This is a genomic window from Kribbella sp. NPDC050459, assembly GCF_040655315.1.
GTDB lineage: Bacteria > Actinomycetota > Actinomycetes > Propionibacteriales > Kribbellaceae > Kribbella.
Map to the genome: position 1 here is coordinate 167,146 of NZ_JBFAJQ010000016.1, position 57,671 is coordinate 224,816.

A 57,671-nucleotide genomic window follows, 5' to 3' on the forward strand; every position below is an offset into this window, starting at 1 on the left:
CTACCGCTCGTTCGTCGCCACAGAACACGCAGCCGAGGCGGTGGCGATCACCGCCCGAGCGGCCAATCCCGACCTACGGCTGCGAAGCCTGCTGAAGCTGTGCCTCGCAAGTCAGCCCAAACCTTCGTGCTCGGCATCCGCCCAGAAATCGTGGTCGTAGTCGTCGTCCGGGATCGCCACGAGCTCGTGCCGGCGGGGCGCGCGGACCTGCTGCTCGAGGCGGCGGAGATCTGCCGTGCAGCGCTCCAGGTCGTCGAGCAACCGCAGGACGTCGAGGTGCGGACCGAGGCGATTCCTCAACGCCACAAGGGATTTCTCCAGCGCGAGCAGCGCGGCGCGGGTCCGGTCGAGTTCGTCGGAAATCGTCATCACAGCCTCCTGGGTGCGAACTCTGGACAACTACCGCGGCGTGGGATAAGACTACGACTACACCATACGGTATGCAATCTACATCCAAGCCGCTAACCGGCCTTTCCGAGGAGTGACTGCAGATGGCGCAGACAGTGTCGGAGACCCACCCCGTCGCGGAAGTCAAGGAGCCGGAGACCATCTCCGGGGGTCACCTCGTCGCGAAGGCCTTGAAGGCCGAGGGCATCGACGTGATCTTCACGCTCTGTGGCGGTCACATCATCGACATCTACGACGGCTGCGTCGACGAGGGCATCGCGGTGGTCGACGTACGGCACGAGCAGGTCGCGGCGCACGCGGCCGACGGGTACGCGCGGGTCACCGGCAAGCCCGGCTGCGCGGTCGTCACCGCCGGCCCCGGGACGACCGACGCGGTGACCGGTGTCGCGAACGCGTTCCGTGCCGAGAGCCCGATGTTGCTGATCGGCGGCCAGGGCGCCCTGAACCAGCACAAGATGGGGTCCCTGCAGGACCTGCCGCACGTCGACATGATGACGCCGATCACCAAGTTCGCCGCGACCGTGCCGCACACCGCGCGGGCCGCCGACATGGTCTCGATGGCGTTCCGCGAGTGCTACAACGGCGCGCCCGGTCCGTCGTTCCTGGAGATCCCGCGCGACATCCTGGACAACTCGGTGCCGGTCGAGTCCGCGACCGTCCCCGAGGCCGGCCACTACCGCGCGTCGACGAAGAGCATCGGCGACCCGGCGAGCATCGAGGCGCTGGCCGACCTGCTGGTGAGGGCCGAGAAGCCGGTCGTCCTGCTCGGCAGCCAGGTGTGGACGTCGCGCGGCAGCGAGGCGGCGGTCGACTTCGTCCGTGCGCTCGACATCCCGGCGTTCATGAACGGCTCGGCCCGCGGCACCCTGCCGCCCGGCGACCCGCACCACTTCCACCTGTCCCGTCGCTACGGCTTCAACAACGCCGACCTGATCTTGATCGTCGGTACGCCGTTCGACTTCCGGATGGGGTACGGGCGCCGGCTCCCGAAGAGCGCCACCGTCGTACAGATCGATCTCGACTACCGCACCGTCGGCAAGAACCGCGACATCGACCTCGGGCTGGTCGGCGACCCGGGCGCGATCCTGGCGGCCGTCACGCAGGCGGCGTCGGGCCGGATCCAGAAGACGGACCGGAAGGCCTGGTTCGCGGAGCTGCGCGCCGAGGAGGACTCGGCGTACCAGAAGCGGCTGCCGCGGCAGCTGTCCGACGCGAACCCGATCCACCCGCTGCGGCTCGCGCACGAGATCAACGAGTTCCTCACCGAGGACTCGATCTACATCGGCGACGGCGGCGACATCGTCACGTTCTCCGGCGGCGTCGTGCAGCCGAAGTCGCCCGGCCACTGGATGGACCCGGGCCCGCTCGGCACGCTCGGCGTCGGCATTCCGTTCGTGCTCGCGGCCAAATACGCGCGGCCGGACAAGGAAGTGGTCGCGCTGTTCGGCGACGGCGCGTTCTCGCTGACCGGCTGGGACTTCGAGACGCTGGTCCGCTACCAGCTCCCGTTCGTCGGTGTCGTCGGCAACAACTCCTCGATGAACCAGATCCGGTACGGCCAGGAGGCCAAGTACGGCAAGGACCGCGGCCGGGTCGGCAACACCCTCGGCGACGTGAGGTACGACGAGTTCGCGCGGATGCTCGGCGGATACGGCGAGGAGGTTCGCGACCCCGCGGACATCGGGCCGGCGCTGCTGCGGGCCCGCGAGTCGGGGCTGCCGTCGCTGATCAACGTCTGGGTCGACCCGGACGCGTACGCCCCCGGAACCATGAACCAGACCATGTACAAGTAAAGGGGACCCGTCATGACAGCGTCCACTCAGAGGGCCCTCGAAGGTGTCCGCGTACTCGACATGACCCACGTGCAGTCCGGACCGTCCTGCACCCAGATCCTCGCCTGGCTCGGCGCCGACGTGATCAAGCTCGAGGCACCGACCGGCGACATCACCCGCCAGCAGCTGCGCGACCTGCCGGACGTCGACAGCCTCTACTTCACGATGCTGAACTGCAACAAGCGCAGCATCACGCTGAACATGAAGTCCGACCGGGGCAAGGAGATCTTCACCGACCTGGTGCAGAACTCCGACGTCCTCGTCGAGAACTTCGCGCCCGGCGCCATCGACCGGATGGGGTTCACCTGGGAACGCCTCCAGGAGATCAACCCCGGCCTGGTGTTCGCGTCGATCAAGGGCTTCGGCCCCGGCCGGTACGAGAACTTCAAGGCGTACGAAGTGGTCGCCCAGGCGATGGGCGGCGCGATGAGTACGACGGGATTCGAGGACGGACCGCCGACCGCGACCGGTGCGCAGATCGGCGACTCCGGCACCGGGATCCACCTGGTGGCCGGCATCCTCGCCGCGTTGTTCCAGCGGACCAGCACCGGCAAGGGCCAGCGGGTCACCGTGGCCATGCAGGAAGCCGTCCTGAACCTGACCCGCGTGAAGCTGCGTGACCAGCAACGGCTGACGCACGGCCCGCTGCGCGAGTACCCGAACGACAACTTCGGTACCGAGGTCCCGCGGTCCGGCAACGCGTCGGGCGGCGGCCAGCCCGGCTGGGCGCTGAGGTGCGCGCCGGGCGGCCCGAACGACTACATCTACGTGATCGTCCAGCCGCCGGGATGGGCCCCGATCGCCGAGCTGATCGGCAAACCGGAGCTGGCCGAGGACCCGGACTGGGCGACGCCGGTCGCGCGGCTGGACAAGCTCGACAAGATGTTCGCGCTGATCGAGCAGTGGACCGAGCAGCACACCAAGTTCGAGGTGATGGACAAGCTCAACGCGCTGAACGTGCCGTGCGGGCCGATCATGTCCACGGCCGAGCTGATCGCGGACGAGACGCTGGCCGACCTCGGCGCGGTGGTCGAGGTCGAGCACCCGCAGCGCGGCACCTTCAAGACCGTCGGCTGCCCGATCAAGCTGTCCGACTCGCCGGTCGAGGTGCAGACCTCGCCTGGCCTCGGCGAACACAACTCCGTCATCTACGGCTCGCTCGGGATCTCCCCGGCCGAGCTCGACGACCTCAAGACCGCCGGCGTGATCTGACTCTCGCGAAATGGAGTGCATTCGCATGACTTATGACAAGGCAGCAGTCCGGACCATCCTCGACCAGGCTCTGGCGGACGGCCGCACCTCGCTGAGCGCGCCGGAAGCCAAGCTGGTGGCCGACGCGTACGGCATCCCGACACCGGGCGAGGGGCTGGCCACGACTGCCGAGGGGGCCGCCGGCCTCGCGGCCGAGATCGGGTTCCCGGTCGTGCTGAAGATCGTCTCGCCGGACATCCTGCACAAGACCGACGCCGGCGGCGTGGTGGTCGGCGTCGACAGCGAGGACGCGGCGCGGGACGCCTTCGACAAGATCCTCGCCAACGCGCGTTCGTACCGGGCCGACGCCGAGATCACCGGCGTACAGGTCCAGAAGATGCTGGTCACCGGCGGTGACGTGCAGGAGGTCATCGTCGGCGCGGTCACCGACCCGACGTTCGGCAAGGTGGTCGCGTTCGGGCTCGGCGGCGTCCTCGTCGAGGTGCTGAAGGACGTCACCTTCCGGCTGGCTCCGCTCGGTGCCGACGAGGCGCGGGCGATGATCGACGGGATCGGCGCCCACGAGATGCTCGACGGCGTCCGCGGCGCCCGGCCCGTCGACAAGGACGCCCTCGCCGACCTGGTCCGGAGACTGTCGGACCTGGTCACCGACTTCCCGCAGTTCGCCGAGGTCGACCTGAACCCGGTGCTCGCCGCGCCGGACGGCGCCACCGCGGTCGACTTCCGGATCATCGTGGACGCCGAGGCCGGGAAACCGGTCGAGCGGTACTCCCAGGAGGAGATCCTGACCGCGATGACCCGGATCATGAAGCCGCGCGCGGTGGCCGTGATCGGCGCGTCCAACGAGGACGGCAAGATCGGCAACTCGGTGATGAAGAACCTCGTCAACGGCGGGTACGCCGGGGACATCTACCCGATCAACCCCAAGGGCGGCGAGGTCCTCGGGCTGAAGGCGTTCGCCAGCATTGTGGACGTACCGGGTGACGTCGACGTCGCGGTGTTCGCCGTACCGGCCAAGTTCGTCGGCGGCGCGCTCGAGCAGTGCGGCCAGAAGGGCGTCGCGGGCGCGATCCTGATCCCGTCCGGGTTCGCCGAGACCGGCGAGCAGGAGCTCCAGGACGAGGTGGTCGCGATCGCCCGCAAGCACAATGTCCGCATCCTGGGACCGAACATCTACGGCTACTACTACCTGCCGGAGAGCCTCTGCGCGACGTTCTGCACGCCGTACGACGTGCGCGGTTCCGTGGCCCTGTCGTCGCAGTCAGGTGGTATCGGGATGGCGATCCTGGGCTTCAGCCGCTCGAGCCGGATGGGAGTTTCCGCGATCGTTGGGGTAGGCAACAAGGCCGACATCGACGAGGATGACCTCCTGACGTTCTTCGAGAGCGACGACAACACCAACCTGATCGCCATGCACCTTGAGGACCTGAAGGACGGCCGGGCCTTCGCCGAGACGGCGGCCCGGGTGTCGAAGAAGAAGCCGGTCGTCGTACTGAAGGCCGGCCGGACTTCCCTGGGCGCGCGGGCGGCCAGCTCGCACACCGGCGCCCTGGCCGGCGACGACAAGGTGTACGACGACATCCTGCGGCAGAGCGGCGTGGTCCGCGCGCCGGGGCTGAACGAGATGCTGCAATACGCCCGCGGCATCCCGCTGCTGCCGACGCCGAAGGGTGAGAACGTCGTCATCATCACCGGCGCGGGCGGCTCCGGCGTACTGCTGTCGGACGCCTGCGTGGACGCCGGGCTGACGCTGATGGACATCCCGCCGGACCTCGACGAGGCGTTCCGGGCGTACATCCCGCCGTTCGGCGCGGCCGGGAACCCGGTCGACATCACCGGCGGCGAACCGCCGTCGACGTACCGGAACACGATCGCGCTGGGGCTGTCCGACGAGCGGATCCACGCGCTGATCCTGGGGTACTGGCACACGATCGTGACACCGCCGATGGTGTTCGCGGAGCTGGTCGCCGACGTGGTCGGGGAGTTCCGGGCCAAGGGCATCGACAAGCCCGTGGTCGCCTCGCTGTCCGGCGACGTCCAGGTCGAGGAAGCCAGCCAGTACCTGTTCGACCACGGTGTGGTCGCGTACCCGTACACCACCGAGACCCCGGTCCAGGTCCTCGGTGCCAAGTACCGCTGGGCCCGCAACGCCGGGCCGCTCGGCATCAGTTGATTGGAGGAAGCAGTCCGCGGGGGTGTGGTAGTCCGCTAGTTGGCGTCGATCTAAGGAGTCCGCCTTGGACGTCACGAGCAAGACCTCAGAAGTACCCGAAGAGCCGGCGGCCGCGGTCACCGAGAAGGTGTGGAAAGCCGGCCGGCTCGAACCGATGCCGATCCGGAAACTTCCGGACGCACCGCCGTCGTTGCACATCCTCGGCCCGACCGTCTTCCTGGTCGCGCTGGGGGTGGGCATGGGGGAGTCGTACATGTGGCCCCGGCTCGTCCTGGTGTTCGGGCCGGACATCCGCTGGTTGTTCATGGTCGGTGTCACGCTGCAGGCGTTCGTGCTGCTGGAGATGGCGCGGTACGCGATGGCCACCGGGGAGAGCATCTTCTTCGGCGCGGCCCGGATCTTCAAACCGCTGATGTGGTTCTTCTACGCGGCGGCGATCCTGATCTACATGTGGCCGGGCCATCTGTCCGCCGGCGCGGCCGCCTTCGAGGAGATCAGCGGCATACCCTGGCAGGTCACCGCGTGCGTGGCTCTGGTGTTCGTCGGTGTGCTGTTCAGCCTGTTGTCGGTGATCTACAACTTCCTCGAGAAGCTGCTCGGCCTGCTGATCGGGCTGCTGGTCGTCGGCACGTCGGTGATCGCGGCGATGGTCGGCAGCTGGGACGACCTCGGCCGGACGCTGTCCGGGATGTTCGCGTTCGGGTACTTCCCGGACGAGGCGATGACGTCGGCCTGGTTCCCGGTCGTGGTCGGTTCGATCGCGTTCGCGGGACCGTCCGGGATGCAGCAGATGTGGTACACGCTGCAGTTGCGGGACAGCGGCGCCGGTATGGGCGCGCACATCCCGAAGATCCGCGGCCTGCGGGCGGCGAGCGAGGCCGAGTCGATGCCGTCCCGCGGGTTCATGTTCGACACCGAGGACCCGGCCGAGATGGCGAAGTGGAAGGGCTGGCGCAAGTGGGTCACGTTCGACGCGCTGCTCCTCTTCTGGGGCATCACGATGCTGGTCACGATCTCGTTCACCGTGCTGGCCATGTCGGCATCCCGGGAGAACCCGGACGTCGCCACGCTGATCGAGGGCGGTGACCGGGAGGCGGCGCTGAAGGCGATGTCGGACGCGTTCGCGTCGGCCGGCTCGCCGATCCTCGGCACGTTGTTCTTCGCCTTCATCGCACTGATAGGGCTGAACGCGACCCTCGGTCTGTTCGACTCGTTCTCCCGCGGCCAGGCGGACATGACGTACTACTTCGTGCCCGGCGCGAAGCGGTTCTCGATGTCGCGGCTGTACGCCGGGTTCCTGTGGGGCGTGATCCTGTTCGGGATCCTGATCCTGCTGTTCGGGCCGGCCGACGGTCCGGCGGGGATCCTGGACACGCTCGCGTTCCTGTCCACCTTCGCGATGGGCGCCTACTGCATCGTGCTGCTGCTCACCAACAACATGCTGTTGCCGAAGAAGATCCGTCCCGGCCCGGTGCGGAACGTGATCATCGGCTTCGGCGCGGTGTTCTACCTCGGGATGCTGTTCTACTGCCTGTTCCGCTTCGGCGTGGCTGTGGGCTGACATGGCGGATCTGAAGCAGTTGGCGGAGTACTCGGTCCCGGCCGTCTCGGTCGGTGCCGCGGCAGGGTTGATCGCCGGTGGACTGGCCGCATTCGTCGGCCAGCCCGCCGGCTGGGCGGTGCTCACCGGGCTCGGTCTCGCCGTACCGCTGATGGTGTTCGGGACGGGGTACGCCGTCCTGGTCGCGCTGGGGAAAGTCCCCGCCGGGGTGTTCGCGCCGGCGGCGGTCTACTGGGTGATCGCGTTTCCGCTGGCGTTGCTGGTGCACGCGGTCGTCACCGAATGGGTGGTCGCCGGTTCGCCCGGTCTGCCGCCGGAACCGTGGAAGTTCCTCGCCTTCCGTGCGCTGGTGAGCATGGGATTCGCGATCGGCTTCCTCTGGATGCACGAACAGATCGGCCGCCTCTGGTGGCCGCACATCCTCGACCGCAACATGTACGCCCGGCGGGTAGTCGAGCAGTACACCCACCTGGCCACCGCCCTGGAGGCCCGCAAAGCCGCCACCGGCCGAGGCCGCAAGAACCGCACCGCCTGACAGTCGCCCGCAACCCTTGAGGTTGCGGGCGACCAAAGGTCGCCGCTTCGCGGCGGCTGTCTTGTTGCCGCCTTCGGCGGAGCGTGGACTGTGCTGAGCGGCGACTGTGAACGGCGCACGGCACCCCGGGCGAGGGATGCCGTTTCGCCTTGGCGTGCCAGGCCGGAGCGGGGTTTCCGGAAGATATTTGGCACCCTGTGACGATTTTGTTCCGCAAAGTGGGCTGTCTCAGATGCGAGTTTGTCTGCAGCGGATCTGCAGCACTCATCAAGCTCGGCTATCAGTCGGCAGACGCCTGCAGCTGAGCGTGCCGACGTCCCGGCGGACCGGGTTGGTGAGTGATGGAGATCCGCATTTCAGCGGCGTTGCGCGCGCCACGGCGTACGCGAGCGAGGGGTTCAGCGGCAGATGTTCCTCGCCTCGGATGACGCCGATGGTGTGGAAGTTCCCGTAGTGGCCAACGGCGGCACTCGCACGGAGGTGGCAAGACAGGAGTCACCGACCGAAGCTCATCCACCTCTTCACCTTCGCACGTGCCGGCAGACGTCACGCGTGCGATCTGTGGACAATGTTCGTTCGGGCAGGGGATGGTTGGGGATGGGTTGGCGTTCTGCAGTTGCGGGTGATGCGGGGTTTCTGGCTGAGTTGGCGAGTCAGGCGTCGGGTAGCAGGGTCAGCCCCGGTGATGCGGCGACTTTCCTCGAGACCTGGCGCGTCGAGATCGACGACGAGGGCACCGCGGCGGTGGCGGTTCTCCCGCCGGCCGACGGTCATGCAAGGGGTTACGGCGCCTGGTGGGTACGTCGGGACTCGGCGCAGCACCGCGACGTCGTAGACCGCTTGATCCACCTGGCGAGCTCCGTGCCTGGCCTGAGTGTCCTGCAGATCTCCCTGCCCGACGGGCAAACTGTCGATGAACCCCAGTTCGAACGCGCTCATCCGCTCTGGACAATGGTCCACGACGGGTCTACCTGGCCGCAGCGGGCGCCGGTTCTGCCTGTACCTCTTCGCGTCGGCCGATGGTCAGACGGAGTGCCAGGCGAGTTCGAGAAGGCCTACGCACAGTCGTACCGCGACCAGCGCGTGGTCGAACCGCATGGTGCTGAAACCTGGGCCTTGCTCGCCCGCGGCGACGCGTTTGCCGCGGAACTCGGCGTACTGGCGATGACCCCTGAGGAGCAGGTAGCGGGATTCGTCCTCGGGTTCAGGCACGGGCGCCGCGGTGTCGAACTCGGTCCGATCGGAACCGTCCCGGCCTGGCGAGGGCGCGGCGTCTGCTCAGCGCTGCTCGCGTCCGTGCTGATGTATTGCCGAGAGAACGGATTCGCTCCAGTAACCCTCACGGTCGACGGCGAGAGCCCCACGCATGCTCAGAACCTGTATCTGAAGCACGGGTTTCGCGTGACCGAGCGTCTCACCGCCTACCAGGTACGGCTTCAGCCCCGGCGTCGGCGGCGGGTGGGTCCGGGTTCGGTCGGTTCGGCGGGGTCGGACGCGGCCTGGAGGTCGTGGTAGGCCTTGCGGGTGTGTTCGGTGTGTTCGCGCATGATTTGGGCGGCCTTGTCCTCGTCGCCGTCGCTGATGGCCTTGACGAGGCGGTTGTGCTCGCGCCAGGACGCGGCGCCGCGGACGGGGGCGACGGGGGTGTAGTACCAGCGGACGCGGCGGTCGACCTGGGCGGCGAAGTCGACGAGGAAGCGGTTGCCGGACATCTGGGTGATCAGGCTGTGGAGCTCCGCGTTGGTGCGGACCGTGCCGTCGATGTCGCCGGCTTCCTGGTACGCGGTGCCGACCTTGCACAGCTCGCGCAACCGCGCGACGTCGTCCTTGGACGCGTGCCGGGCGGCCAGGCGTGCGGACTCCGATTCCAGGGCGGCGCGGGCCGCGAGCAGCTGGTCGACCTCGTCCTCGGCCGGCACGTGCACCATCGCGCCGAACCCGGGCCGCAGATCGACCCAGCCTTCGTTGTTCAACCGTTGCAGGGCCTCGCGCACCGGCTGGCGGGAGACGCCGAGCATCCCGGCGAGCTCGACCTCGACCAGGTGCCGGCCGCGCTCGAGGGTGCCGTCGATGATCATCTCGGTGAGGGCCTCGTACACCGATTCCCGCAACGGCTGCGGGCGCTTGACGTGCCGCACACCGGCCGGTTCCGCACCCGCCCCTGGGCCTGCGCTGATGGTCGTCATGAGGTCCCTTCCGGTCCTACAGTCATGGCACTTGGTAGACAGTCTACCAAGTGCCATGACCTGACATATAGCTCCGGCGACAGAGTGTTCTGTGCCGGACTCAGGCGGCCGACTCGCGGTCGTCGTCGTGGGTGCCGCGGCCCTCCTCGGCCGTCAGCTTCGCGAGCTCCGCATCGAGATCGAGCGGGGTGCTCAGCTCCTGCAGTTCCGGGGCGTCCGGGAACTGCGGCCGCGCCGCCAGAGCACCGAACCTCCGCGTGAAGATCATTGCTGTCCTTTCCTGAATTCTGCCTTCTGTATACATTCAACCAGCCGTACTCACCGGTTATGCCCACGTCTCACGTGATCCCCGTTACGTACGCCGTGATCCCGCTTACACGATCAGGTAGGCACTTCCACCATCGCCGGGTCAGTGGCCGGCGGTCAAAGACTTGGTTGCTATGTCGAGATAGCCCGAATCCATCAGATGTACGTCGAGCAGGTCGTCGAGGGCCTTCTGTACGCCGGCCTGGCGCGCGACGTCGAGCAGCGCGCGGGCGAGGACGGGCTCGGGGCTGCGGGCGGCGATCACCAGGCCGACGCGCGGGCCGTGCGCCGGGCGTTTCAGCGGTATCACGCGCATCCCGTCCGGTACGCCGAACATGTGCAGCCACGCGTGCGAGATGACCGTCGACCAGTGGTTGCCGTGCAGGTGGCTGTAGAGGCCGGAGACCGTGTCGCTCTCGATCGAGGGTGTCGCGGTCACGCCGTCGTCGGTGAAGTACCCGTTCATGATCCGGCGGTTGCGCATGTCGGGGGAGAGCAGGCACAGCGGCAGGCCGGCGACCTGCGCCCAGGTCGCGAACGGCTGCTCGGCGAGTTCGGTGCCCTTCGGTGTGAGCAGCAGGTACCGCTCCTCGTACAGCGGCGTCTTGCGCACCTGGCCGAGCGTGTCGTCGTCGAGGTACGTCATCGCGACGTCCAGCTCGAACTCGGCCAGCTTCTGGGTGATGTCGCGCGACGACAGCGACTCGAGCGTGACGCGGGTGTTCGGGTGCCGCTCACAGAACGGGGTGGTGAGCAGCGAGACGACCGGCATCGCGGTCGGGATCGCGCCGAGCCGGAGGGTGCCGTTCAGGCCGCCGCGCATCATCGACAGCTCGTGCCGGAGCGCGTCCTGCTCGGCGAGGATCCGCTGCGCCCAGAGCAGCACCCGCTCGCCCTCGGGAGTCAGGCCCTCGAAACGCCGGCCGCGGCGCACGATCGGTACGTCGAGCTCCTGCTCGAGCTTGCGGATCGCCGCGGACAACGACGGCTGGGAGACGTAACAGGCGTCCGCGGCCCGCGCGAAATGCTTCTCGCGGGCGAGGGCGACGAGGTACTCGAGCTGACGGAGCAGCATCAACGGGCCCGTGCTGGTGTGCAGTCGCCTGTATACATAATCCAACTGTAGTGAGACCGGTCGCGCACGGAAAGATCCCGGCCTATTGTGATGTGGGTCACACGATGTCTCGGGTGGACCGCGCCGTTCGACGGTAGGGCAGAGAGATTTTTCGGGCGAAGGAGCAGTGATGGAGAAGGTTGTCTCGAAGGACGGCACCGAGATCGCGTACGACGTGACCGGCAGCGGACCCGCACTCGTGCTGGTCGCCGGCGCGTTCACCGACCGGTCGAGGTACGTCCAGGACGCCGAGGCGCTGGCGTCGGCGTTCAGCGTGGTGAACTACGACAGGCGAGGTCGCGGTGATTCCGGCGACACGCTGCCTTACGCGGTCGAGCGCGAGTGGGAGGACCTCGCGGCGGTGCGCGACGCGACCGGCGTGCGGTTCGCCTGCGCGTACTCGTCGGGGTCGATGGTGCTGCTGCAGTCCCGGGTGCCGTTCGAGAAGCTGGCGGTTGTCGAGCCGCCGTTCCGGGTGGAGGGCGCACCGCCGGCGCCGGAGCGGTACCTCGAGCGGTTGCAGGAGTTCGTCGCGGCCGGGAATCCCGGTGGCGCGGCGGAGCTGTTCATGGTCGAGGCCGTCGGCCAGCCGAAGGAGATGGTCGACCAGATCCGGCAGACGCCGATGTGGGCCGGCCTGGAGGCGATCGCGCACACCCTGGTGTACGACGCGCTGCAGATGGGCGACAGCGCGGTGCCGACCGCACTGCTGTCGTCCATCGACATCCCGGCGCTGGCGCTCTACAGCAACGCGAGTCCCGACTGGCTGAAGGACTCGGTCCGGCAGACCGCGGACGCGTTGCCGCACGGCACGGCCGAGGGCCACGACGGCACGTTCCACACCATCGCCTCGGAGAACCTGGCGCGCGTGCTGGCAGGTTACTTCCGCGCTGCGTGAACCGGGCGGCGACCGGGGAGGCCTCGTTCCAGGAGACGTTTGAGACGCGGGGCCAGCGGCCGCTCGACGCCGTAGTGCAGGGCGGCCGCGACGCCGGTCATCAGCGCCATCGTGGCGGCGACCAGGAGGACGTGGTTCACCTGGTCGCCGAGCTGCTCGAAGATGATGAAGCCGATGTGCGCGTGCACCAGGTACAGCGGGTAGGTGAGCGCGCCGAGCACCGCGAACCACGGCCGGCCCAGCCGGTGTGTGAGCTGCAGCGCGACCGCCAGCATGACGGCGAAGATCGCCACGATGATCCCGACCACGGCCAGGCGGTGGATCTCGGTGTGGTACCGGAGACCGACGCGGTCGGCGAAGCCGATACCGCGGTAGATCGCGTTGCCGAGCGACACCGCGACGAGGGCGAGTGTCTGTGGCGACGCGCCGTAGCGGTGGATCAGGCACAGCGCCATACCGGCGATGAAGTAGTGCGAGAACTGGGTGTTCAGTACCAGGTCGGTTGCGTGCGGCAACAGCCCGGCCTGGAACGCGACGGTGTTGAACATCGTCAGGTTCGCCAGGTACTGCGGGAGTGAGACCGGGAACCGCCCATGGCTGAAGGCGATCGAGACGAATGCGGTGAGCGTGACGGCGATCCAGTACGCCGGATACAGACGCACCACCCGGGAGATGACGAACGAGCGCGGCGCGTGGTCCCAGGCGCTGCGCAGGACGACCGCGGCGAGGATCCGCAACAGGTCGATTTCGGGGAGCCGGCCCCGTGAGGGTTCCACAGCCTTCCTTCCGTCGGGTCCCCTCACTACACCGCACGCGGGTGCCTCGATCGTCAGCCCTCAGCACGATCTGGACCTGCGACCTACGGATGACGGTCGGATGCGGGGTATGCGGCGACGAGACGGTTGTAAGCGGCAAGTACTTCGTCCGGAATGTCGACGTGGTCGATGAAGTTGCGGCCGCGGGGCCCGTAGACGTCCGGCGACAGCCGGTGGATCTCGCCGAGCAGGAGGGAGCGGAAGCGCTCGCGGCTCCAGATCTCGGGTGCGCCCGGCGCCGCGCCGACGTGATCCGGGCCGATCCACGGGATGACCGGCGCGTGGCTGATCATCGTGCTGCCGGGCAGGTCGGCGAAGGATCGCTCGAAGCAGGCGTGCGTACGACGCTGCATGGTCGGGTCCTGGATCAGCAGCAGCGTTTGCGGGTGGCTGATCAGCGCGCGGGTGAACGCCGCGTTCTCGCCGCAGTTGGTGGATCGGTCCTCGACGACGATCTGATCGTCCGGGACGCCGTACCTCAGCAGGAGTTCGCGGAAGACGTGCGACTCGGGCCGGCCGGTGGCCAGGTCGAGCCCGCGCCGCCGGACGGCTTCGTCGAGGAACTGTGTCGAATGCCCGATCCCACCGCTGACGAGAATCGGCGCGGAGTGCGCGCGGTGCGCGTCGGCCGCGACCTCCACCGACTCCACGACGGCCGAGCCCATCAGCACGACCCGATCGACCGGCCGATCGATCGGGTCCCGGCGCGCGAGCCAGCGCGCGATGACGCCCTCATCCAAAGCTGACTCGCTCCCGGTAGTACTCGAGGAGATCCTTGTCGCCGACCACCTCGAGATTGTCGTCGCGACGCTTGTACAGGTGTAGCAGGAGGTCGGTGAGCGGGCCGCGGACGGTGACGGCGGCCGCCTCGGCGCTGTGCCGCCAGCGGATCGCGTCGCCGGTCAGGTCGACGACCCACGACTGCTCCGGGGCGGCGAACTTCAGCGTCCGGCCCGGCGCGAGCAGCTCACGCATCCACGGGTGCACCTCGAAGTGGAACGGGAGCGCGCCCAGCTCCATCCACTCGTCGATCCCATCGGTCGCGACGTCGGGATCCAGCTCGTACGTCGCCCCGAGCGCCAGCGCGGCGTCGGCGCGATGCATGACGGTCTCAGGCGCCATCCGACGCGCGGTGAACCGGGTCGTCGGCTCATCGACCGGCATCCGGATCGGTACGTCGGGGCCGGCCGTGCGCAGGGCCTCGGCCAGCTCATTGGCTCCGTCGACGATCCACCCGGCCAGCTCATCGACGGCTTCGTCGGTGCAGTCGGACGGGTCGGCGTACCAGTGCGTCGGGTCGCGGAACGCGTCGTCGGGCGGCGCCTCGCCGGTCCGGGCGACGACGGTCGCCTCCCGGTGCGCGCCGCCGACGTGGCGCACCAGCTGCCCGACGTTCCACCCGGGGCACGACGGGACCGCAGCGCTCAGGTCCTTGCCCGTGCCCAGGTGGCCGGCCAGCAACTCCGCCTGCTCGACGATCAGCTCGCAGTGCCGCTCGAACTCCATCTGCTACTCCTCCGCTCGGTCCTTTGCCGGGTGGTCGGAGCCGGAAGCGGCGGTTTGACGTCAGGTCGGGAGCCGCATCGGCATCAGGATGTAGGCGGCGTCGGACGGCGGTGTGTCCTCGGGGGAGCTGAGGCCGGTCAGGTTGGCCGGCTTGGTGGGCTGGGTGAAGGCGAAGTGCGCGATCGGTGCGCCCAGGGACGCCAGCCCGTCGAGCAGGTAGCCGGCGTTGAACCCCGTCACCACCGGATCGCCGTTGAGGGTGACCTCGACGGACTCCGACGCCTGTGCCTCCTCGCCGTTGCCCGCGTCGAGCGTCGCCGTGCCGTCCGCGAAGGTCAGCCGGACCGGCGCCGAGCGCTCGGCGACCAGCGCGACCCGTTTGACGGCCTCGACGAGCGCGGCGGTCTGGACCGTCACGGTGCTGGTGATCGCGCTCTCGGCCGGGATCAGGCCGCGCACCTTCGGGAACTCGCCGTCGATCAGCCGACTGGTCGCATGCCGCCCGCCGCCCTCGAACCCGATCAACCCGTCCCCGGCGCCGGTCGAACCGAGCGAGAGGGTGATGTCGTGCCCGGACATCGCCTTGGCGACGTCGGCGAGCAGCTTCGCGGGAACCAGGGCGTTCGTCTCCAGGGCCGGATCGACCGGTTCCCACGGGACGGTCCGGACGGCCAGCCGGTAGCGGTCGGTCGCCAGCAGCGAGATGGTCGATCCGCGGATCTCCAGCCGGATCCCGGTGAAGACCGGCAGCGTGTCGTCGCGGCCGGCCGCGCTCACCACCTGCGCGACGGCGCGCGCGAAGACCTCCGCGTCGACGACGCCGCTCGCCGCCGGGACCTCCGGGAGCGGCGGATACTCGTCGAGCGGCAAGGTGTGCAGCACGAACCGGGCCGCCCCGCTGCTCACCTGGACCCGGGCCGCTTCGCCGCTCAGATCCACCGAGTCCCGCGGCATGCTCTTGCAGATGTCCGACAGCAACCGCCCAGACACCAGCACCCGTCCCTCGTCGGCCACCTCGGCCGGCACGCTGACCTGCGCCGAGCTCTCGTAGTCGAACCCGGACACCGTCACCTGACCGTCGGCTGCCTCGACCAGCATCCCGGCCAGGATCGGCACGCTCGGCCTGCTCGGCAGCCCGCGCGCAACCCATCCGACAGCCTCGGCCAGCACCTCGCGCCCGACTCGAATCTTCATCCCAGCTCCTCCCCATCGAGAGGAACGACTCAATCAGGCGGCACCGACAGTTTTCGGGACGGACCGGCGGACCGGCCGGTCCGTCCTCAGGAAACGACGATCAGTAGATCGTCACGCCGTACGCGTTCGCGGCTTCGCGGACGGGCTGGAAGAACGTCGTCCCTCCGGTCCGGCAGTCGCCGCTGCCACCGGACGTGATGCCCAGTGCCTTCGTGCCGTCGTACAGCGGGCCGCCGGAGTCGCCCGGCTCGGCGCAGACGGTGGTCTGGATCATGCCGTCGACCTTGCCGCCGCCCTGGTAGCGGACGCTGACGTTCAGTGCGGTGACCCTGCCGCTGTGGATGCCGGTTGTCGAGCCCTTGCGGGTGACGGTCTCACCGACAACCGCGTCGCCGACCGTGAAGCCACCCGTGTGGCTCAGTGACGTGTTGGTGTACTGCACCAGGGCGTAGTCGTTGCCGGGGAAGCTGTAGCCGATGGTCGGGCCGATCAGGGTGCTGTGGTTGGAGTTGGTGAACCACTCCTTCGCGACCTTGCCGCAGTGCCCGGCGGTCAGGAAGTAGTAGCTGCCGCCCTTCTGCACGTTGAAGCCGAGCGAGCAGCGGTACTGCCCGCCGTAGATCGCATCACCGGCCGAGAGCAACGGCTTGAACACCCCGTTGGTGCGATTGACCTGCACACCGTCGTGCTGCAGCGCCGCAAGCCCCTTGGCAGAGACTGTGCTGTCGGCTGTCACCACGACCTTGCCGGCGGCCGCGTCGGTGTACCAGGCGACGCCGCCGACGCCGGACCGTTCGACCGCGGCCTGCGCCGCGGCCAGCCGCGCGGCCGGTGACGGAGCCTTGGCTTGCGCCGGTACGGCGTACAGGGATGCTGCGACCGCGCTGACGGCGGCCAGGAGCTGGACGGTACGGCGCACGCGTGACGTACGTTCGATCCTCACTGTTCCTCCTGCGACATCGCGGGACCGTATGGGCGGGGTCCCTGGAATGTCGTCGGCGCCTGTCAGGGGTGAGCACCGCCGACAGTGCACATGTTCCCGCCTGAAGTCAGTTGCAACCAGACCGTAGGCGCAGATCACCGAACGTAATCTGCTCCACCTGCTCGGCCTCCCGTCTGGTCAGAACGACCGCGGACAGTGCACCAGGTACGACGCGGGCCGGGTCGCTCGCCGCCTTCCGGACCACGTCCGGCCAGCGTCGGCAATGCGTCTCCATGCTGGCCGACCGTACGACGCGGCCACGGGCCCACTGCCCCGAGCGGGCCACGTCGCCCGGTACGTCGAGCAGGATCAGGTGCAGCGGCAGGCCGGCCTGGCGGGCGCGCCATCCGATCAGGGTCCGCGCCCACGGCCTGGTGGCGCAGTCGTGGATCACCAGCGGGCCGCGTCCGGGGCGCATAGCCGTCAAGAGCGTCACGTAATACACGAGATGCACCAGGGGGCGCCACAGGGCGTAGGGGAGGACTCCCAGGACGGGCGTCCACCGGTCGCGGATGTGCGCGGAGTCGTACACGCGCACGTCGTCGTTGCCGGCGAACACCCGGCGCAGGAGTGTGCTCTTCCCTGCGCCGGGTATTCCGGCCAGCAGTACGACCGCGTCGACCGCATACCGCAGCTCTCGTCCTCGCAGCACTCCTTCGACAAGTCCCGTATGCACCATGCACGTCCTTCCTGCACTCGCCAGGTACAGGTAGGACGAACAGGATCCGCCGACGGCCCCGAAAGAACGCTGAGAAGTGGTTAGGAACTCCCTGAGAGATCGTGGGGTCAGTGCGTTCCGAAGGTCTCCAGCAGGATCTGGCGCTCGCCCTCGGTGAGGTTGGTGTCGACCAGCTTGATCCCCATGCCGTGGAACCTCTCGCCCAGCCGATCGAGGTCACCTTGGTCGGTGACGACGAACAGGGCCGAGGTTCCTTCCGTCACTTCGCTGTGGATCTTGTGCAGTTGTTCCTTCGTGATGCCGACGTCCTCTGTCGCTTTGCTGATCGCACCGATCGCCGCTCCGACGGCGCCGCCGATCAGCGGGACGAAGAACAGTGCGCCGAGCAGCAGGCCCCAGAACGCGCCCCACCCGGTCCCTCGCCAGGTCTCCTCGTGGCTCTGGTGCGTCGTCGGCTTCGACTGGCCCTTCGGCCAACTGACCACCGCGTGGTCGAGGATCTTCACCAACCCGTCCGCACTGGCCCCCTTCAGTATCCGGACGGCTTTGTCGGCGCCGTCCGGGTCATCGAACTTCCACACCGTGAACGTGGTCATGCCACCGCTCTCCCCTCGAAGGTCCGGCGCAACCCACATGCCCCAGGGGGCTACGCCCTGTGTCGAGCGTAGCCCCCGTCGGACCGCCCCTGAAGACCGCGCGACAACCCTCTGACCTGCGGCTTTCCGGTCAGCGCCGGAGGTCGCGCCGCTGGTGCATCCGGCCGTCGCCGTCGAGCTCCACGACCGTGTCGACGCCGATCCGTTCCAGAAACGCGAAATCGTGGCTGACGACGAGCAGGGCACCGCGATACGCGTCGAGAGCCTCCGCGAGTTGCTCCACGCTTGTGAGGTCCAAGTTGTTGGTGGGCTCGTCCAGTACGAGCAACTGCGCCGGCGGCTCCGCGAGCAGCAGTCTGGCGAGCGAGACCCGAAACCGCTCCCCACCCGACAACGTGCGCACCGGACGGTCCGGGCTGTCGCCGCGGAGCAGCAGACGCGCGAGCTGGTTGCGAATCGTGCCGACTGGCGTCTGCGGGGCGAGGGCCTGCACGTTCGCCAGTGCGCTCGCGTCGTCGTCGAGGCCGTCGAGGCGCTGCGGGAGGTAGCCGACCAGATCAGTCAGGAGCTTCCCGTGTGGTCGTCCGGGCGTCGCAGCCGTCCCGTTGACCAGCTGACTGATCAGCGTCGACTTCCCGCTGCCGTTCGCGCCGACCAGCGCGACCCGCTCGGGGCCCTGGATCACGACAGTGCGGTCGTCGTCGTACAGCTCGGCGATGCGCCGCCCGCGCGGCACGTCGGGATCGGGGAGCACGAGGTTGATGTGCTCCTCCTGGCGTACCCGGGCGTCCGCGGCGTCGACCGCTGCCTGGGCCGACTGCACCTTGTCGTCCAGCGTCGAACGCATCGCACCGGCCGACGCCTGCGCCTTGCTCGCGCGGTTGCCCGCCAGGATCTTCGGTATGCCGCCGTGCTGCTGTGTCTTCTTCGCGGTGCGTTCGCGGCGGGCCAGTTTGGTCTCTGCCTCGACGCGTTGCCGCTTCTCCACCTTGAGCGCCTGCTGAGCAGACCGTGCGGCTTGGAGCGCGGCCGCCTGTTCTTGCTCCTGGTGCTCCTTCCACGCGCTGTACGGACCGCCGTACGTGCTCAGCATGCCGTCGTACAGCTCGGTGGTGTTCTCCATGTGCTCCAGGAGCTCGAGGTCGTGGCTGACGACAACGAGCGTCCCGGGCCACTTGTCGACGAACTCGGCGAGTTTGGCGCGCGTCGGCCGGTCCAGGTTGTTGGTCGGCTCGTCGAGCAACGTGATCGGCGTACGGCGGACACGCAGCCCGGTGATCGCGATCAGCATCGCCTCGCCGCCGGAGACCTCGGCGACGCGGCGGTCGAGGTCGGCGGCGGAGAACCCGAGCTGGTCGAGCGCCTCGCCGGCGCGGGCCTCGATGTCCCAGTCGTCGCCGATCGTGTCGAAGTGGCGCTCGTCGGCGTCACCGGCCTCGATGGCGCGGATCGCGGCGACGATCGCGTCGACCCCGAGGAGCTCGGCGATCGTGGCGTCCTGGCGCAGCGTCAGCGTCTGCGGCAGGTACCCGACCTCGCCGCTCACGTCGATCTGCCCGGACGCCGGTCGGAGCAGGCCGGCGATCAACCGCAGCAGGGTCGACTTGCCGGCGCCGTTGCGCCCGATCAGACCGGTCCGGCCGGCGTTGATGGTGCCGCTGACGCCGGACAGCGCGACAACGCCGTCCGGCCACTCGAAGGTCAGCTCGCGCAGGGTGATTGCGGACTTGGAAGACATAGGTGTGCTTTCGTGGATCGAGGTCACGCGCGTCGGAACGCCCGGACCCAGGGAACAGGTCGGCGCGAAGCGGACAGGCCGGACGTGGCTCAGGCGGACCGCGGGACAGCACGGGTCGGACGCAACTGAAAGCCACCGGCGGTCCGGTGGCTAGATTCTGTCGACCTCGATCTCCACGACACCGAGCCTAACAGGTGCCACCATCGGTTCTAGCGGGGCGAATCAGGGGAGGTGGCGGCCATGGGCGGTGCTGTACGCCGGGTTCCGACCTACTGCCCGTTGTGCGTGTCCAAGTGCGGCGCGACCGCGGTGATCGAGGACGGCGAGTTCGTTGCCCTGGAACCCGATCCGTCGCACCCGACCGGGCAGGCCGTCTGTATCAAGGGCAAGGCGGCGCCTGCCGTGCTGAGCCATCCCGCTGTACCCGGTCCGACGTACCGCACCGAAGGGCGCCGCGGACCCTGGCTGGCAGCGGATCAGCTGGGACGAGGCGCTGGACACGATCGCCGCGAGGCTGACCGCCGCTGCGCACGAGTACGGCCCGGAATCGGTCGTGTTCGCGAGCGCGTCCCCGTCGACGTCGGCGATGTCCGACTCGATCGACTGGGTGGACAGGCTGCGGCGCGCCGTCGGCAGCCCGAACTTCGCGGTCTACATGGAACTCTGCGCGTGGGGCCGGATGGGTGCGCCGCAGTTCACGTTCGGCGCGCCGGTTCCCGCGGCGTACATGCCCGATCTCGACAACGCCGGCTGCATCCTGTTCTGGGGCTACAACCCGTCGGTGGCGCGGTTGGCGCACGCCACGGCGACGACCGCCGCGCTGCGCCGCGGAGCCAAGCTCGTCGTCGTGGACCCGCGGCGCGCGGGACTGGCGAGCAAGGCGGATCACTGGCTGCGGGTCCGGCCCGGGACCGACTCCGCTCTGGCCTTGGCGATGACGCACGTGATGATCACGCACGGCTGGTACGACGAGGACTTCGTACGACGCTGGACGAACGCGCCACTGCTTGTCCGCGGCGACACCGGGGAGTTGCTCCGCGCGGACGGCGATCCGGCGGGGTACGTCGCGTGGGCGGGTCGCCCGGTCCGGTACGACCCCTCAGCAGGCCAGTACGAGGTCGACGAGTCGCAGCTGGACCTCTCCGGAACACATGTCGTGCCGACGGCCGCCGGGCAGGTCGTGTGCCGCCCTGTGTTCGCCGTACTCGCCGAGGAGTGCGCCCGCATGACGCCGGAAGCGGAGGACCTGACAGGAGTGCCGGCGGAAGAGATCGAGGCGTGTGCGCGGACCCTGTGGGAATCCCGCCCGGTCGCCTTCTACACATGGAGCGGACTCGAGCAGCACAGCAACGTCACGCAGACGGTCCGTGCGATCGACGTGCTCTACACACTGACCGGCTGCCTCGACGCTCCAGGTGGCAACGTGCTGTTCTCGGCGGTCCCATCGAACCCAGTGGCGCCGAGGGCCGCGCCGGCAGAGCAGGTGCACACTCTCGGGTTCGCTGAACGCCCGCTCGGCCCGGCGCGGCTCGGCTTCGTCACCGGGTCGGCCCTGTACGAGGCCGCGCTCGGCGGTCGCGTCCGGGCGCTGCTGACGTTCGGTGCGAACCTGGTGATGGCCCACGGCGACACCGCGCGCGGCCGGAAGGCACTCGCCGCCGTCGATTTCGTGGCGCACGCGGACCTGTTCCTGAACCCGACCGCCGAACTCGCCGACATCGTCCTGCCGGTGGCCGCCGCGTTCGAGGCCGAGGCGCTGAGGATCGGCTTCGAAACGAGCCAGGACGCGCAGTCGCTCGTCCAGCTGCGCACCCCGCTGGCGGCTCCGCGCGGGGAAGCCCGCTCCGACCTGCAGATCGTCTTCGCGCTGGCCGAGCGCCTCGGCGTCGGGGACCAATTCTTCGGCGGGGACATCGAGGCCGCATTCCGCCACCAGCTCGAGCCGGCCGGTATCACGCTGGAGCAGTTGCGGGACAACCCGGCGGGCGTTCGCGTCCCGCTCACCACGGCGTACCGAAAGTACCGCGACACCGGCTTCCGCACGCCGACCCGCAAGATCGAGTTGTACTCCGAGACGCTCGGGGCCGCGGGTGCTCCGCCGCTCCCGGCGTACTCCGAGCCGGCCACCAGCCCGCGATCCCGCCCCGACCTGGCCGCGGAGTTCCCGCTCGTCCTCACGTGTGCGAAGTCGCTGTGGTTCTGCGAGTCGCAGCACCGCGGCATCGCCGCCCTCCGCAAGTCCACGCCGGACCCGCAGGTCGAGCTGCACCCTGACACGGCCGCTGCGCGTGGGATTGCAGCCGGCGATTGGGTTCGCATCTCCACTCCGGCCGGCAGCGTCCGGGCCCGCGCCAAGTTCAACGCCGGCCTCGACCCGTCGGTGGTCTGCGGCCAGCACGGCTGGTGGCAGGGCTGCGCCGACCTCGATCTCTCTGGCTACCCGGTCGAGGGCCCCGGCAGCGCCAACCTCAACCTCGTGCTGCCCCAGCAACCTGGCGACCCGATCAGTGACAGTGCGCCACTCCGCTCGTCCCTCTGCGACATAACGCCGCTGTGAGGCCCCGCGAACAGCCTGTGCTCCGCGATCGCGGTTTCACCCAGTGCGGGCGATGCCGCGGGGTCAGCGGCGAATCCACAGTCGAACGAAGACCGCTCACATCGTCCGGGCCCTGCCGGACGTGTGCAGCAGGCTGCGGGGAGGGGTCGGGGGGATATGAGGGCAGATTTGCGCACGGAGCGCATCGGACAACACACTGCGGGTACGTACGGTCTCAGACGCGTGACCGACTCGGCCGTCCCGCCCGACCGGATCCGTCCACCGGGGCCGCCGCCGTTCCGGGTCGTCCAGCGGCCGCGGTTGCTCGACCTCATCTCGCGGGGCGTCCGCGAGGCCCCGCTCACGCTGGTGAGCGCAGGTGCCGGTTCCGGCAAGACGGTGCTCACCGCAGCCTGGGCGAGGCACCACCGACGGACGCCGGTCGCCTGGCTCTCACTGTCCGATCGTGACGACACGTTCATCCCGGATGTGTGCAGTGCGCTCGCGGGCGCGGGTGTTCTGGACGCCGACGACCCGCACCTGACCGACGTCGAGGCGCTGTCCGCGCACTTGCTGCTGCTGGACGAACCGGTGGTCCTCGTCCTCGATGCCGCCGACCGCGTACGGCGCCAGGTGGTCTTCGAGCAGTTGGGCAGGCTGCTGGACGCGGCCGGGGAGCGGCTCCGGGTGTTGATGACGACGCGGGCGGATCCGCCGCTGCCGCTGCACCGGCTCAGACTCGAAGGGACCGTCTCGGAGATCCGCTCCGACGACCTCGCCTTCACCGCCGCGGAAGTCGGGGCACTGCTCGGCGTCCACGACATCGAGGCGCCCGAGGCGGTCCAGGAGGTGTTCGAACGGACCGAGGGCTGGGCCGCCGGCGTGCGGCTGGCAGGGCTCGCGCTGTGGGCCGGCGATCACAAGACCTTGCCGACGGGGTTCGCGGCCGACTACCTGGCTGCCGAGGTGTTCGCCGATCTCGACCGGGACGATCGAGACTTCCTGCTCAGGATCAGCCTGGTGGACGAACTTCCGGCAGAGCTTGCTGCCGCGCTCGCGGATCGCCCGGACGCGGATACCGTGCTGCGGCGGATGGCGATCGGCAACACCTTCGTCCAACCCGTGCACGGCCACTACCGGATCCACGGGCTGGTCCGGGAGTTCCTCCGCGCCGAGCTGGCCCGCACCCTGCCCGGCGCGATCGACGACCTCCGGCGGCGGGCCGCGGACTGGTACGGCGCGAACGGCCGACTGGTGCAGGCCGTCAGCCATGCCGCCGAGACGGGCGACTGGGAGCGCGCCGCCGGTTTCGTGGTCAACGGGCTGGGCGTCGGAGACCTGCTGCTGCGGACCGGAGTCGGCACGGAGCTGGCCCGTGGCCTGTCGGACATGCCGGCCGTGGATTCCGTCGACGTACAGCTCGTTCGCGCCGCGATCGCCGTCGCCAACGACGACGTCACCGCGGCCAGGCAGCACCTCGCGGAATGCGCGGTGGACCACCCCGTCAGCGGTGACTGGTCGGCGTCGGCCGCTGCCGTGACCACCTTGCTGTACGACAAGTCGGGCAGTGTCGACCAGACATTGCTCGCCGCCCGAGCGCAACGGGAGGAACTGGCCGCGCACGGCAACGCAGTACTGAACGCATTGGTACTGGGCGCGGAGGGCAAGGCGCATCTGCGGGGCGGCGACCTCGATGTCGCGTGTGCGGTGCTCACCGACGCGGTCCGGACGGCCGCAACGGGTGACTGCGCGGATCTCCGGTTGCTCTGCCTTGCCACGCTGGCGCTCGCCGAAGCCTGCCGCGGCCACCTGTCCCGCGCCCAAGGGCTCGCGGACACCGCCGAGCGCCTCGCCGCGGAGTCCGTCGCCGCGGCCGAGCGTCCCGCCGCAACACATCTGGCCCACGCCTGGGTGGCGCTGGAGCGTCAGGACCTCGCCGGAGCGCAGCAGTCCCTCGACCGCGCTCGCAGGCTCCGTGAGACGCACAGCGACCACCTCTTCAGCTCGATGTTCTCGCTGCTGAGCGTGCGGCTGATGCGGGACCGGGGCGACCGGATCGGCGCCCGCGGCGCGCTGGCGGACCCGGAACCGCCGGACAGCTGGCTGCGCAGGTCCATCGATGCCGAGGCGGCAGGCGTCGGTCCGGACCGGGCCGGGCGGCACGACACGACCGGGCGCGGGACGATCACCGCGTCGCAGCAGATGCAGAAGCTCCTGGACCAGGCGCTGGCCGAATGGCTCGACGGGAACGTCCGCGACGGCCGGTCCGACATCGCCAAGGCGCTGTCGCTCGGTCGCGCCGAGCGGCTTCGCCGTCCGTTCGCGCACACGTCCGCCCGGATCCGGGCGATCATCCGCAACGACGCCGCGCTGCGCTCACTGGCCGGCTGGCTCGGCCCGGACGAGCTGACCACCGGGGACCCGTCGGACGGCCCGGCGCCGATCGTGGAGGAACTGTCGGAGCGGGAGCTCGAGGTCCTGCGGCTGCTGGCGGCGCTGCGCACCACCACCGAGATCGCCGCCGAACTGTTCATCTCGGTCAACACGGTGAAGTCGCACATCCGCAACATCCTGCGGAAGCTGTCGGTGTCGAGCCGCAACGAGTCGGTCCGCCGGGCGTGGGACCTGAACCTGATCTGACCAATCACTCCGGGCGAGTGATGCCGGTCGCCGTTCGGACCGGCCAGAGTCGAGGCCGGACAAGTCCGGCGGGCAGGGGGAGGCTCGATGATCGTGGGGGAGACCGTGATCGGTCTGGCCGTCGCGGCCGCCGTGGACCCGGTCCCGTGGGCGCGGTCGCAGATGGCGTTCACGCTCGCCTTCCACATCGTCCTGGTGCCGCTCGGGGTGTCCTGGGCGTTCATGGCCCTGATCGCCAACTACCGGGCGGTACGGCACGACGACCACGACGCGTTGCTGCTCGCGCAGCGGTGGTCGAAGTACATGGCCGTGACGTTCGCCGTCGGTGCGGTGACGGGGACCGTGCTGAGCTTCGAGTTCGGCCTGCTCTGGCCGCGGTTCATGGGCACCTGGGGCGACGCGTTCGGGGTCCCGTTCGCGTTCGAGGGCCTGTTCTTCTTCACCGAGGCGATCTTCGTCGCGATCTACATCTTCGGCTGGCGCCGGCTGAAACCCTGGACGCACTTCTGGACCGGCGTACCGATCCCGGTCGCCGGCGTCTTCGGCTCGATCTCGGTGGTCGCGGCGAACGCGTGGATGAACGCCCCGGGCGGATTCACGATGAACGCGAACGGCGAGATCACCGACGTCGATCCGGTCAAGGTGATCTTCAACGACGCGATGCCGTTGCAGGCCACGCACATGGTGATCGCGGCGTACCTGGTCGGCGGGTTCCTGGTCGCGTCGGTGTACGCCGCCGGGATGCTGCGCGGCCGGGACGACCGGTACCACCGGCTCGCGTTCACGATCGCGTTCACGGTCGCCGCGGTGGCGACGCCGATCCAGATGGGGGTCGGCGATGCGCTGGCCCGGTGGGTGTTCACCAACCAGCCGGTGAAGTTCGCCGCGATCGAGCTGGTGCCGACGACGAGTTCCGACGTACCGGAGCGGTTGCTCGGCAAGCTGAATCCGGACGGCAAGGTCACCGGCGGGATCCCGATCCCGGGGCTGGCGTCCTGGCTGTCGGATCCGAGCACCGGTCGATCGACCGTCGTCGAGGGGCTGAACAGCGTGCCGGCCGACGAACGCCCGACCGTCGACGAGACGAACATCGTCCACCTCGCGTGGGACGTCATGGTCGGGATCGGTACCGCGCTGTTCCTGCTGTCGGTCTGGTACGGCGTGATCTGGCTCTTCCGCCGCCGGATGCCCCGGAGCAAGTGGTTTCTCCGCGCCGCGGCCTGCTCCGGTGTCCTCGCCGTGATCACGATGGAGGCCGGCTGGATCGTCACCGAGGTCGGCCGGCAGCCGTGGATCGTCTACCAGCGGATGAAGGTCGAGGCGGCCGCGACCGCGAACACCGGCGTCTGGCTCACCTTCATCGGCGTCTTCGTGCTGTACGCCGCCCTCGGCGTCACGCTGATCCTGGTGCTGCGCGGGATGAGCCGGCGCTTCCGCCGCGCGGGCGGCTTCGTCGAGGGGGACACGCCGTACGGACCGACGGAGGCGGCCGCGGCCGACGAGGTCGAGACGGCCGAGCAGGTCGAGGAGCGGACGCCGTGAGTACGACGATCGCGGTGGTGCTGCTCCTCGCCCTGGCGACGTACGCCGTGTTCGGCGGGGCGGACTTCGGCGCCGGGTTCTGGGACCTCGTCGCGGGCGGACCGGACCGCGGCGCGGAGCCGCGCGCGGTGATCGAGCGCTCGATCGGTCCGGTGTGGGAGGCGAACCACGTCTGGCTGATCTTCATCTTCGTCATCACCTGGACCGCGTTCCCGGCGGCGTACCAGTCGATCATGCTGACGATGTTCGTCCCGCTGACCGTGGCCGCGCTCGGGATCGTGTTGCGGGGCGCGAGTTTCGCCTTCCGCAAAGGGGTCGTGACGCTGCGGTTCCGGCGGGTCTTCGGCGGGGCATTCGCGTTGTCGTCGGTGCTCGTTCCGTTCTGCATGGGTGCGATCGCGGGTGGCATCGCGTCGGGGCAGGTGCCGTCGGGCGGCAAGGCCGGCGACCCTGTGGACAGCTGGCTGAACCCGACGTCCTTGCTGACCGGCGTGCTCGCGGTCGTCGTGGCGGCGTACCTTGCCGCGGTCTATCTGGTCTGGGACGCTCGCCACTTCCGCCAGTTCGCGATGGCCGAGTACTTCCGGCGCCGCGCCGTGGTGAGCGCCGTCGTCGCCGCGGTGGTCGCGGTGGCCGCCCTGTTCGTCCTGAACGCCAAGGCGTCGCACGTCTTCGACGGCATGACGTCGAGAGCGCTGCCCGCCGCGATCCTCAGTGTGCTGTGCGGACTCGGCGCGCTGGTGCTGCTGATGCGGTACGCCGCCCGCGGTGCGCGGGTCCTCGCCGTCCTCGCCGTGGCCGGGATCATCGTCACCTGGGGCATCGCCCAGTGGCCGTACCTGTTGCCGGAGAGCTTGACCGTCGCGGCGGCGGCCGCACCCGACGACACGCTGGTCGCGTTGCTCGTGGCGGTCGGGCTGGCGGTGCTGATCGTCGTGCCCGGCTTCGTCCTGCTCTACGTGCTCGACCAGCGAGCGCTGCTGCCCGACGAGAGTGTCGAGGACGTCGGCGACCGTCCAATCACCTCTGGCGGGTGATTCCTTGTCCTGCACGGCCCCAGATCGTGGAGGCAGTCCCGTGACGTCGCGTGTCACGACTGTGAAGGAGCTCCCGCCATGACTTCGTCGCCGTTCCCGCCGATCGCCGATTACGCGTTTCTGTCGAACTGCCACACCGGTGCCCTGGTCGCTCCGGACGGATCGGTCGACTGGCTCTGTCTGCCGTCGTTCGACGCACCGAGCGTGTTCGGCAACCTGCTGGACCGCGGGGCCGGGTCCTTCCGGTTCGGTCCGTACGGGATCAATCAGCCGACCGCCCGGACCTACGTGCCGGGCACGAACGTGATGACGACCACGTGGCACACCCCGTCCGGCTGGCTGCTCGTCCACGACGCCTTGACGATGGGCCCGTCACACGGCCCGGACACGGTGACCCCGCACACCCGTCCGCCGGCCGACGACGACGCCGAGCACGTCCTGATCAGAACCGTCGAGTGCCTCGAGGGATCGGTCGAGATCGAGCTCGTCTGCGAACCGGCCTTCGACTACGGGCGCGTCCCGGCCGAGTGGGCGATGGTCGGCGACGACGCGCACACCGCGGACGCGTCCGGCGCCGGCCGGACGTTCCGGCTGAGCACCGACATGCTGATCGGGATCGAGGGGGGCTCCGCCCGGGCCCGGCACGTCATCTCCAAGGGGGAGAAGGCGTACTGCGCGCTGTCCTGGGCCGACGGACTGGCGTCACCGGCCGACCTCGCCGACGCGGAGGCCCGCATCGCCGCGACGGTCCGGTTCTGGCGCAACTGGCTGGCCCGGGCCCGGATCCCCGACCACCGGTACCGGCATCCGCTGGAGCGGTCGGCACTGACCATCAAGGGCCTGACCTACATGCCGACCGGAGCCACGATCGCCGCACTGACCACCTCGTTGCCGGAGACGCCGGGCGGCGAACGCAACTGGGACTACCGCTACACGTGGATCCGCGACACGACGTTCACCTTGCAGGCGCTGCACTACCTGAACCTGGACTGGGAGGCCAACGAGTTCATGCAGTTCGTGGCCGACCTGGAGCCCAACTCGGACGGCGCGCTGCAGATCATGTACGGCATCGACGGCCGCCGCGACCTGGCCGAGTCGACCCGCGACGACCTTACCGGCTACGAGGGCGCCAGCCCGGTGCGGATCGGCAACGGCGCGTTCGACCAACGGCAGAACGACGTGTTCGGTGCGGTGCTGGACTCGGTGCTGCTGCACACCGTCCGGAGCAAGCGACTGCCGCGCCGGCTCTGGCCCCTGGTCGAGTCGCAGGCCCAGTGCGCGATGTCGTCGTGGCGCGATCCCGACCAGGGCATCTGGGAGGCCCGCGGAGCGCCGCAGCACTACGTCTCCTCGAAGCTGATGGGCTGGGTGGCCCTGGATCGTGCGTCCCGGCTGGCCCGGATCCGCAACGACGAGGACCTCGCCGAGCTGTGGGCGAAGACGGCCGAGGAGATCCGCGACGACATCCTCGAGCACGGGGTGAGCGACCGCGGCGTCCTGCGTCAGCACTACGACACCGACGCGCTGGATGCCTCGACCCTGCTGGCTCCGCTGTTCGGCTTCCTGCCGGGGAGCGACGAGCGGATGCGGGCGACCGTCGAGGCGATCGACAACGAGCTGACCCAGAACGGCTTCGTGCTGCGCTACCGGACCGACGAGACCGACGACGGCATGTCCGGCAAGGAAGGCACGTTCCTGATCTGCTCGTTCTGGCTGGTGTCCGCGCTCGCGATGATCGGTGAGATCGAGCGCGCCCGCAGCCAGTTCGAGCGGCTGCTGCGGATCGAGTCGAAGCTCGGGCTGTACGCCGAGGAGTTCGAGGTGGACCGGGCCCGGCACCTGGGCAACTTCCCGCAGGCGTTCTCCCACCTGGCGCTGATCGGAGCGGCCGGCCGGATCATCCTCGCAGACTTCCGGGAGGAGTTGTCGCTGTGAACGAGCAGGGACAGGAGAGCCCGCACGTCGTCGTACTCGGGGGCGGGCTCGGCGGAGTCGCGTGTGCGCACCGCCTCGGGGACGAGGGGGTCCGGGTCACGCTGGTCGACCGCAACGACTATCACCAGTTCCAGCCCTTGCTCTACCAGGTCGCGACGGCGCAACTGCCGGCCGAGGACATCGCGCGGCCGCACCGGGCGATCTTCCGCGAGCATCCGACGGTCGAGGTGCGCACCGCCGACGTCGCGCAGATCGATGCCGACAACCTCACGCTGAGGTTGACCGACGGCGACCGGATCACCGGATCGCACCTGGTGATCGCGGCCGGCGCGCGACCGGAGTACTTCGGGGTTCCGGGCGCGGCCGAGCACGCGTTCGCCCTGTACTCGGTCGCCGACGCGGAGCGGTTGCGGATCCACGTGCAGTCCCTGGTCCAGGCCGGCGCCGAGCCGAACGCCGACGGGGGCGAGCTCGACATCGTGGTCGTCGGCGGCGGCCCGACAGGCGTCGAGATCACCGGGGCGCTCACCGAGCTGATGGCCGCGCTGGTGGCCACCGAACGGATCCCGCGGCCGGGCAAGGTCACCGTGGTCGACCGCGGTGACACGTTGCTCGGTGCGTTCTCCGAGAAGTCGCACACCTATGCGCACGAGCGGCTCACCAAGGAAGGGGCCGAGCCGAGACTCGGCACCGGGGTGTCCGCGGTGCACGCCGACCGCGTCGAGTTCGACGACGGGACGTCGATCCGCACCCGGACGGTCATCTGGGGCGGCGGCGAGTCGGCCGCCTCGGTGGTGGCGAACGCGCCCGGGCTGCCGACCGGCCGCGGCGGCCGCATCGACGTACTGCCGGACCTCACGGTCGACGGCCACCCGCACGTCTACGCGGTCGGCGACGTCGCGAACATCCCGGGCAAGGACGGCACGATCCTGCCGCAGCTGGGGTCGGTCGCGCAGCAGTCCGGTGCATGGGCCGCCGGCAACATCCTGCGGGAACTGCACGGAGACAAGGCCAAACCGTTCCACTACAAGGACAAAGGCATCATGGCGATGATCGGCCGGAACGCGGCCGTCGCCGAGGTCGGCCGGCATCGGCACCAGGTCGAGGGCCCGGTCGCCTTCGCGGCGTGGCTCGGCGTCCACGCGATGCTGGTCAGCGGTGCGCACAGCAGGACCGACGCGTTCCTGTCCTGGGCCTGGGACTACTTCGACCGTGACCACGCCGCGACCGTCGAGTGGTCCACCACGCCGGAGCGGATCGCCTGGGGTGACGACGCCGCCGACGTTCCGCACATCGACCTGGACCGAGGCGACCCGACCGCCCGCGACGCCTGAGGAGAACAGACATGTCCGACCACTACGACGTCGTCATCGTGGGATCAGGAGCAGGTGGCGGCACGCTCGCACACCGGCTCGCACCGTCGGGACGGCGGGTCCTGATCCTGGAGCGGGGGGACTGGCTCCCGCGGGAGGCCGAGAACTGGGACGCCGAGGCCGTCTTCGTCGACAACCGCTACGTCTCACCGGACCAGTGGTTCGACAGCGAGGGCAAGCCGTTCCAGCCCCAGGTGCACTACTTCGTCGGCGGTGCGACCAAGTTCTACGGCGCCGCGCTGTACCGGCTGCGCGAGCGGGACTTCGGCGAGCTCAAGCACCACGGCGGCGTCTCGCCGGCCTGGCCGATCTCCTACGACGTGATGGAGCCGTACTACACGCAGGCCGAACAGCTCTACCAGGTTCACGGTGTCCGGGGCGAGGACCCGACGGACCCGCCCGCGTCCGCGCCGTACCCGTTCCCGCCGGTGTCGCACGAGCCGCGGATCCAGAAGCTGTTCGACGACATGGCCGCGGTCGGGCTGCATCCGTACCACGCGCCGTGCGGCGTGATGCTGGACGAGAGCCGGCCCGCGTTCAGCACCTGCGTGCGCTGTGCGACCTGCGACGGGTTCCCGTGTCTCGTCCACGCGAAGTCCGACGCGGACGTGATCGCGGTCCGGCCCGCGATCGAGCACGACAACGTGACGCTGCTGCGCAACGCCGTCGTACGGCGCCTCGAGACCGACGCGACCGGCCGCACGGTGACCGCGGTCGTCGCCGACGTCGAGGGGGCCGAACAACGGTTCAGCGGCGACATCGTCGTGCTGTCGGCCGGCGCCGTGAACTCGGCGCGGATCCTGCTCGCGAGTGCCGGCGACCGGCATCCGAACGGGCTCGCGAACGGGTCCGACCAGGTCGGGCGCAACTACGTGTTCCACAACAGCCGGGCCTTCCTGGCGGTCTCGACCGAGAAGAACGACACCCGGTTCCAGAAGACGCTCGGGCTGAACGACTACTACTTCGGCGACGCCGACTTCGACTACCCGATGGGCAACCTGCAGATGGTCGGCAAGTCGTCGGCCCCGATGTACCGCGGGGAGAAGCCGGTCGAGACCCTCCTGGCGCCGACGTTCGCGCTGCGCGACGTCGCCGCGCACGCCGTCGACTTCTGGCTGTCGGTCGAGGACCTGCCCGATCAGGACAACCGGGTGACGCTCGACCGGGACGGTGCTGTCGTCCTGAGCTACACGCCGAACAACACCGAGCCGATGACACAGCTGTACCGGCGGATCAAGAAGAACCTGGGCCGGCTCGGCATGCACCCGCGCCACCTGATCCCGCGCAGCGTCTACATGAAGAACGACATCCCGGTGGCAGGCTGTGCGCACCAGGCCGGGACGGTCCGGTTCGGGCACGATCCGGAGACCTCGGCGCTGGACGTCAACTGCCGTGCGCACGAGGTCGACAACCTGTACGTCGTCGACACCAGCTTCTTCCCGAGCATCGGCGCGGTGAATCCGGCGCTCACCGCGATGGCGAACGCCCTGCGCGTCGGTGACCACCTGCTGGAGCGTCTCGGCTGATCCGGCTGTGCGTCAGCTCGGGATCCAGGGGTGCCGCCAGCCGCCGTACCCGGCCGGTACTTCGGCGGCCGCGGCCGGCCCCCAGGTCCCGGGCTGATACGTGTGGATCGGCGTCGGTGCGTCGAGCAACGGTTGCATGACCCGCCACTGCTCCTCGACAGCGTCCTGGCGCGTGAACCGCGTGCTCTGACCGGTCATCGCCGCGTGCAGCAGCACCTCGTACGGCGTCGGGCCCTCGCCGCCCTCGGCGGCGAACTCCGTGTCCAGGTCGATCGGCGCGATCCGTGACATGTCCGCACGGTGCGCGTCGATCCGGACCCGGACGCCGGTCGACGGGTCGAGCTTGATCACCAACTGGTTCGGCTCGGCGATGTGTCCCCGCGGCCCGAATCCCAGCCGCGGCGGGCGTTTGAAGACCAGCCGGAGCTCGGTCTGGGTCGCCGGCAGCCGCTTCCCGGTGCGGATGAAGAACGGCACGCCGGCCCAGCGCCAGTTCTCGATGTCGAGCCGGAGCGCGGCGTACGTCTCGGTGGCCGAACCCTTCGCGACCCCGTCGATCCCGAGGTAGCCGTCGTACTGACCGCGGACGTAGTGGGCCGGATCGGCGTCCTCCACCGCGCGGAACAAGATGACCTGCGAGTCCTTGAGCGTGCTCGGATCGCCGCGCGACGGCGGCTCCATCGCGGCCGCCGCGACCACCTGCATCAGGTGGTTGACCACGACGTCGCGCAGCGCGCCGACCGGGTCGTAGAAATGGCCGCGGTCCTCGACGCCGAAGCTCTCCGCCATGGTGATCTGGACACAGTCCAGGTAGTTGCGGCTCCACAGCGGCTCGAGCACCGCGTTCGCGAACCGCAGGTACAGGATCTCCTCCAGCCCCATCTTCCCGAGGTAGTGGTCGATCCGGAACAGCTGCGACTCGTCGAGGTACTGGTGCAGCTCGGCGGCCAGGTCGCGGGCCGACTGCTGATCGTGACCGAACGGTTTCTCGACCACGACCCGGGCCCCGGTGGTCAGCCCGGCCTCGGACAGTCCCCGGATCACTCGGCCGAACAGGAACGGCGGGATCTCGAGGTAGAACACCGGGGCCTGGGCGCCCTTGATCGCCTCGCCCACCCGCTCGTACAGCGGCGCGTCGGTGAAGTCGCCGCCGACGTACGACAGCCGGTCGGCGAAGCGGTCGAAGACGGCCTTGTCGATCGTGACGCCGGTCCCCTCGATCGACGTCCTGGCCCTCTCGATCAACTGGTCCACGGTCCAGTCGTCGGCCGCCACCCCCACGATCGGGCAGTCGAGCAGACCGCGCGCCTCCAGCTGGTACAGCGAGCGGAACGTCATCACCTTGGCCAGGTCGCCGGTGATCCCGAAGATCACCAGGACGTCCGCCGCCTTCGGGCCGGTTGCCGTCTCTGCCATGACTACCTCGCCTCTGGATATCTCTGGGTGTCTCCGGGATCAGGCCGGGCGCGCCTGCCGGCCCGGGATTTGGTTGCGCTGGGTCGCGCTCGCCGCCCAGTGCCCGAGGTCGAGCAGAGCGGCCAGGCCGATCCAGAACCAGTCGAACCCGTGGATGCCCCCGGGAGCCCACAGGAACAGGTAGATCAGCGTCGTGAACGGCAGGAAGATGATGCCCAGCAGCGGCCACAACCAGGTGCTGAACGCCGCGTCGACCCGCTCCGGCCGCGCGACCCAGACGATGAACACCCCGAGCCGCGGAAACACGCCGGCCATCAACGCGAACAGGCAGCCCATCGGATCCCCCTGACGTCCTCCGACCGCCACTCGGTCAGACGTCGCACCATCGTGTCTGCCGCTCGCTCGGTGCGAATCACCCGCGACGAATGATTCGTTCGGCCAATCACCCACGCCGGACGATGACGCGCGGGTCCGGGGACTCGGACGATGGCCGCACAACAAGTGTCGTCCGTCCTACGCCGAGGCTGCGTGGCGTGACTGGGGACGTCGTGATCGGACAGGGACATGACGGAGCGACGCGGAGAGGTCTACGAAGCGCTCGACCTGGCGCTGCGGATCGGCGAGGTCCTGTTGCTGTCCGGCGCGGGGGCCGCCGACGTCACGGCCGCCATGCTCGCGGTGACCGACGCCTGCGGGGTGCGGCACGTGAGCGCGGACGTGACGTTCGTGGACCTGACCCTGCGCCACCAACCGTCGAGTGACGTGCCCGCTGCCCTGCAGGTACGCCGGGTGACCTGGCGCCCGGTCGACTACGCGGAGCTGATCGAGGTCGACGAGACGGTGAACAGCCTTGTTGCCGGGGACATCAATCGGGGCGAGGCTCGTGATCAGGTCGCCCGGATCGTGTCCACCGGGCGCCACCGGCGCCGGTGGGCGGTGACCGTCGGCTGGGGCGCGATGGGGACCGGTGTCGCGCTCACCCTGGGGGGCAGCCTGGTCGTGTGCCTGCTCGCGTTCCTGACCGCCTGCGCGATCGACGGAACCCAATTGCTGCTGCCTCTGCACCGCATCCCGACGTTCTACCAGCACGCGGCGGGCGGCCTCGTGGCCACGCTCATCGCGGTCACGGCCTCGGTCACGGAGCTCGATGTGGATCCGTCGCGCGTCGTCACCGCGGGGATCGTCATGCTCCTCGCGGGAGTCGGCATCATGGGCGCCACCCAGGACGCACTGACCGGCTTCCCGGTCACGGCCAGCGCCCGCTTGATCGATGCCGTGCTGAATACGGCGGGCATCATCGCCGGGGTGGCTGCCGGGCTCACGGTCGGCGAGCTGCTCGGGGGCAGCCTGACCACGTTCACGCCCGGCGCGGCCGGCCTCGCGGAGGTGGGGGTCACCGTGTTCGGTGCGGCACTGGCCGCCGGGGCCTTCGCGTTCGCGTCGTACGCGCCACCGCGCTCGCTGGTAGCGGTGGCCCTCGTAGCGGCGCTCGGACAAGGAGTTCTGCTGGCGGTCGACAGCTCCGAGGTCGGCCGGACGTGGGGTTCGGCGGTCGCTGCCGTCACCGTCGGCGCGGTCTGTTACCTCGTCGCAGGTCGCTTCCGGGTGCCGCCGCTCGTCGTGGTCGTTCCTGCGATCGTGCCGCTCCTGCCGGGACTCGACATCTACCGGGGCCTCGCGCTCATCGCGGATGGCAAGGACGGCGTCCTCGAGCTGGCCTCCGCGCTCGCCACGGCACTCGCGCTCGCGGCCGGGGTGATCCTCGGTCAGTACCTCGCGCGGCCGCTCAAGCGCGAGGCGCGCCGACTCGAGACCAGGCTCGCGGGGCCACGGATGGTCGGCCCGTTCCGGCACCGCCGTACCGACGGCAGGTAGGCGCCGTACGCTCAGCTGCTCATGGTGGCGTAGTGCCGGAGGAACAGTGCCTCGGTCAGGGCCATGGCTTCGATCTCGTTTGGATCCACGCTCTCGTTGGGGGCGTGGATGAGAGCCAACGGCTCCTCGACACCGATCAGGATCAGCTCGGCGTCGGGGTAGGTCTCCTCGAACACGTTGCACAAGGGAATCGAGCCGCCCTGACCGAGACTGGTCATCGGCCGGCCGTACGCCTCCTGCATCGCCTCGGCCATCGCCCGGTACGCCGGGCCGTCGGTGGCCGCCTCGAACGGAGCACCGGCGGCCTCGACATCGACGGTGACGTGCACCCCCCAGGGCGCAGCCGCCTTCAGGTGCTCGATGAGGGCCTGCTGGGCGGTCTCGGGCGCCAGGCCGGGCGGGATGCGCAGGTTCAGCCGCGCCGCGGCCTTGGGGACCACGGCGGCAGCCGAGCCGACGACCGGTGGGCAGTCGATGCCGAGGATGGTGACGGCCGGCCGCGCCCACAGCATGTCGGACACGCTGCCGTCCCCGAGCAGCGAGACTCCCTCCAGCACGCCGGCGTCCGCGGTGAACTGGTCGGTCGGGTACGGCGCGCCGGACCAGGTACGGGTGTTGTCCAGACCGGTGATCGTGGTGTTTCCCTTCGCGTCGCGCAGTGTGGACAACATCGCCACCAGCGCGGCGAGGGCGTCGGGAGCGGGGCCGCCGAACATGCCGGAGTGGATCTCCGAGGCGAGGGCCTCGACGGTCACGACGACGTTGACCATGCCCCGCAGGCTCACGGTCGCGGCCGGATGGCCGACCGCGGCGTTGCCGGTGTCGCAGACCAGGATCGCGTCGGCGCGGAGCAGGTCCGCGTGCTCGGGGACGAACGCCTCGAGACCGCCGGTGCCCTGCTCCTCGGAGCCTTCGACCACCAGCCTCAGGTCGACCGGGACGTCCTCCCCGAGTGCTCGCAGGGCCGCCAGGTGCATGACGATGTTGCCCTTGCAGTCGGCGGATCCGCGGCCGTACCAACGTCCGTCGACCTCGGTCAGCTCGAACGGGGGAGTGCGCCAGGCGGCGTCGTCGAGCGGCGGCTGTACGTCGTAGTGGGCGTACAGCAGCACAGTGGGAGCATCGGCCCGGGAACACTTCCTGGATCCGACGACCGCCATGCTGCCGTCGGCGGTCTCTTCGAGCCGGGCATCGGAGAACCCGATGCCCGCGAACCTCTCGAGCACCCACTGGGCGGTGCGTTCGCACTCCACGGCGGGGTACTGGCGTGGGTCGGCCACCGATCGCAGCGCGACGAGCTCGGCGAGTTCTTCGTGGGCCGTCGGCATCAGATCCGCGATGCGCTGCCGCAGGTCGTCCATGTCGTTCAGCTCGCCACGTCGTCGGTCTTGAGGTCCTCGACGAACTTCTTGAAGTCGTTCAGCTCGTTGGGGCAGTAGATCTGGATGATGAGCAGCTGGCCCTTGAGTACCCGGCTGTCGACGATGACCGGCCTGGCGCCCGGTCCCGCGCTGCCGTTGGTGAGCTGGGTGAACAGCACTGCGCGGCTCAGTGCGTCATTCGGGTTCTCACAGGTCGCGCCTCCGTCGGTCCCGAGCACACGCACGATCTGGTCCTTGTCGGGGGTTCGGGCCCCGGCGGCCGAGAGCGCTGCGATCAGCTTGTCGGCCTTCTGATTGGCCTCGTTCGTCTGCCTGTGGGAGCTGAAGGTGAGCAGGCCCACGAGCAGCAGCACGCCGAGGACGACACAGGCGGTGATGTAGATCCACGTCCGTTCGCGCTTGGGCTGGTTCTCGGCAGCCGTGCTCATGACGGACTCACCTCCTCCGGCTCAGGCTGCCTCCAGGAGGGCTTGCGCAGCCGGTAGAACAGGAAAGGTACGAGCAGGCCGAGCCCGAGGGCGCCGCCGCCGACGATCAGCAGGTACACGCCGGAGTTGCCGGACTCGAACTGCGACGGCGGGATGAATCCGACCAGCAACGCCGCCAGCGAGGCTGCGAAGCCGACGCCGCACATCGCGAACAGCATCGGCGCCCGGTAGCCGCGCGCGTGGTCCGGGTCCTTGCGGCGCAGCTGGATCGCGGCCACGAACATCAGCAGGTACATGATCAGGTACACCTGCGTGGTGATCACCGAGAAGATCCAGTAGGCGCTCGACACGTCCGGGATCAACGCGTACGCGAGGCCGATGACGGTGGTGAGCAGTCCCTGGACGACCAGGATGTTCTGCTGGACGCCGTTCTTGTTCAGGCGCTGCAGGTACGGCGGGAGGTAGCCCTCCTGCCGGGAGATGAGCAGCAGCCCCTTGGACGGCCCGGCCAGCCAGGTCAGCATGCCGCCGAGCGAGGCGGTGACCAGCATGATCCCGACGATCGGGGTCAGCCATTGCCAGCCGAAGTTGGCGAACACGGCGTCGAAGGCCTGCATCACGCCGGCGGTGAGGGACAGTTCCTCGGCCGGCACGATCCAGCTGATCGCCAGGGCGGGCAGGATGAAGATCGCCAGCACCATGCCCATGGCAAGGAACATCGCCCGCGGGAACTCCTTGGCGGGCTTCCGCAGCGACGACACGTGCACGGCGTTCATCTCCATGCCGGAGTACGACAGGAAGTTGTTGACGATCAGCACGAGGCTCGAGAGCCCTGCCCACGCGGGGAAGATGTTGTCCGCGGTCATCGGCGCGGCGGACGGGTTGCCCTGGCCGAGGAAGACGATGCCGAGGGTCACCAGGACGACGCCCGGGATCAGCGTGCCGATGATCAGGCCCCCGCTGGCCAGTCCGGCCACGCCCTTGGTACCGCGGGAGGAGACCCAGACGCCCGACCAGTAGACGACGATGATGACCGCCGCGGTCCAGACGCCGCTACTGGCCAGCTCCGGGTTGAACACATACGCGAGGGTGCTCGCCACGAACCCCAGGAGGCTCGGGTAGTAGAAGATCGTCATCGCGAACTGGCACCACACCGCCAGGAAGCCTGCCGGCTTGGAGATGCCTTCCGAGACCCACTTGTAGATCCCGCCGTTCCAACCCGACGCCAACTCCGCGGAAACCAGCGAGGTGGGCAGCAGGAACACGATGGCCGGGAGCAGGTACAAGAAGACGCACGCCAGTCCGTACACCGCCATCGTCGGCGCCGCCCGGAGGCTGGCGACCGAGCTCGTCGTCATCATCGCCAGCGCCACCCACGAGATCCACTGGGTGGTGGTCGCGCGCGAGCGCGCGCCGGCAGCGGCAGCGGCCTCGGTGCCGTCGGCCGGCACGTCCGCGGTGCTCATGACCGTCCTCGCTGTGTTGCTCGTGCATACATGAGAGCCTCCGCTCCCCGGGCCCCAGTAGGTAGGCCACTCGTCACAGTCTGGAAGCGGGGCAGTTGCCGGGTCCTCATCCTGTCCGGATGACGTACGGGGCCTTGCGCAGGCCTTACTGGACGACGCGGAGGCCGCGCTCGGTGTTGTTGAGCCGGCGCCCGCCGGTCCCGGTGACGGTCACGATGTCCTCGATCCGGACCCCGAACTCCCCGGCGAGGTAGATGCCCGGCTCGACGGAGAAGCACATCCCGGGCACCAGCGGCTGCTCCTCACCCTCGATCATGTACGGCGGTTCGTGGGTCGTGGTGCCGATGCCGTGGCCGGTGCGATGGATGAACCGCTCGCCGTACCCGGCGTCCGTGATCACCTTCCGGGCCGCTCGATCGATCTCCTGACACGCGACGCCCGGCCGGACCGCCTCGACGCCTGCCTGCTGGGCCAGACGCACGATCTCGTGCACCTCGCGGATCTTGGCGGACGGTTCGCCCACACACACGGTGCGGCTGGTGTCCGACCCGTAGCCGTACATCAACCCGCCGAAGTCGAGCACCACCGCGTCGCCGGCCTCGATCGTCCGGTCGCCGGCCTCGTGGTGCGGGTTGGCGCCGTTGGGGCCTGAGCCGACCACGGTGAAGTCGACCTGTTCGTGCCCGAACTCCCGCAGCAGCCCGGCCAGATCGGCCGCGACGTCGGTTTCCTTCCGGCCGGAGAATTGCACCTCCAGGATCCGCTCGTACGTCGCATCCGCAGCGGCTCCGGCCGCCTCCAGCCGGGCCAGCTCGCTGGCGTCCTTGACCGCCCGGAGCATCGGCAGGCTCTGCGTGAGGGAGCGGTACGAGGATCCGGGAACCGCCTCCTGCAGGCCGAGCAGATGCAGTGCCCAGGCCGAGTCCGCGATGCCCAGGGTTCCGGTCGCGCGAAGGTAGCCGGCGGTTCTTGCGAACGGGTCGTCACCGTCGGCCCAGTCCACGATCGTCAGGCTCGGCGCGCCCGGCGCCCCTTCGGCGTCAGGCCGTTCGAGGGTCGGCACCACCAGGGTCGGCTCCTGGTCCGGCGTCAGGACAAGCGCCGTCAGTCGTTCGGTGATGGCGGTCGGCCGGTACCCGGTGAGCCAGACCAGGTCCGGCCCGGGCGTGATCAGGAGCCCGTCGAGCCCCGCGCGTACGGCGTCGGCCAGGACGCGCCGCATCCGTGCTGCGTAGTCCTCGGCCGTGAAGGGAGCCGGTGCTGCCGGCCGGGTTGTGGTCATCGATTCCTCCCGGGTGAGTCGGCCTCAGCCTTGTCCGGCGGCCGTTCGGCCGGCAGTCGCCGAAGTGGGCAGGGTGTGGGTGTGCGCGGCCGCCGCTGCGGCGGCATCGTTCAGCGTCCCGGTGGCCGCGCGGTGCCGGCCGATCACGAACGCCATCACGACGCCGAGGAAACTGAAGATCGCCATCATCCAGGAGGCCGCCGCGAGACCCGAGGCGAGCGAGTCACCCTGCGACGCGCCGTCGGCGGTCCGGTTGCCGATCACCGAGCCGTAGATGGTGGCGGCCAGCGCGGTGGCCACCGCGGCCCCGACGTACCGGGCCATGTTGGAGACACCGGACGCCCCGCCGACCTGGTTCTCCGGCACCGACGCCGTCGACGCGGACGACGCCGGACCGTTCGACAGACCCATCCCCACCGCGATGGCGATCAGCGGCAGCAGGAACGCGACGTACTTCCACGACGCGTCCACGAAGCCCACGATGACGAATCCCAGCGTGGTAAGGGCGAATCCGGCGCCGATCGTCTGCCGGCCGCCGATCTTCGCGGCCAGCTTCGGCACGAAGGGCGCCACGACGACGAGACCGATGGTCGCCGGCAACGTCGCCAGTCCGGCCTGGAGCGGGCTGAAGTCGAGGACAGCGGGATCCTGGAAGTACAGGCTGAGCAGGTACATCAGCGCGTTGATCGTGCCCGCGCCGATGAGGATCGCGATGGTCGAACCCACCAGGACGCGGTTGCGCAGCAGTGCGAGATCCAGCAACGGTACGGCGACACGTCGCTCGACCGCGATGAATCCGTACCCGGCCGCGATCGTGATTGCGAAGCACCCCAAGGTGGCCACGGAGATCCATCCCCAGTCGCTGCTCTTGGAGACCCCGAGAATGAGCGGCGTCAGCGTGAGCGCGACCAGCACGGTGCCTGCGTAGTCGATCGTCTTCGGCCGATCCGGGTCCCGTGATTCGCCCACGGTCGCCGCCGTCAGCAGCATGCACAGCACCGCAATGCCGGCGTCGATCCAGAACAGCCCCTGCCACCCCGTGACCTCGACGAGGGCTCCGCCCGCCAGCGGACCCGCGGCCGCGCCGACGGCCGCCGCCGCGCCCCACAACGAGACCGCCCGCAGTTGCGCGGAGCCCTCGTTGGCGACCGTGAGCAGGCTCAGGCCGCACGCCAGGATCGTGGCCCCCGCCGCGCCCTGGATGAGGCGGCCGGCGATCACCATCCCGCCTGACCCGGACAGCGCAATCAGCACGCACGACGCCACGAACAGCAGCAGGCCCAACTGGAAGACCCGCCTACGGCCGAACACGTCACCCAGCGAGCCCGAGGTGACGATGACCGCGGCGCCGACCAGCGAGTAGCCGGTCACCGCCCACTGCAGCGTGGTGACCGACGTGCCGGTGTCCTCCGAGATGGCGGGCAGGAGAATGCTGACCGCCGACGTGTTCGCGTTCACCACGAGCGTCGAGATACACGTGGCCGCGAGCACCCCACCCGCCCGGCTCTTGACCTGCGCGGTGTCGCTCATACGAGCCCTCCCGGTGACCGAGACCGAGCCAACAACGCTAGGGCTGGGCACCGCACGGCAGCGTCACCCGCCACGGACGAGGCGCCCTACTCGTCGGGAACTCGTAGTGTTGGTCGCATGGCGAAAGCCAGGCCCGACCAGGGGCCGGACATTTCCCCTGAGAAGGGGCACGTCGCTGGACAGTCCGCTGCCGGCGGCTCGGCGCCTGCGGCCACCGCTGTTGACGGTGGCCAGGTCGCGCAGCGCGCCAACTGGCTCATTGCCGTCGAGTGGTGCGGTGTCGCTGCTTTGATCTACCTGCTGATCTGCGCGGTGAGCATCATCAGCCGCGGGTTCGCGGGACTGGGCAGCGAGGCAGCGCACACCCTGTTCGCCTTCGCCGAGCACCCGTTGGTCGGTCTGAGCGTCGGCATCCTCGGTACGGTCCTGATCCAGTCATCGACCACGACGACAGCCATCACTGTCACCGCCGTCGGATCCGGCGCGTTGTCCGTGCACAGCGCGATCCCGATCATTCTCGGCGCGAACGTCGGCACCACCGTCACGACCAGCCTGGTCGCCCTCACCTTCGTCGGCAACCGCACCGAGTTCCGCAGGGCGCTCGGCGCGTCCACCGTCCACGACTTCTACAACTGGCTCGCGCTGCTGATCTTCTTCCCGGTCGAGTTGCTCTGGCATCCCCTGGAACGCGTCAGCGGGGCGTTGACCGACGCGCTGTACGGCACGGGCTGGCTGCCGAATCCGGCCCATTTCAACTTCATCCGGGCGGCGACCCGGCCGGTGGAACACGCTGTGATTCATGCGACCTCGCAACTCAGCAGTGCGCTCGGTCCGCTGGTCACGATCGTGATCGGCGCCGGCCTGATCCTGGTCGCGGTCCGCTACCTCGGAAAGTTGCTCAAGCAGCTCATGGTCGGAAAGGCCCGCGATGCCCTGATCAGCGCGGTCGGCCGCAATGCCTACCTGGCCATGGCGTCCGGCATGGGAGTCACTGTCGTCACCCAGTCCTCGACCATCACCACGTCCGTTCTGGTCCCTTTCGCCGGAGCGGGGATCCTGACGCCGGCGCAGATCTATCCGGTCGTCGTCGGCTCCAACCTCGGCACGACCTTCACGGTGGTACTCGCGGCGTTCGCGGTCGTCGGACAGGACGCGAAGATCGGCCTGCAGGCAGCCTTCGTGCATTTGCTCTACAACGTCTTCGCGATCGTGGCGATCTACGTCATACCGCTCCTGCGTCCCGTACCGCTGTTCTGCGCCCAGAGCCTGGCCCGCGTCGCGTCCGAGCGCAGGTGGGTCCTCGCCGTCTATCTGATCACCGTCTTCATCGCGCTCCCCGCGACGATCATCATCCTGATAGGCGTGCTATGAGAGGTGTCGCGCGCTAGATTCGGGTGCCTCGGCTCTCTCGCGGGAGGACGTCACATGACCGGTCGGATCGTCGTCGGCATCGACGGCTCACAGCAAAGCGGCAACGCGCTCGAATGGGCGGTGGAGCGGGCACGCCTCGGAGGCGAGCAGCTCGAGCTGCTCAACGCCTACACGCTCGTTCCAGAGCTCAATTTCTACGGCTTCTACGGCGCACCGAGCCAGCCTGTGGATTGGTACGTCGACTTCTCCGGGCAGCTGCTCGAGGCCGCGGCGACACGGGTACGGGAGCTCGCGCCCGCTCTCACCTGCAAGCTGACCTCGCAGCTCGGCCACCCGGCCTACTTGCTCGCTGAGGCTTCAGAGGCCGCGGACGCCGTCGTGGTCGGCCGGCGCGGGCTGGGCAGCGTCGCGAGCACACTGATGGGTTCGGTGAGCAACCGGCTGACGAGCCAGGCGAAATGTCCGCTGGTCGTGGTCGGAGAGGAGAAGGCGCCGACGACCGGCCCGATCGTGGTCGGCATCGACGGGTCGGAGTTCGGCGTGCATGCGCTGCGCTACGCGCTCGCCGAGGCAGCCGTGCACCAAACCGCGGTCCGCGCCGTCGCCGCCTACGAACTGCTGCATCCCGCGCTCCGGGACGACCCGGAGCTCGTCGCCCGCATGCAGGCGGACGTCGAGCGGGAGACCGCCGACACCATCGCCCATGCGCTCGACGAGGTGAAGGGCACGGACACCGCCTCGGTGAGCGTGGAACCCGTCGCAGTGCAGGGCCCCGCCGCGGAGGCGATCCTGGACCACGCCAAGGACGCGCGCCTGATCGTGGTCGGCACCCACGGCAAGGGCCTGGTACGCCGGATCCTGCTCGGATCTGTCAGCCGGAGAGTGCTGAACGACGCAGACCGACCGGTAGCCGTGGTCGACGTTCCCGAAGCCTGACAGCGACCGGGCCGTAGAGGTTCACGGGGTGACGATCGCGAAGGCGGGGTCGGGCCGGTCGGTGAGGCTGCTGATCTTGGTGAAAATCGTCGGATCGCCGTCGAACTGGACGTCGTCGCTGCCCGCACCGCCGAGCATGCGGAGCAATTGCGGTTCGGTGAGCGTGATCACGAGGTCTGCGTCCTTGGTTCGGCTGGTCGGGTGGTGAGTGAGGACGCCGTTGGACAGTTCCATTCGGTAGCTGACGCCGGTGTCGCTGAAGCGCCAGAGGATGGATGCCTTGAGGTCCCAGGCGCGTCTTCCGTCGATGCGGATCGCGAGGCTGTCGAACAGTTGGGTGACGGTGAGGGCACTTGCCATCCCGGCCGAGCTCACGGGGGCGGGTGCAACCGGACCATGAAGTTCTTGTGCGCCGGTGAGGAAGTTGTTGCGCCAGGTGCCGCATTCCGATCCGTGGCCCAGGCGGGTGAACACCTCGCCGAGCAGCGTCTTCGCGCCGGCGTGGGCCGGGTCGGCGAACACGGCGTGACTGGCGAGCTCGGCCGCGAAACGGAGGTCTCCGGACTCGGCGAACTCGCGAGCCCGTTCCACCGTGGCCTCGACGCCCCCGATCACCTGGACGTAGCGGGCCGCCGCGGCCTCTGGCGGGTGCTGCCAGAGGTGGGCGGGGTTGCCGTCGTACCAACCGAGGTAGCGCTGGTAGATCCCCTTGACGTTGTGGTTGACAGAGCCGTAGTAGCCGTGGGTGTGCCAGACCGCGTCCAGCTCGGGGGGCAGTTCGAGCGTTTCGGCGATCTCGCTGCCGACATAGCCCTGGTTCATCAGTCGCAGCGTCTGGTCGTGCAGGAATGCGTACAGGTCACGTTGTTGCTTCATCAGCGTGACGATGTTGTCCGGGCCCCAGGTCGGCCAGTGGTGGGACGCGAACGCCACGTCGGAGTCGTCCCCGAACAGTTCGATGGCTTCGTTGATGTAGCGGGACCAGCCGCGGGCGTCACGCACCTCGGCACCGCGCAGCGTGAGCAGGTTGTGCAGGTTGTGGGTAACGTTCTCGGCCAGGCACAGGGCGCGCCGCTGCGGAAACTGAAAGTTCATCTCGGCCGGCGCTTCGGTGCCGGGCGTGAGCTGGAAGACGATCCGCACACCGTCGAGGGTCTCCTCCTGGCCGGTGCGCGTGATGTCCAGCGTGGGGGCGATCAATCCGACCGTGCCGGTCGAGGTGCCCGGACCGAGGCCGACTCCGAGGGTCCCGGTCGCGCTCACCGGCAGGCCCATTCCGGTGTGGTACAGCCCGCGACGAAGCATCGCCGTTCCGGCGTAGACGTTCTCCGACACCGCGTGCTCGAGGAACCCGGCCGGCCCCACGATCGGCACCTCCGTGTCGGCATCCACCACGCCGAGGACACCGCCGAAATGATCGATGTGCGAATGTGTGTAGATCACCGCCTGTACCTGTCGATCGCCGCGGTGCTCGCGGTAGAGCGCGAGACCAGCAGCAGACACCTCGGCCGACACCGCAGGGTCGATCACGATCACCCCTGCGTCGCCTTCGACGATGGTCATGTTCGACAGTTCGATGCCGCGCAGCTGGTAGATGCCGTCCGTCACCTCGAACAGGCCCTGGATCGACGTCAGCTGACTCTGCCGCCACAGACTCGGATTCACCGTGTCAGGACACTCTCCGGACGTGGCCGCGGTATAGGCATCAGCGTCATAGACGACCCGGCCGTCGGCTGCTTTGATCACCCCTGGCTCCAGACGCGCCACCAACCCCCGCGTTGCGTTCTCGAAATCCGTACGGTCGCTCAGGTCTGCAGGCACAATCAGGCTCCCTGGTCGTGGTGAACGCATCTGCCGCCACCTCACAATCGAGCCAGGCGAATCGCCTCCCCCTCGGTGGATGAGCTCGGCCTGGGCCACGGGCGCAACCGCGCGCACAGCCAACTTGGCGCCCGCCCCGCCGGCAGGTCCAACGCAGCAGCGCCCCACGCGCTCGGTACCCCAACCGATGGTCGTTGCCGATAGCGCACAACGCCCGACTCACGCCGGAAGCGCTGCCCCGCGACGGCCGGTGGTCACGGCCGAATCTCGTTCCAGAGTCGAACCTGGGCAGACACCGGTCCGGTATCTGCCCAGGTCACAGCTTGCGCGCCCGGCAGGATTCGAACCTGCGACCAACGGATTAGAAGTCCGACGCTCTATCCAGCTGAGCTACGGGCGCGTGGCACGGAAGAGTGTCTCAGATCTCCGGGTGATCGCGCCTCCGGGTTCCTGATCGTGACGGTTCGCGGCGGGCCGAAGTACAGGGTTGTCGTTCCATCCCGGTAACGCTGAGTGGGTGGTCCTGCCGCTGGATCTTGACCCCAACTAGGCTTCGGGGCATGAGTCACCCCTCACCAGGCCCGTCCGGCGCGCCGCAACCCGCAGCGGGGTCGGCGTACTCGCCCGGCGGGCCGTACCCGCAGCCCAACGTGCTCGGGAGCCATCCCGTGCCCGGGCAGCGGCGCAACCGCGGCGTGCTGATCGGCATCGTGATCGCTGTCGTGTTCGCGATCGCTGGTCTGGTGATCTTCGGGATCGTGGCCAAGTCGACCGGCGCCGGCGGCTTCACCTGGGGCCTGGTGTTCGCGTTCGTCCCGGTCATCCCGGTGATCGCGCTCTACCTCTGGCTGGACCGGTACGAGCCCGAGCCCACGAAGTACATCGTTTTCGCGCTCTGCTGGGGCGCGTTCATCGCCACGCTGGTCGCGATCTTCATCAACACCGAGGTGTCGCACCGCCTGGCCGAGACCGGCGTCGGCGGCGACCGGTCCGCGGTCTTCGTCGCCCCGCCGGTGGAGGAGTTCGCCAAGGGCTCCGTGATCCTGCTGCTGGCGCTGGTCCGGCGCAAGGAGTTCGACGGCATCATCGACGGCCTGGTGTACGCCGGGATGGTGGGCGTCGGCTTCGCCTTCACCGAGAACATCCTGTACTACGGCCGCGTCTTCAACACGCTCTCCGAGGAGGCCGGCAGCGACGCCGGCCTGCGCGGCGCGTTCGCGCTGTTCATCATCCGCGGCGTGATCTCGCCGTTCGCGCATCCGCTCTTCACGTCGTTCACCGCGATCGGCATCGGCGTCGCGATCCGGCACCGAAGTACCGCCGTACGGTATCTGGCCCCGGTCGTCGGGTATCTGGCCGCGGTCCTCGCGCACGCGGCCTGGAACGCGTCGGCGAGCTGGGCCGGCGGCGGGGGCTTCATCCTCGCGTACCTGTGTCTGATGGTGCCGCTGTTCATCTGCCTGGTCGTCTTCGCGCTGGTGATGCGGTCGCGGGAGGGGCAGATGATCGCCTCGCGGCTGTATGACTACGTCCGGTTCGGCTGGCTGGTGCCGCAGGACGTCCCGCTGATCGCGACGCTGCGCGGGCGCAAGGCGCTCCGGCAGAACGCTCGCCGGTACGGTGCCCAGGCGGAAGCCGCCGCGAAGGCCTTCCAGCACAACGCGACCGAGCTGGCGTACTTGCGCGACAAGATCGTCCGCCAGGTGATCGGCCCCGAGGCGCTGGAGACCGAGAAGTCGCTGCTCGACGAGCTCCGGGACCGGCGGCCGAGCGTCCCGTTCCCGCCGATGCCGGCGTTCGCCCAGGCCGCACCGCAGTACGCCGGTGCGCCCGGGTATCCCGGCGCGCCGATGCCGCCTGGGGGCCAGATGGGGCCTGGTGGACCTGGGGTGCAGGTGGGGCCGGGGGCACCTGGTGGGCCTGGTGTGCAGCCGGGGCTCGGCGGAGCGGGGCAGGGGGCGGGCGGAGCGGTGCCGGGAGCGGATGGCGCGGTGCCGGGCCAGGCGCCGTACCCGCGGCCGCAGGACGGTTATCCGCCTGCTCAATCTGGGTATCCCTCCGGACAACCCGGTCACGGAACCGGTCAGTCTGGTTACCCACCGGGACCCCCTGGTCGACAAGGACCGCCGGGAGGATACGGTCCGTATCCACCACCGCAGTGACTGCCACCCGTCCACGCCGCCAAACGGGGATGACGATGACTTTGCTTCTGCGCTGTCCGACCGGGCACTCTGTGCTCGTGGGCGGACGCCGTGGCTGACACCAGGTCAGCAGCTGGTGACGGTTCGGAACCGCGGGTTCCGAACCAGGATCAGCATGCCCAGGAGCTGGCGAACCTCATCGCCCAATCACCCCCCAAGCCCCGAGGCTTCTGGCGCCGCCGCCGCAAAAAGCCCACCGACGACCCCACCCCCTCCACGGCAGCCACGCCGCCCGGAGGCGGCCCAGCCGCCGCCCAGCGCGGGGCTGACTCGGACCAGCCCCTGCCAGCTGCCACAGAAGCCCAGCCGAGTCCCGGCGCGTCCAGCGCCCAGCCGGTGGACGGCTCGGCGAGCGCTCAGCCTGGAGACGCGACGGCCAGCACGCAGCAAGGGGCCGACTCGGGCGAGGCCCAGCCAAGATCGGCCAAGGCTCAGCCGGGTTCCGACTCGACCAGCGCCCAGCCGACGGACGGCTCGGCGAACGCTCAGCCTGGAGACGCGACGGCCAGCACGCAGGAAAGGGCCGACTCAGGCGAGGCCCAGCCAAGATCGGCCAAGGCTCAGCCGGGTTCCGGCTCGTCCAGCGCCCAGCCGGCGGACGGCGCGGCGAACGCTCTGCCTGGAGACGTCGCGGCCAGCGCCCAGCAAGGAGCTGACGCGGGGGAGGCCCAGCCGGGATCGGCTGAGGCTCGGCCGGGCGAGGAGTCTGGAGTGGCCCAGCTGGGCGACGGCACTGCCGACGCCTCGACGGACGCCCCAGTGGCCTCCGCAGCCGGCGACGCCGCAGGCGTGTCAGCAGACGGCAAAGCTGCAGACACGCCCGCAGGGGCCCGCACGAGGGCAAAGGGGACAGCTGACGCCCCCGCCCCGGCTGATGCGTCCACCGACGCCGATCGAGGCGCGGTGGCCCCAGGGACCGGGCCCCAGGATGGAACTGCCGGAGAGACGTCTGCCGTGCAAGCCGACGCAAAGGACGCTTCCGCCGTGGAAACTGCGTCGGGCAACGGCCAGGCCTCAGATGGGCTGACAACCGCGGAAGGCGGCGACCCGGGCACGGTAGACCCCGAGGCCTCCGCACGTTCGGCAACTCCTGGTACGACGACCGGCCGGGCGGACGGCCCAACCGGTACGTCGACCGCCGAGCAGGCCGCTGTACGTCGGGCAACCGCGGCCGACCGCCCACGGTCGGCTGTAGGTGTCGTGTATGAGCCTGACGAGTCGCCTGACGGATTCCCTCTCGAGTACGGCAACATCATCATCGGCCTCCCCAAACAAGCGGAGAAGGCCGACGCCTCAGCTCCCACGGCCCAGGCCGCCGACGGTGCCGATGAGCCGGACTCCGCGGACCTCGTCGACGGCGTGGACCCCGCAGACCGTGCCGACGAGGCGGATCGTACGGGCGACCGAGACGAAGCGAGCCCGGCGGACGGTGCGGGCGAGGGTGCCGGGTCCGGCGACACGGCTGAAGCTGGCGCGGCTGAGGCTAGCGACGCGACTGAGGCTGACGGTGCGGCTGAGGCTGGCAACGCGGCTGAGGCTGGCGACGGGCCTGAGGCTGGCGAGGCGGCTGAAGCTGGGGGCCGGGCTGGAGCCGCCGGCGGGGCTGGAGCTGGCGCGGCGGCTGGGACTGTCGGGGGTGCCGAGGGGGCGGCGCCTGACTCTCAGGGCGACGTACAGGGCGATGCAGCGGTGGAGGCGCCCGCGGCGGCTGCCGGCGATGGCGAGGCTGGCGACGGGGCTGCGGAGGCTGCGGACGAGCAGCCCTCGGAGGGTGCGGCCGAGGCTGGCACTGCGGACGGCGAGTTGTCTGGAGGCGGCGAGGCGGATGCCTCAGCCGGCCCGGTGGACGCGGGTGCTGAGGCTGGTGCGGGCGTTGCTGAGGGCGCGGATGTGGCTGCAGGGGCCGCTGGGGCGGCTGGTGATGAGCCTGCTGGGCAGTCCGATGAGTCTGCGGGTGCTGAGCAGGCCGATGGGTCGGCTGGCAGCGCCGGCGTGGATGGTCCCGGCGACGAGTCGATCGATTCCTCGGCGGCGGACGGCGGCGCAGAGGTTGCTGCCGCGGCGGATGGCGCTGATGAGTCTGTAGACGGAGCTCTCGGCGGTGACGGCGAGGGTGCGTCGGGAGATGGCTCGGCTGGTGACGCTGCCGCTGAGCAGGACGGTGCGGCTGCAGAAGGTGCTGTCGAGGGCGGTGCCGCCGGCGTTGGCGCTGGCGACGAGCCGGTGGTTCCGGTCGGCGAGGCGGGTACGTCGGGCGATGGCTCGGCTGATGGTGCCGCCGTTGCGGCTGCTGAGGACGATGCGGCTGACGGCGCTGCTGCCGAGGGCGACGCTCCCGAGGGCGACGCGCCCGAGGATGATCCGGCCAGGGGTGGTGCTGCCGAGGGTGACGCGGCTGAAGGTGACGCGGCCGAAGGTGACGCGGCTGCGGGAGGTGTTGGTGAGGGGGACGGGGCCGAAGGGGCTTCGAGCGACGGTTCTGAGGGGCGGGATGAGCCTGAGCTGACTGGGGAGGAGTTGGCTCGGCGGTTGGCGGCTGAGCAGGCTGCTATGGCGCTTATTACGGCGCTGATGAAGTTGCGGGGGGTGCTGGCGGGGAGTCAGTTGCCGTTGGAGGTTGTGGGGGCTGACGAGGCTCGGCAGCAGCAGAAGGCGATGCTGGATCAGCTCGACGACTACTTGTTGCCGCGGCTGGTGCAGCTCGAGGCTCCGATTCTGGCTGTGGTGGGTGGGTCTACGGGCGCCGGTAAGTCGACGCTGGTGAACACGGTGATCGGCAAGGTCGTGAGCGAGCCGGGCGTGCTGCGGCCCACGACGCGGTCGCCGGTGCTGATTCACCACCCGGCTGATGCCGACTGGTTCGTGGGGGACCGGGTGTTGCCGGGGATGGCTCGGACCAGTTCGGACGAGCCGGGCGGCATGGAGGACGCGGGGCAGTTGCGGCTGGTGGAGGCCGACACCGTGCCGCGGGGCCTGGCGATCCTGGACGCGCCGGACATCGACTCGGTCGTCGAGACGAACCGTGATCTCGCGACCCAGCTGCTCGCGGCGGCGGATCTGTGGTTGTTCGTGACCACGGCGGCCCGGTATTCCGACGCGGTGCCGTGGGAGTTCCTGCAGAGCGCGTCGGATCGCAGTACGGCGGTCGCGGTCGTGCTCGACCGGGCGCCGAGCGAGACGATCGACGACATCACCGGCCACCTCGCGCAGATGCTGCTCGAGCGCGGGCTCGGGGAGTCGCCGCTGTTCTCGATCCAGGAGACGGTTGTCGACGGCAACGGGATGTTGCCGCAGCCGGCCGTTGCCTCGATCAAGGACTGGCTGGCGGACCTGGCCGCTGACGCCGAGGCGCGGGCGGCGGTCGTGCGCCGCACGCTGCAGGGCGCGGTCAGTGCGATGGTGAAGAAGACCCCGCCGTTCGCCGAGGCGGTGAAGGCGCAGGCCGACACCGCGGTGGAGCTGCGGTCCTCGGTGGAGTCGGCGTACGACCAGGGCGTCAAGGACATCGCGAAGGCGGGCCAGGACGGGACGCTGCTGCGGGGCGAGGTGCTGGCCCGGTGGCAGGAGTTCGTCGGGACCGGCGAGCTGCTGAAGGGTCTGCAGTCCAATGCCGGCCGGTTGCGGGATCGGTTGAAGAGCTCGCTCGGCAACAAGCCGGCGGAGACCCGTGACGTCAGCGACGCGATCCAGTCCGGTCTGGAGTCGTTGCTGGGTGAGCACGCGACCGCTGCCGCGGAGCGCGCGGAGAAGGTGTGGCAGGCAACTGCTCCCGGTCGCCAGCTCCTGGCCGCCGCCGAGGCGAATGATGCCGAGGGCAACAGCGGGCAGTCGCTGGGCGTGGTGTCGGAGGACTTCGCGGCCGCTGCGAGCCGGGCGGTCCGGGCGTGGCAGACGTTCGTCCTCGAGTTGGTCCGCAAGGAAGGCGCGGACAAGAAGTCGACGGCACGGATCCTGGAGTACGGCGTCAACGGGCTGGGCCTCTCGCTCATGGTGGTGGTGTTCGCCAGCGGGGCAGGCATTCCGAAGGGTGCCGAGGCCAGCGCCGGCGCGGGCAGCGCGGTCGTCGGGAAGCGGCTGCTGGAGGCAGTTTTCGGCGACAAGGCCGTTCAGGGCATGGTGGACAAGGCACGCGAGGAGCTGGACGGTAAGGTTCATGCCCTGATGGATGCCGAATTCGCCCGGTATCTGGCTGTCCTCGACCAGCATCCGGTCGACGCCGAGACGGCCAGGCAACTCACCGAGGCCGCGCGCGCGGTGGAGGACTGCACGTGACGGAAACAGTGGATACGGTCGAGACCCCGGTGCGGGCCGAGACCGATGTCCTGAAGAAGATCGACGCGCTCGAGGCAGCCGCGGAGGCCGGCGACGGTCGGCTCGACCCCGTGGTGCTCACCGAAGCCGGGCAGATCGTCGACCGGGCCGCGCAGCGCCTGCGCATGTCGGGCGACCTGACGGTGGTCGCGCTCGCGGGCGCGACCGGCTCGGGGAAGTCGTCGCTGTTCAACGCGCTGACCGGGCTCGACCTGGCCGCGATCGGAACCCGGCGGCCGACGAGCTCGATGCCGCTCGCCTGTGTCTGGGGTGACGAGCCGGCCGGTGAGGTGCTGACCTGGCTGGGCATCCCGCGCCGGCACCAGGTGCAGCACCGCAGCTCGCTCGAGGAAGCCCATTCCGAGGACCTCGACGGTCTGGTGCTGCTGGACCTTCCCGACCACGACTCGACCGAGGTCGAGCACCGGCTGATCGTCGACCGGCTGGTGGAGCTGGTCGACCTGCTCGTATGGGTGGTGGATCCGCAGAAGTACGCCGACGCGGCGCTGCACAACCGGTACATCAAGCCGTTCGCCTCGCATTCCCCGGTGATGGTGTTCGCGCTGAACCACATCGACAAGCTGACGCCCGACCAGCGCAAGAGCTGCCTCGAGGACCTGGACCGGTTGCTGAAGTCGGACGGCCTCAAGTCGCCGACCGTCGTCGCCACGTCGGCCACCAGCGGCGACGGTCTGGAAGAAGTCCGTTCGCTGCTGGTCAAGCGGGTCAGCAACAAGCGCTCCGCGCGGGAGCGGCTCGCGGCCGACGTCGATCGGGTCGCGGACCGGATGGCGAGCCAGTGCGGCAACGCCAAGACGCCGGAGATCGCCGAGGCCGACGTCACCGAGCTCGTCGACGCGCTCGCGGACGCGAGTGGGCTGTCCGTCGTGTCGGACTCCGTACGTCGCTCCTACCTGCAGCGGGCGCGGGCGGCGACCGGGTGGCCGTTGACCAAGTGGCTCGGGCGGTTCCGTCCGGATCCGTTGCGGCGGCTGCACGGCGACCAGGTGTCGCGTGAGCAGGGCAAGGCGCTGCGCAGGTCCGCGGCGAGCGAGGTCGCGATCGCGCGCTCGTCGTTGCCTGCGGCAACGCCCGTGCAGCGGGCGCGGATGGATGCCGCGGTCCGGACGATCACGAACAAGGCCGCCGAGGGCCTGTCGCGCCCGTGGGCGGACTCGGTGCGTACGGCGATCCGGCGGCGCGAGGAGTCGCTCGGCGACGAACTCGACCAGGCGGTCGCGCGAACCGATCTGGGTGTGTCCGGCAACCCCGGGTGGTGGGGCTTCGCCAGGGTCGTGCAGTGGTTGCTGTTCCTGGTCACGCTCGGCGGCGCCGCGTGGCTGATCGCCGTGCTGGTGGCGCGGATCGCCAACCGGAACGATCCGCCGCTGCCGGAATGGAACGGCATTCCCTATGCGTGGATCATGCTGGTCGGTGGTGCCGTCCTTGGAGTGGCGCTCTCGTTCGTCTGCCGGGTGTTCGCCACGAACGGCGCGCTGCGGCGCTCCCGGCAGGTGGCGACGGCGCTTCGCGCCGAGCTGGTGAACGTTGCCGACAGCCACGTTGTGGCGCCGGCGCGCGAGGAGCTCGCGGCGTACACGAAGTGCCGGGACAGCGTCGCCGCTGCCCGCGGATAGTCCGCCGCCCGCCGGCGGTTCTGCCGGCGGGCAGGCGGTGCTCGACCGCCGCGCCTCTCGGATGAGACGACGCGCGGCGGCGAGGGCGATCAGAGCTCGGCGTCTGGCGCGTACTGCGACAGGGAGATCTTGGCGGCGCTGAGGAGATCCTCCTCGGTCGTGGTGCCGGACGCCCGGATCGCCTCGATCCAGGCGCGGACGGACTGCTCGTTGTAGTCGACGACCTCGGGAGAGTTGGCCATCTCGACCGGGTCGGCGTCGGCCGGGAGCTCGCCGGTGACGTAGAGGGCGAGGCCGAGCAGGCCGCCGTCCCAGCCCGGCCCGACCCAGAGCGCGCCGGAGCCGCCGGGCGCCGGGGCCTCGCCCATCGAGTGCTCCAGTTCGAGCTCGGTGGAGGAGTCCGCGCCGGGCAGCAGTCGGAGCTCCAGCAGGCTGGTCGGGCCGCCGAAGGTCACCTTGAACCGCTTCGGCGGATCGCACTCCAGGATGTCGCCGCCGGCGTTGCCCTCCAGCTGGAACGAGCCGCCGACCTTCAGGTCGCCGCTGACCGGCATGAACCAGCGCCGCATCCGCTCCGGATCCGTCAGGGCGTCCCACACCTCGGCCGGCTCGGCCCGGTAGGAACGGCGCATCAGCACCGTCACGGTCTCGCCGGTGCGGCTGACCTCGCGCTGGACCGCGTTGATGTGCTCGAGGATGTCGATCACGGGTGGTTCCCTCTCCTGAAGCTGTCTGGAGACCACCACAATGCCGGGATTCACTTATATAAGTCAACACTGACCTATGGGGTTCGGCGGCGTCGCCGACCTTTGCTGCGAGGTCGCTGGGAGTCGTCGAGCTCATGCGGCGTCCGCCGCCAGCGGGAGCGAGGTGACGGAGTACTCGTCGGCGGGGAACGGGGTGGCGGTGACCTCAGACGTGGAGGTTTCGGAGGAGCGGAGCGCGGATTTGGTGTAGCTGGCGGTGCCTCGGTTCAGGTCGTGGCCGATGGCGAAGGCTTCCAGGACCAGGCGGCTGCGAGGCTCGCCGTTGTCGTCCTTCCACTCGTGGGTGCGGAGTTTGCCGGCGACGATGACCGGTTGGCCGAGCTGCACCGAGTCGGCGGTGTTCTGCGCCAGCTGGCGCCAGCACTCGACCTGGAACCAGGTGGTGGTCTTGTCGATGAAGTAGCCGAGGTTCTTGTCGAACTGTCTCGGGGTGGAGGCGAGCCGGAACGACAGGTGCGGGGAGTGGCCGCGCTCCTTGAGGTCAGGATCGCTGCCGACGCGGCCGAAGACTGTCACATAGGTTTCGTTGAGGCTCATGGGATCGCCTTCCGTGAAGAGTTCTGTCGACGGAGAAGATGCACCGATCGGGGCCGGGTCGGGCGGGGAAAGTCGGAGGCTGTGGATGACATAGGCTCTGGGGTATGGCGGAATTCATCTACACGCTTCGCAACGTCCGGAAGGCGCACGGCGACAAGGTCGTTCTCGACAATGTGACGCTGAACTTCCTGACCGGGGCGAAGATCGGCGTGGTCGGGCCGAACGGCACCGGTAAGTCCTCGCTGTTCAAGATCATGGCGGGGCTCGACCAGCCCTCCAACGGCGAGGCTCGGCTGGCCGAGGACGCGACGGTCGGGATCCTGCTGCAGGAGCCGCCGTTGACCGAGGGCAAGACCGTGCTGGAGAACGTCCAGGAAGGCGTCGGCGACACCAAGCAGAAGCTGGACCGCTTCAACGAGATCTCCGCCGAGCTGGCCGATCCGGACGCGGACTACGACACGCTGCTCGCCGAGATGGGCGACCTGCAGACGGAGCTCGACCACCGCAACGCCTGGGACATCGACGCGCAGCTGGAGCAGGCGATGGACGCGCTGCGCTGCCCGCCGCCGGACGCGATCGTCGACAAGCTGTCCGGTGGTGAGCGCCGCCGGGTCGCGCTCTGCAAGCTGCTGCTGCAGCAGCCTGACCTGCTGCTGCTCGACGAGCCCACCAACCACCTGGACGCCGAGTCCGTGCTGTGGCTCGAGCAGCACCTGCAGAAGTATCCGGGCGCCGTCATGGCGATCACCCACGACCGGTACTTCCTGGACAACGTCGCCGAGTGGATCCTCGAGCTCGACCGCGGCCGCACCTACGGGTACGAGGGGAACTACTCGAAGTACCTGGAGACCAAGCAGCAGCGCCTCGTCGTCGAGGGTCAGAAGGACGCCAAGCGGCAGAAGATCCTGGAGCGCGAGCTCGAGTGGGTCCGGTCGAACGCGAAGGCCCGGCAGACCAAGAGCAAGGCCCGGCTCGCGCGGTACGAGGAGCTCGCCGCCGAGGCCGAGCGGAACCGCAAGCTCGACATCGACGAGATCAACATCCCGCCGGGCCCGCGCCTGGGCAGCACCGTGCTCGAGGTGAACAAGCTGGAGAAGGGCTTCGGCGACCGCAAGCTGATCGACGGCCTGAGCTTCAGCCTCCCGCGGGCCGGCATCGTCGGTATCGTCGGCCCGAACGGCGTCGGCAAGTCGACCCTGTTCCGGATGATCGTCGGCGAGGAGCAGCCGGACGCGGGCTCGCTGAAGCTCGGCGAGACCGTGAAGATCTCGTACGTCGACCAGTCGCGCGGCGGCCTGGACCCGAAGAAGACGGTCTGGCAGCAGGTGTCCGACGAGCTCGACTTCATCAAGGTCGCGAACTTCGAGATGCCGAGCCGGGCGTACGTCGCCTCGTTCGGGTTCAAGGGCCCGGACCAGCAGAAGCCGACCGGCGTCCTGTCCGGCGGTGAGCGGAACCGGCTGAACCTGGCGCTGACGCTGAAGATGGGCGGCAACCTGCTGCTCCTCGACGAGCCGACCAACGACCTGGACGTCGAGACCCTGCAGTCGCTCGAGGACGCCCTGCTGGAGTTCCCGGGCTGTGCGGTGGTCGTGTCCCACGACCGGTGGTTCCTGGACCGGGTGGCGACGCACATCCTGGCCTGGGAGGGCAGCGACGACGACCCGGCCAACTGGTTCTGGTTCGAGGGCAACTTCGCGGCCTACGAGGCGAACAAGATCGAGCGTCTCGGCCCGGAGGCGGCGCGGCCGCACCGCGTCACCCACCGCAAGCTCACCCGCGAGTAACGCGAACAGCCCGAAGAGGTATCCGCCGACGCGAAGGGCCCCGCTCCGCATCAGGAGCCGGGGCCCTTCGCGCGTTCCAACACTTAGCCCTTGCGCTAACTATCGAGCCGAGGCAATACTTAGCCTCATGGCACAGTATTCGGAGCAGGTCGACGGTGTCTTCGTGGCGCTCGCCGATCCGACGCGGCGCAGCGTCATCCGGCGGCTGGGGCGGGGACCGACGAGCGTGGGCGAGCTCGCGGCGGAGTTCCCCATCACGCTGCCGTCGTTCATGAAGCACGTCCGGACGCTCGAGTCGAACGGGCTGATCCGCACCGTGAAGACCGGCCGGGTGCGCACCTGCGTGCTCAACCGGGAGCGGCTGGAGCTGGTGGACGGCTGGCTCGCCGAGCAGCGGCGGATCTGGGAGGAGCGCACCGACCGGCTGGAGCGCTTCGTCATCGAGGAGGAGGAATCGTGAGTCGTACAGGGTTCGATCCGGAGCTGGACCTGATGGTGGAGCGGGTGATCCGCGCGCCCCGCGAGGCCCTGTGGCGGGCCTGGACCGATCCGCGACGCTTCGAGCAGTGGTGGGTGCCGGCGCCGGCGCTCTGCCGGGTC

49 protein-coding genes, 1 tRNA gene and 1 pseudogene (2 of these 51 only partly in view) are annotated in these 57,671 nt (G+C 69.4%); 27 read left to right on the plus strand and 24 right to left on the minus strand.

What is annotated here, in order from left to right:
• Window positions 1–160, plus strand: partial view of a hypothetical protein gene (locus AB0I12_RS36855; protein ID WP_359939195.1) — the final stretch only. 311 nt of this gene lie to the left of the window's left edge; the window shows 160 of its 471 coding nt (coding positions 312–471); its start codon lies off the left edge, out of view; its stop codon occupies window positions 158–160.
• On the opposite strand, the gene AB0I12_RS36860 is transcribed toward AB0I12_RS36855, so the two are convergent.
• Entirely contained in the window at window positions 112–369 is a 258-nt protein-coding gene (locus tag AB0I12_RS36860; RefSeq protein WP_359939198.1) for a hypothetical protein, read from the minus strand. The genes AB0I12_RS36855 and AB0I12_RS36860 overlap by 49 nt on opposite strands.
• 122 nt (window positions 370–491) lie before the next feature.
• Between AB0I12_RS36860 and AB0I12_RS36865 the strand changes: the two genes are divergently transcribed.
• From AB0I12_RS36865 to AB0I12_RS36885, 5 genes are all read left to right on the plus strand, one after another.
• The gene (locus tag AB0I12_RS36865) at window positions 492–2,201 is read left to right on the plus strand and encodes a thiamine pyrophosphate-binding protein (RefSeq protein WP_359939200.1); all 1,710 of its coding nucleotides are present in this window, start codon (window positions 492–494) and stop codon (window positions 2,199–2,201) included.
• Window positions 2,202–2,213: 12 nt separating this feature from the next.
• Window positions 2,214–3,452, plus strand: a complete 1,239-nt coding sequence (gene frc / locus AB0I12_RS36870) for a formyl-CoA transferase (RefSeq protein ID WP_359939203.1) — start codon at window positions 2,214–2,216, stop codon at window positions 3,450–3,452.
• 25 nt (window positions 3,453–3,477) lie between these two features.
• Window positions 3,478–5,625 (plus strand): acetate--CoA ligase family protein, encoded by a 2,148-nt coding sequence (locus tag AB0I12_RS36875; RefSeq protein ID WP_359939206.1) that lies wholly within the window; start codon window positions 3,478–3,480, stop codon window positions 5,623–5,625.
• A gap of 64 nt (window positions 5,626–5,689) precedes the next feature.
• Window positions 5,690–7,186 carry an Nramp family divalent metal transporter gene (locus AB0I12_RS36880; protein WP_359939209.1) on the plus strand — a complete coding sequence of 499 codons (1,497 nt, stop codon included), beginning with the start codon at window positions 5,690–5,692 and terminating at the stop codon, window positions 7,184–7,186.
• 1 nt (window position 7,187) lies between these two features.
• Entirely contained in the window at window positions 7,188–7,721 is a 534-nt protein-coding gene (locus AB0I12_RS36885) for a hypothetical protein (RefSeq protein WP_359939211.1), read from the plus strand.
• Between the two features lie 1,023 nt (window positions 7,722–8,744).
• Here AB0I12_RS36885 and AB0I12_RS36890 read toward each other — a convergent pair.
• Window positions 8,745–8,933, minus strand: a complete 189-nt coding sequence (locus AB0I12_RS36890) for a hypothetical protein (protein WP_359939351.1) — start codon at window positions 8,931–8,933, stop codon at window positions 8,745–8,747.
• Here AB0I12_RS36890 and AB0I12_RS36895 point away from each other — a divergent pair.
• Window positions 8,886–9,236 carry a GNAT family N-acetyltransferase gene (locus tag AB0I12_RS36895; RefSeq protein WP_359939342.1) on the plus strand — a complete coding sequence of 117 codons (351 nt, stop codon included), beginning with the start codon at window positions 8,886–8,888 and terminating at the stop codon, window positions 9,234–9,236. The two genes, AB0I12_RS36890 and AB0I12_RS36895, sit on opposite strands and share 48 nt — an antisense overlap.
• Here the strand turns inward: AB0I12_RS36895 and AB0I12_RS36900 are convergent.
• From AB0I12_RS36900 to AB0I12_RS36910, 3 genes are all read right to left on the minus strand, one after another.
• Complete coding sequence (locus tag AB0I12_RS36900; protein WP_359939214.1) at window positions 9,158–9,907, minus strand: GntR family transcriptional regulator; 750 nt, start codon at window positions 9,905–9,907, stop codon at window positions 9,158–9,160. The genes AB0I12_RS36895 and AB0I12_RS36900 overlap by 79 nt on opposite strands.
• A gap of 100 nt (window positions 9,908–10,007) precedes the next feature.
• Window positions 10,008–10,175, minus strand: coding sequence for a hypothetical protein (locus AB0I12_RS36905; protein ID WP_359939217.1), 168 nt, complete (start codon window positions 10,173–10,175; stop codon window positions 10,008–10,010).
• Between the two features lie 141 nt (window positions 10,176–10,316).
• Entirely contained in the window at window positions 10,317–11,288 is a 972-nt protein-coding gene (locus tag AB0I12_RS36910) for a LysR family transcriptional regulator (protein ID WP_359939220.1), read from the minus strand.
• Between the two features lie 169 nt (window positions 11,289–11,457).
• Between AB0I12_RS36910 and AB0I12_RS36915 the strand changes: the two genes are divergently transcribed.
• Window positions 11,458–12,225 (plus strand): alpha/beta hydrolase, encoded by a 768-nt coding sequence (locus AB0I12_RS36915; RefSeq protein WP_359939223.1) that lies wholly within the window; start codon window positions 11,458–11,460, stop codon window positions 12,223–12,225.
• On the opposite strand, the gene AB0I12_RS36920 is transcribed toward AB0I12_RS36915, so the two are convergent.
• The 8 genes from AB0I12_RS36920 to AB0I12_RS36955 form a co-directional block, all read right to left on the minus strand.
• Window positions 12,207–13,001, minus strand: coding sequence for a hypothetical protein (locus AB0I12_RS36920; RefSeq protein WP_359939226.1), 795 nt, complete (start codon window positions 12,999–13,001; stop codon window positions 12,207–12,209). The two genes, AB0I12_RS36915 and AB0I12_RS36920, sit on opposite strands and share 19 nt — an antisense overlap.
• A gap of 83 nt (window positions 13,002–13,084) precedes the next feature.
• Entirely contained in the window at window positions 13,085–13,780 is a 696-nt protein-coding gene (locus AB0I12_RS36925; RefSeq protein WP_359939229.1) for a YdcF family protein, read from the minus strand.
• The gene (locus tag AB0I12_RS36930) at window positions 13,773–14,546 is read right to left on the minus strand and encodes a maleylpyruvate isomerase family mycothiol-dependent enzyme (RefSeq protein WP_359939232.1); all 774 of its coding nucleotides are present in this window, start codon (window positions 14,544–14,546) and stop codon (window positions 13,773–13,775) included. Before AB0I12_RS36930 ends, AB0I12_RS36925 begins: the two co-directional genes overlap by 8 nt.
• A gap of 60 nt (window positions 14,547–14,606) precedes the next feature.
• Complete coding sequence (gene dnaN, locus AB0I12_RS36935; RefSeq protein ID WP_359939235.1) at window positions 14,607–15,740, minus strand: DNA polymerase III subunit beta; 1,134 nt, start codon at window positions 15,738–15,740, stop codon at window positions 14,607–14,609.
• 100 nt (window positions 15,741–15,840) lie between these two features.
• Window positions 15,841–16,683, minus strand: a complete 843-nt coding sequence (locus AB0I12_RS36940; protein WP_359939238.1) for a S1 family peptidase — start codon at window positions 16,681–16,683, stop codon at window positions 15,841–15,843.
• Between the two features lie 106 nt (window positions 16,684–16,789).
• Window positions 16,790–17,401 carry an AAA family ATPase gene (locus tag AB0I12_RS36945; RefSeq protein WP_359939241.1) on the minus strand — a complete coding sequence of 204 codons (612 nt, stop codon included), beginning with the start codon at window positions 17,399–17,401 and terminating at the stop codon, window positions 16,790–16,792.
• A gap of 107 nt (window positions 17,402–17,508) precedes the next feature.
• Window positions 17,509–17,997, minus strand: coding sequence for a DUF1269 domain-containing protein (locus AB0I12_RS36950; RefSeq protein ID WP_355689566.1), 489 nt, complete (start codon window positions 17,995–17,997; stop codon window positions 17,509–17,511).
• 130 nt (window positions 17,998–18,127) lie between these two features.
• Window positions 18,128–19,735, minus strand: coding sequence for an ABC-F family ATP-binding cassette domain-containing protein (locus AB0I12_RS36955; protein WP_359939244.1), 1,608 nt, complete (start codon window positions 19,733–19,735; stop codon window positions 18,128–18,130).
• 240 nt (window positions 19,736–19,975) lie between these two features.
• Here AB0I12_RS36955 and AB0I12_RS36960 point away from each other — a divergent pair.
• From AB0I12_RS36960 to AB0I12_RS36995, 8 genes and pseudogenes are all read left to right on the plus strand, one after another.
• A pseudogene (locus AB0I12_RS36960) lies at window positions 19,976–20,125 on the plus strand (hypothetical protein); the annotation flags it as partial.
• A 28-nt stretch (window positions 20,126–20,153) separates the two neighbouring features.
• On the plus strand, window positions 20,154–22,292 hold the full coding sequence (locus tag AB0I12_RS36965; RefSeq protein ID WP_359939345.1) for a molybdopterin-dependent oxidoreductase: 2,139 nt from the start codon (window positions 20,154–20,156) through the stop codon (window positions 22,290–22,292).
• Between the two features lie 222 nt (window positions 22,293–22,514).
• Window positions 22,515–24,911 carry a LuxR C-terminal-related transcriptional regulator gene (locus AB0I12_RS36970; protein ID WP_359939247.1) on the plus strand — a complete coding sequence of 799 codons (2,397 nt, stop codon included), beginning with the start codon at window positions 22,515–22,517 and terminating at the stop codon, window positions 24,909–24,911.
• An 87-nt stretch (window positions 24,912–24,998) separates the two neighbouring features.
• Window positions 24,999–26,453, plus strand: a complete 1,455-nt coding sequence (locus AB0I12_RS36975) for a cytochrome ubiquinol oxidase subunit I (protein WP_359939250.1) — start codon at window positions 24,999–25,001, stop codon at window positions 26,451–26,453.
• On the plus strand, window positions 26,450–27,490 hold the full coding sequence (locus AB0I12_RS36980; protein WP_359939253.1) for a cytochrome d ubiquinol oxidase subunit II: 1,041 nt from the start codon (window positions 26,450–26,452) through the stop codon (window positions 27,488–27,490). The genes AB0I12_RS36975 and AB0I12_RS36980 overlap by 4 nt, the downstream gene beginning before the upstream one ends.
• Before the next feature lie 78 nt (window positions 27,491–27,568).
• Window positions 27,569–29,425, plus strand: coding sequence for a glycoside hydrolase family 15 protein (locus AB0I12_RS36985; RefSeq protein WP_359939256.1), 1,857 nt, complete (start codon window positions 27,569–27,571; stop codon window positions 29,423–29,425).
• Window positions 29,422–30,759: an NAD(P)/FAD-dependent oxidoreductase gene (locus AB0I12_RS36990; protein WP_359939259.1), complete on the plus strand. Its 1,338-nt coding sequence runs from the start codon at window positions 29,422–29,424 to the stop codon at window positions 30,757–30,759. The genes AB0I12_RS36985 and AB0I12_RS36990 overlap by 4 nt, the downstream gene beginning before the upstream one ends.
• Before the next feature lie 11 nt (window positions 30,760–30,770).
• On the plus strand, window positions 30,771–32,324 hold the full coding sequence (locus AB0I12_RS36995; RefSeq protein ID WP_359939262.1) for a GMC family oxidoreductase: 1,554 nt from the start codon (window positions 30,771–30,773) through the stop codon (window positions 32,322–32,324).
• Between the two features lie 12 nt (window positions 32,325–32,336).
• On the opposite strand, the gene zwf is transcribed toward AB0I12_RS36995, so the two are convergent.
• Both zwf and AB0I12_RS37005 read right to left on the minus strand, forming a co-directional pair.
• Window positions 32,337–33,740, minus strand: a complete 1,404-nt coding sequence (zwf, locus tag AB0I12_RS37000; RefSeq protein WP_359939265.1) for a glucose-6-phosphate dehydrogenase — start codon at window positions 33,738–33,740, stop codon at window positions 32,337–32,339.
• Window positions 33,741–33,779: 39 nt separating this feature from the next.
• Entirely contained in the window at window positions 33,780–34,076 is a 297-nt protein-coding gene (locus AB0I12_RS37005) for a hypothetical protein (RefSeq protein ID WP_355689551.1), read from the minus strand.
• A gap of 228 nt (window positions 34,077–34,304) precedes the next feature.
• Here AB0I12_RS37005 and AB0I12_RS37010 point away from each other — a divergent pair, with 228 nt between their 5' ends.
• Window positions 34,305–35,615: a threonine/serine exporter family protein gene (locus AB0I12_RS37010; protein WP_359939268.1), complete on the plus strand. Its 1,311-nt coding sequence runs from the start codon at window positions 34,305–34,307 to the stop codon at window positions 35,613–35,615.
• A gap of 11 nt (window positions 35,616–35,626) precedes the next feature.
• On the opposite strand, the gene AB0I12_RS37015 is transcribed toward AB0I12_RS37010, so the two are convergent.
• From AB0I12_RS37015 to AB0I12_RS37035, 5 genes are all read right to left on the minus strand, one after another.
• Window positions 35,627–36,976, minus strand: coding sequence for a dipeptidase (locus AB0I12_RS37015; RefSeq protein ID WP_359939271.1), 1,350 nt, complete (start codon window positions 36,974–36,976; stop codon window positions 35,627–35,629).
• A 5-nt stretch (window positions 36,977–36,981) separates the two neighbouring features.
• Window positions 36,982–37,425 (minus strand): hypothetical protein, encoded by a 444-nt coding sequence (locus AB0I12_RS37020; RefSeq protein WP_359939274.1) that lies wholly within the window; start codon window positions 37,423–37,425, stop codon window positions 36,982–36,984.
• Window positions 37,422–38,891, minus strand: a complete 1,470-nt coding sequence (locus AB0I12_RS37025) for an APC family permease (RefSeq protein WP_359939276.1) — start codon at window positions 38,889–38,891, stop codon at window positions 37,422–37,424. The genes AB0I12_RS37020 and AB0I12_RS37025 overlap by 4 nt, the downstream gene beginning before the upstream one ends.
• A gap of 145 nt (window positions 38,892–39,036) precedes the next feature.
• Window positions 39,037–40,173, minus strand: a complete 1,137-nt coding sequence (locus AB0I12_RS37030) for a Xaa-Pro peptidase family protein (protein WP_359939279.1) — start codon at window positions 40,171–40,173, stop codon at window positions 39,037–39,039.
• A 24-nt stretch (window positions 40,174–40,197) separates the two neighbouring features.
• On the minus strand, window positions 40,198–41,703 hold the full coding sequence (locus tag AB0I12_RS37035) for an MFS transporter (RefSeq protein ID WP_359939282.1): 1,506 nt from the start codon (window positions 41,701–41,703) through the stop codon (window positions 40,198–40,200).
• Between the two features lie 117 nt (window positions 41,704–41,820).
• Between AB0I12_RS37035 and AB0I12_RS37040 the strand changes: the two genes are divergently transcribed.
• On the plus strand, window positions 41,821–43,074 hold the full coding sequence (locus tag AB0I12_RS37040) for a Na/Pi symporter (protein ID WP_359939285.1): 1,254 nt from the start codon (window positions 41,821–41,823) through the stop codon (window positions 43,072–43,074).
• A gap of 54 nt (window positions 43,075–43,128) precedes the next feature.
• The gene (locus AB0I12_RS37045) at window positions 43,129–44,010 is read left to right on the plus strand and encodes a universal stress protein (protein ID WP_359939288.1); all 882 of its coding nucleotides are present in this window, start codon (window positions 43,129–43,131) and stop codon (window positions 44,008–44,010) included.
• A gap of 21 nt (window positions 44,011–44,031) precedes the next feature.
• Here the strand turns inward: AB0I12_RS37045 and AB0I12_RS37050 are convergent, their stop codons facing one another.
• Together AB0I12_RS37050 and AB0I12_RS37055 are read right to left on the minus strand one after the other, a co-directional pair.
• The gene (locus tag AB0I12_RS37050; protein ID WP_359939291.1) at window positions 44,032–45,930 is read right to left on the minus strand and encodes an alkyl sulfatase dimerization domain-containing protein; all 1,899 of its coding nucleotides are present in this window, start codon (window positions 45,928–45,930) and stop codon (window positions 44,032–44,034) included.
• Between the two features lie 227 nt (window positions 45,931–46,157).
• A tRNA-Arg gene (locus AB0I12_RS37055) sits at window positions 46,158–46,231 on the minus strand.
• Window positions 46,232–46,391: 160 nt separating this feature from the next.
• On the opposite strand from AB0I12_RS37055, the gene AB0I12_RS37060 reads away from it, so the two are divergent.
• The 5 genes from AB0I12_RS37060 to AB0I12_RS37080 all read left to right on the plus strand — a co-directional run bounded on the left by AB0I12_RS37060 (window position 46,392) and on the right by AB0I12_RS37080 (window position 53,980).
• Complete coding sequence (locus AB0I12_RS37060) at window positions 46,392–47,993, plus strand: PrsW family intramembrane metalloprotease (RefSeq protein ID WP_359939294.1); 1,602 nt, start codon at window positions 46,392–46,394, stop codon at window positions 47,991–47,993.
• A gap of 1,891 nt (window positions 47,994–49,884) precedes the next feature.
• Entirely contained in the window at window positions 49,885–50,118 is a 234-nt protein-coding gene (locus tag AB0I12_RS37065) for a hypothetical protein (RefSeq protein ID WP_359939297.1), read from the plus strand.
• Window positions 50,119–50,157: 39 nt separating this feature from the next.
• Complete coding sequence (locus AB0I12_RS37070) at window positions 50,158–50,538, plus strand: hypothetical protein (protein ID WP_359939300.1); 381 nt, start codon at window positions 50,158–50,160, stop codon at window positions 50,536–50,538.
• Window positions 50,539–50,603: 65 nt separating this feature from the next.
• Window positions 50,604–52,304, plus strand: coding sequence for an ABC transporter (locus AB0I12_RS37075; RefSeq protein ID WP_359939302.1), 1,701 nt, complete (start codon window positions 50,604–50,606; stop codon window positions 52,302–52,304).
• On the plus strand, window positions 52,301–53,980 hold the full coding sequence (locus tag AB0I12_RS37080; protein ID WP_359939305.1) for a GTPase: 1,680 nt from the start codon (window positions 52,301–52,303) through the stop codon (window positions 53,978–53,980). The genes AB0I12_RS37075 and AB0I12_RS37080 overlap by 4 nt, the downstream gene beginning before the upstream one ends.
• Window positions 53,981–54,069: 89 nt before the next feature.
• Here the strand turns inward: AB0I12_RS37080 and AB0I12_RS37085 are convergent, their stop codons facing one another.
• Together AB0I12_RS37085 and AB0I12_RS37090 are read right to left on the minus strand one after the other, a co-directional pair.
• Entirely contained in the window at window positions 54,070–54,687 is a 618-nt protein-coding gene (locus AB0I12_RS37085; RefSeq protein WP_359939308.1) for an SRPBCC family protein, read from the minus strand.
• Window positions 54,688–54,819: 132 nt separating this feature from the next.
• Window positions 54,820–55,284, minus strand: coding sequence for a single-stranded DNA-binding protein (locus AB0I12_RS37090; protein WP_359939311.1), 465 nt, complete (start codon window positions 55,282–55,284; stop codon window positions 54,820–54,822).
• A 104-nt stretch (window positions 55,285–55,388) separates the two neighbouring features.
• Here AB0I12_RS37090 and ettA point away from each other — a divergent pair, with 104 nt between their 5' ends.
• From ettA to AB0I12_RS37105, 3 genes are all read left to right on the plus strand, one after another.
• Window positions 55,389–57,071, plus strand: coding sequence for an energy-dependent translational throttle protein EttA (gene ettA / locus AB0I12_RS37095; RefSeq protein WP_359939314.1), 1,683 nt, complete (start codon window positions 55,389–55,391; stop codon window positions 57,069–57,071).
• Window positions 57,072–57,198: 127 nt separating this feature from the next.
• A complete protein-coding gene (locus tag AB0I12_RS37100) occupies window positions 57,199–57,531 on the plus strand; it encodes a metalloregulator ArsR/SmtB family transcription factor (RefSeq protein WP_359939317.1) in 333 nt (110 codons plus the stop codon).
• A protein-coding gene (locus AB0I12_RS37105; RefSeq protein ID WP_359939320.1) for an SRPBCC domain-containing protein crosses the window boundary here: on the plus strand, window positions 57,528–57,671 show its start. It continues 336 nt past the right edge of the window; only the first 144 of its 480 coding nucleotides appear in the window; the start codon lies at window positions 57,528–57,530; its stop codon lies off the right edge, out of view. Before AB0I12_RS37100 ends, AB0I12_RS37105 begins: the two co-directional genes overlap by 4 nt.

Bases quoted from the DNA above. Each gene is read 5' to 3' on its own strand.
- AB0I12_RS37010 (WP_359939268.1), top strand. From the start codon at position 34,305: ATGACGGAGCGACGCGGAGAGGTCTACGAAGCGCTCGACCTGGCGCTG.
- ettA (WP_359939314.1), top strand. From the start codon at position 55,389: ATGGCGGAATTCATCTACACGCTTCGCAACGTCCGGAAGGCGCACGGC.
- AB0I12_RS37020 (WP_359939274.1), bottom strand. From the start codon at position 37,425: ATGAGCACGGCTGCCGAGAACCAGCCCAAGCGCGAACGGACGTGGATC.
- AB0I12_RS37040 (WP_359939285.1), top strand. From the start codon at position 41,821: ATGGCGAAAGCCAGGCCCGACCAGGGGCCGGACATTTCCCCTGAGAAG.
- AB0I12_RS36885 (WP_359939211.1), top strand. From the start codon at position 7,188: ATGGCGGATCTGAAGCAGTTGGCGGAGTACTCGGTCCCGGCCGTCTCG.
- AB0I12_RS37025 (WP_359939276.1), bottom strand. From the start codon at position 38,891: ATGAGCACCGCGGACGTGCCGGCCGACGGCACCGAGGCCGCTGCCGCT.
- AB0I12_RS36860 (WP_359939198.1), bottom strand. From the start codon at position 369: ATGACGATTTCCGACGAACTCGACCGGACCCGCGCCGCGCTGCTCGCG.
- AB0I12_RS36905 (WP_359939217.1), bottom strand. From the start codon at position 10,175: ATGATCTTCACGCGGAGGTTCGGTGCTCTGGCGGCGCGGCCGCAGTTC.
- AB0I12_RS37015 (WP_359939271.1), bottom strand. From the start codon at position 36,976: ATGGACGACCTGCGGCAGCGCATCGCGGATCTGATGCCGACGGCCCAC.
- AB0I12_RS36955 (WP_359939244.1), bottom strand. From the start codon at position 19,735: ATGTCTTCCAAGTCCGCAATCACCCTGCGCGAGCTGACCTTCGAGTGG.
- AB0I12_RS36910 (WP_359939220.1), bottom strand. From the start codon at position 11,288: ATGCTGCTCCGTCAGCTCGAGTACCTCGTCGCCCTCGCCCGCGAGAAG.
- AB0I12_RS36930 (WP_359939232.1), bottom strand. From the start codon at position 14,546: ATGGAGTTCGAGCGGCACTGCGAGCTGATCGTCGAGCAGGCGGAGTTG.
- zwf (WP_359939265.1), bottom strand. From the start codon at position 33,740: ATGGCAGAGACGGCAACCGGCCCGAAGGCGGCGGACGTCCTGGTGATC.
- AB0I12_RS36915 (WP_359939223.1), top strand. From the start codon at position 11,458: ATGGAGAAGGTTGTCTCGAAGGACGGCACCGAGATCGCGTACGACGTG.
- AB0I12_RS36950 (WP_355689566.1), bottom strand. From the start codon at position 17,997: ATGACCACGTTCACGGTGTGGAAGTTCGATGACCCGGACGGCGCCGAC.
- AB0I12_RS37100 (WP_359939317.1), top strand. From the start codon at position 57,199: ATGGCACAGTATTCGGAGCAGGTCGACGGTGTCTTCGTGGCGCTCGCC.
- AB0I12_RS37005 (WP_355689551.1), bottom strand. From the start codon at position 34,076: ATGGGCTGCCTGTTCGCGTTGATGGCCGGCGTGTTTCCGCGGCTCGGG.
- AB0I12_RS36995 (WP_359939262.1), top strand. From the start codon at position 30,771: ATGTCCGACCACTACGACGTCGTCATCGTGGGATCAGGAGCAGGTGGC.
- AB0I12_RS36945 (WP_359939241.1), bottom strand. From the start codon at position 17,401: ATGGTGCATACGGGACTTGTCGAAGGAGTGCTGCGAGGACGAGAGCTG.
- AB0I12_RS37030 (WP_359939279.1), bottom strand. From the start codon at position 40,173: ATGACCACAACCCGGCCGGCAGCACCGGCTCCCTTCACGGCCGAGGAC.
- AB0I12_RS36975 (WP_359939250.1), top strand. From the start codon at position 24,999: ATGATCGTGGGGGAGACCGTGATCGGTCTGGCCGTCGCGGCCGCCGTG.
- AB0I12_RS37090 (WP_359939311.1), bottom strand. From the start codon at position 55,284: ATGAGCCTCAACGAAACCTATGTGACAGTCTTCGGCCGCGTCGGCAGC.
- dnaN (WP_359939235.1), bottom strand. From the start codon at position 15,740: ATGAAGATTCGAGTCGGGCGCGAGGTGCTGGCCGAGGCTGTCGGATGG.
- AB0I12_RS36985 (WP_359939256.1), top strand. From the start codon at position 27,569: ATGACTTCGTCGCCGTTCCCGCCGATCGCCGATTACGCGTTTCTGTCG.
- AB0I12_RS37070 (WP_359939300.1), top strand. From the start codon at position 50,158: ATGGCTCGGCTGGTGACGCTGCCGCTGAGCAGGACGGTGCGGCTGCAG.
- AB0I12_RS36900 (WP_359939214.1), bottom strand. From the start codon at position 9,907: ATGACGACCATCAGCGCAGGCCCAGGGGCGGGTGCGGAACCGGCCGGT.
- AB0I12_RS37035 (WP_359939282.1), bottom strand. From the start codon at position 41,703: ATGAGCGACACCGCGCAGGTCAAGAGCCGGGCGGGTGGGGTGCTCGCG.
- AB0I12_RS36875 (WP_359939206.1), top strand. From the start codon at position 3,478: ATGACTTATGACAAGGCAGCAGTCCGGACCATCCTCGACCAGGCTCTG.
- AB0I12_RS37045 (WP_359939288.1), top strand. From the start codon at position 43,129: ATGACCGGTCGGATCGTCGTCGGCATCGACGGCTCACAGCAAAGCGGC.
- AB0I12_RS37060 (WP_359939294.1), top strand. From the start codon at position 46,392: ATGAGTCACCCCTCACCAGGCCCGTCCGGCGCGCCGCAACCCGCAGCG.
- AB0I12_RS36895 (WP_359939342.1), top strand. From the start codon at position 8,886: ATGACCCCTGAGGAGCAGGTAGCGGGATTCGTCCTCGGGTTCAGGCAC.
- AB0I12_RS36865 (WP_359939200.1), top strand. From the start codon at position 492: ATGGCGCAGACAGTGTCGGAGACCCACCCCGTCGCGGAAGTCAAGGAG.
- frc (WP_359939203.1), top strand. From the start codon at position 2,214: ATGACAGCGTCCACTCAGAGGGCCCTCGAAGGTGTCCGCGTACTCGAC.
- AB0I12_RS37075 (WP_359939302.1), top strand. From the start codon at position 50,604: ATGAAGTTGCGGGGGGTGCTGGCGGGGAGTCAGTTGCCGTTGGAGGTT.